Genomic DNA, 41,016 nt, shown 5'->3' with positions numbered 1-41,016 from the left:
TTATCTGTTTTACTTCGTCATCAAATAATTGTTTTCTACATAACAGGCAGTTCTTCTGGCCAGTACTTTCTATCCATTTACGCATGCATGATCTACCAAAAGCATGTCCGCATGTTAGTTTGAAGGGCCTGCATTTTTGTGAATCCTGACATATTACACATCCAACACCGCAGGTGACATTCATATGAAAACCTCATTGTTTTACCTTCAGACATCTGTGTCTGGTTGTGGTTTCCTATGGATACCGGGAACTATGGGGAGCAGCACTCTGTTTCCGTGATTCAAAAGCAGCACTGATTAATTCTCGCGTATAGGCTTCTACAGGTTGATTAAAAATCTGTTGGGTATTTCCCTGTTCGACAATCTCTCCCCCCTGCATCACGATAATTCGATGACTCATGGCTTTAACCACCGCAAGGTCATGGCTGATAAAAATGTAACTGAGGTGGTATTTTTCCTGCAGGTTGCGCAATAAATCGATGATCTGTGATTGGACGGTTCTGTCCAGGGCCGACGTTGGCTCGTCCAGCACCATCAGTCTGGGTTTCAGCACCAGAGCCCTGGCAATGGCGATACGCTGGCGCTGGCCACCGGAAAACTCATGGGGGTAACGGTGGCGACACTCTGGGTCAAGGCCAACATCATCCAATGCAACTATGATCTGTTCATCACGATTTGCTTCAGTGGCCAGTTTATGAATATCAAGACCTTCACCAACAATATCAGCAACCGTCATGCGTGGGCTGAGACTGCCAAACGGATCCTGAAACACGATCTGCATTTCCCGTCGCAGTGGCCGGAACTGGTCCTGGTTCATAGTGTCGATACGTGTCTGTTCAAACGTTATCAGGCCTTCTGATGTCTGCAGCTTCAACAGTGCCATGCCCAGGGTTGTTTTACCGGAACCGGACTCACCAACAATGCCCAGTGTTTCGCCCTGGTGAATGGTGAGCGATAAATCAGTGACCGCCTTCACATAGCCCACGGTTTTCTTGAAAAAGCCTTTTTTGATGGGGAACCAGACTTTGATTTTTTCGCCAGTGATCAGGGGGGAGGGTTGTTGGTTCAGTGGTTCAGGTTCTCCGGCAGGTTCGGCATTGAGCAGGTCGATGGTGTAGGGGTGTTGGGGCGCTGTGAACACGGATTCCGTGACTCCCTGCTCAACAATCACACCGTCTTTCATCACGCAGATTCGATCCGAAACATGGCGTATCAGGTTAAGGTCATGACTGATAAACAGAATGGCCATACCCAGTTTCTGCTGAAGGTCTGCCAGCAGACTGAGAATTTGTCGTTGAACGGTTACATCCAGAGCGGTTGTTGGCTCATCGGCGATCAGCAGTGTTGGTTCACAGGCGAGGGCCATGGCAATCATTGCCCGTTGTCGCTGTCCACCGGACAGCTCATGGGGATAGGCCTTTAAACGATTTCTGGCATCACGGATACCCACCAGTTCCAGCAGTTCCAGTGCCTTTGCCGTTGCTTCTGTGTTTTGCAGGCCAAGGTGTATAGCCAATACTTCGCCTATCTGTTTTTCAATGGTATGCAGCGGATTGAGAGCCGTCATCGGCTCCTGAAAGATCATACTGATCTTGTGCCCACGAATTTTGCGCATTTGTGATTTGGAAAAATCCAGCAGGGCCTCATCGGCAAAAGCTATTTCGCCAGAACAATGGGCATTTTCTGGCAGAAGTTGCAGGATGCTCAGGGCAGTAATGGACTTGCCGGATCCGGACTCTCCAACCAGGCCAACGGTTTCTCCGGCATTGACAGAGAACGACACACCTTTAACGGCATCAACACTGTTCTCACCCTGTTGAAAACAAATCCTGAGATTGTTAATGGCCAATAATGGATTATCCATAAATGTTCGGTTCTCCAGTCGTAGCTCTTTAATAGTATTTTCTCGGATCCAACGCATCCCGGCACGCTTCACCAATAAACACCAGTAACGTCAGCATAATGGACATGACCAGAAATGCGGTAATACCCAGCCAGGGGGCCTGAAGGTTGTTTTTGCCCTGGGCAATCAACTCACCAAGGGAAGGGGAGCCAGCAGGCAGGCCGAAACCCAGGAAATCAAGAGAGGTCAGGGTAGTAATGGCTCCTGTCAGAATAAATGGCATAAAAGTGACTGTAGCAATCATGGCATTGGGTAAAATATGGCGGAACATCAGGCGCCCATTGGTCATCCCCAGGGCCCTGGCGGCCCGAACATACTCCAGGTTTCTGCCCCGGAGGAACTCGGCACGCACCACATCAACCAGTGCCATCCACTGGAACAACAGCATGATACCCAGCAGCCACCAGAAACCCGGCTCAACAAAACTGGCAAGGATGATCAACAGGTAGAGATTGGGCATGCCTGACCAGATCTCAATAAACCGCTGTCCGAATAAATCGATTTTGCCACCGTAAAAGCCCTGCAGAGCGCCAACCGCGACACCGATGATGGTACTGAAGAAGGTCAGTGCCAAACCAAAAAGTACCGAAATGCGGAAGCCGTAAATCACCCGTGCCAGCACATCACGTCCCTGGTCATCCGTACCCAGCCAGTTTTCAAGGGAAGGGTGGGCGGGCGCAATACGGGCGTAATTGATGGTGTCGTAACTGTAGCGAATGGGCGGCCAGAGCATCCATCCTTTGGGCTCGATCAGCTCTCTGGCGAATTCCTGTCGGTAGTCCATCTCCAGTTCAAACTCACCGCCAAAGGTGGTTTCCGGATAGGTAACAAAGGTGGGGAAATAGGGGCTGCCATCGTACCAGAGCAGCAGGGGTTTATCGTTAGCAACCACCTCTGCCAAAAGTGTTATGACGAAGAGAATGCTGAATATCCAGAGCGAAATATAACCCCGACGATTCTGCTTGAAATTCTGCCAGCGGCGCTGGTTGAGCGGATTAAGTTTGAACCTTGTCATTCCACGTCAGTCCCTGGCTTCGAAATCAATACGGGGGTCAACGGCGACATAGGTAAGATCGCCGAGGAGTTTGATCAGCATACCCAGCAGGGTAAAGATATAAAGAGAGCCAAAAACCACGGGATAATCCCGGTTGATGGCCGCTTCATAGCCAAGCAGACCAAGCCCATCCAGAGAAAAAATGATTTCAATCAGCAATGAGCTGGTAAACAGGATGCCAATTAACGCCGCAGGGAAGCCGGAAATCACCAGCAGCATGGCATTACGGAAGATATGGCCATACAGGACTTTACGGTCATCCAGCCCTTTGGCCCTTGCGGTTTGCACATACTGTTTATGGATTTCATCCAGAAATGAGTTTTTGGTCAGCATGGTCAGTGTGGCAAAGCCACTGATGACCATACAGATGATGGGCAGTATCATATGCCAGATATAGTCCCGGATCTGACCCATCAGACTTAATTCGTCGAAGTTGTCTGATACCAGCCCCCTCAGAGGGAAAACATTCCAGTAACTGCCTCCGGCAAACAGCACGATTAACAAAATGGCCAGAAGAAAGCTCGGAATCGCATAACCCGTGGTGATGACCGCGCTTGACCAGATATCGAAACGGCTGCCGTGCTTCAATGCCTTGCGAATACCCAGTGGAATGGAGATCAGGTAGATAATCAGGGTGCTCCAGAGGCCCAGTGAAATAGAAACCGGCAGTTTCTCTTTAATCAGGTCTACCACTTTGGCATCGCGGAAAAACGAGTCGCCAAAATCAAAGGTAAGGTAGTTTTTGATCATCTGCAGAAACCGCTCATGGGCTGGCTTATCAAAGCCATACAGTTGCTCGATATCTTTGATCAGTTCCGGATCAAGACCGCGGCGTCCGCGGTATTCACCACTCTCATCCAGGCTTATCTGCTGAATTTCGGCATTACCGGAGCCTCCGATTCGGCTGATGGCATTGACTTCGAAGCCCTCAAGTTTGGCAATCATCTGCTCCACCGGGCCGCCGGGGGCTGCCTGAATGATGACAAAGTTAACCAGCATAATCCCGAACAGGGTTGGGATCATCAGGGCAAGTCGTCGCAAAATGTAGCTGCTCATGGAGACTTCCTGTTAACGGTTCTTTCTGCGGCGATAAATCCAGATAAGAATAAGGCCCAACAATATCAGTCCTGAGTATAACCACGAACTGACGTTTTCAGTGTTACCGGCTGGTTCTTTGGCACTGCCATTGTTCCGGGATGACTTAGTTGTTGCATCCGGTTGACTGTCGATCCACCAGGTGTAAATGTCGGTGCTGTACAAAGGTTCTGATTCTGGCCTGATTAATCGGTTGGAGTGAGCGATTCGGTCATAAGGGTAGTACCACTGGGGAATCATATATTCTCCCCACAGCAGCACCCGGTCCAGTGCTTTTACTGCGGTAGTAAGCTCCTCTCTGCTGCTGGCATCAATCACATGGTCAATCATGGCATCCACTACCGGATCTTTGATCCCCATGTAGTTACGGCTCCCTTTGGTGTCTGCCGCTTTACTTCCCCAGAACCCCGTCTGTTCATTACCCGGAGAGGCCGATTGACCATAGCCGGCGACGATCATGTCATAGTCAAAATCACGAATACGGTTGATGTATTGGGAGATATCAACGGAGCGGATATTCAGTTCAATACCCATTTGCTCAAGATTTTTCCTGAAGGGCAGCGCCACCCGCTCAAGTGAGGGTTGAGCGAGCAGTAACTCAACCTCCAGGGGTTGACCATTTTTATCCACCAGCTTGTTGTTCTCAAGGCTCCAGCCTGCTTTTTTCAGTAGTGTCAGTGCTTTTTGCAGTTGCGGTCGGATATTGCCGGAACCATCGGTTACCGGAACGCTATAGGGCCTGGTAAAGAGTTCTGCCGGTAATTGATGGCGCCAGGGTTCAAGGAGTTTCAGTTCATCTCCTTCAGGAATGCCGGTCGCTTCCATGCCGGAATTACCAAAATAGCTCTTTGAACGGATGTAACTGTCATGGAACAGGTTGCGATTCAGCCATTCGAAATCCATGGCATAGCCCATGGCTTGTCGAACCAGGGGATCCTGCAGGAAGTCCCGTCGCAGGTTAAAAGCAAAGCCCTGGATAGGCGCAGGGTTTCGGGTAGGGATGGTGGCCAGAATCAGTTCGCCGTTGTGAACCGCGGGCACGTCATAGGCCGTGGCCCAGTTTTTGGCAATATTTTCATAGCGCAGGTCATATTCACCAGCTTTTAGTGCCTGAAGGGCAACATGCTCGTCCCGGTAGTAGTCGTAGCTGATCTCATCAAAATTATATCGGCCCCTGTTAACGGGTAAATCTTTGGCCCAGTAATCCTTGACCCGCTGATAGGCAATACTCCGGCCGCTATCAACACTCTTAACCTGATAGGGGCCACTGCCAAGTGGTATTTGCAGTGAGGCGGAGGAAAAATCATTTTCATCCAGTTCCCAGTGATGTTTAGGGAGCACAGGCAACTCTGACAGAATAAAAGGCAGTTCAGGGTTATTGTTATGTTTGAATGTGAATTTGACCCGACGATCAGCAAGAACGGTGACAGTGGCCACATCGGAATAGTAACTGCGATAGAAAGGGTGTCCCTGACGGGTCAGCAGTTCAAAGGTGTATTTCACATCGTCAGCAGTGATCCGTTGACCATCATGGAAACGGGCGTCGGTGTTCAGGTTAAAGGTAATGCTGCTGTTATCAGGGGCTTTTTCTGCGGACTCGGCTATGAGTGGATAGAGGGAGAAAGGCTCATCACGGCTCTGGGTCATCAATGTGTCATAAATAAGCCCGATACCGGTAACGGGGGTTCCTTTGTTGGTATACGGGTTGAGACTGTCAAAGGTACCACTGGCTGCCATACGAATACTGCCGCCTTTGGGGGCATCCGGATTGACATAATCAAAGTGCGTAAAGGGTTTGCTGCCGTATTTCGCTTCTCCGTGCAGCACCAGTGACGTTTTAGCGATGACATCGTGCTCTGACCCGGTTGTATTTTCAGAGGTGATGGCTGATGACAAGCTTGGGTAAGAGAGAGTAATCCCAAGGGTCAGCGCTGCAATTGTAAGATAACCAGAATTCATGACCATCATAAGCAACCGTTAGTGTTTAAAAATCTCTGCGCAGTCTTGTATATAAGTAATCGTTCTAATATAGACTGAACCATGGATGGTTGTTAAGTAGCAGTAATGCTTTGTCAGCATGTCTGCGCTGGACTCATATCAATATTCCCGCCACCAGGTACTCAAGCCATTGTCAAAAGGCGGGGCAAGTTCAGGGTGTTGCAATCCTGGCGAGTAAACCATCGGCCAATAGGGCAGATACCATTGAGGAATGACCGCGTAGTGCCAGAGTACAATCCGGTCAATGGCTCGGGTGTATAGAACCAGCTCTTCACGGGTTGTTGCCATGATGGCTTTATCAATCATACGGTCCAGCGACTTGAGCTTAATGCCGGAAAGGTTTTGTCCGGCGTCACTGTCAGCGCTGGCGCTGCTCCAGAAATTTTTCAACTCAGTACCTGGGGTATTGCCAGGGTAAAAGCCGTGAATGATCATATCAAAATCAAACTTGCGGATACGATTAATGTACTGCGAGGCGTCTACGGTATTGATACTGGCGGCAATACCCAGTTCATTGAGATTACGGACAAATGGAATAACAAAGCGCTCATGTTCGGGATCAGTCAGCAGAATTTCAAACTTCAGTGGTTGATCATGTTGATCAACAAGAGTTTTATTTTTATAGCTATAACCCGCTTCTTTCAGCCATTGGAAGGCCCGTGTCTTGTTTTTTCGCCAGTTGCCTGAACCGTCTGTCTGAACCGGCTCCCAGCGGGCAGTAAACAGCTCATCAGGAAGCTCATCCTGCCAGGGAGCCAGTAACGCTTTCTCTTTGTGAGAAGGTGGCTCATCAGCGGCAAGGTCTGAGTTAGAGAAAAGGCTATAGGCCTGATAGTACATCCCAAAAAAAAGGTGTTGATTCATCCAGTTGAAATCAAGCGCCTGTGATATGGCTTTTCTGACCTTTCGGCTCTGAAAAACCGGTTTTCTCAGATTGAATACAAACGCTCGCATGCCCAGACTTTTGTTATGTATTTTTTCCTGAATGAAAGTCGCCTTACCTGCCTTCGTTGGTTTATACGCTTGGGACCAGCTTCGGGGGTTGGCATCAATGCGGAGGTCGTACTCTCCTTTTTTAAAAGCCTCAAGGGCAATGCCATCATCCCGGTAGTAGTCGGTTCTGATGAGATCAAAATTATGTCGACCTTTGTTTACTGCCAGGTCAGCAGCCCAATAATCAGGAACACGTTCATAGGTGACAAAGCGTCCGGGGCTGAAGTCTTTTACCCGGTAAGGTCCACTGGACAGTGGGGGCTTCAGTGTCGCCTTGAACAGATCATGCTCTGGCTGTTGCCAGTAGTGCGCTGGCAGCACCCTGAGTTGAGAGAGTCGAAGAATCAGACTTTTGGCTGGTGGCTCAGAAAAACTGAAACGAACGGACGATGGAGATATTGCCTCAACATTATCAATGATCCCATAGAGGTGCCTGTAGTGAGGTGGACCTCGTTTCCTCAGTGATTGGAAGGTATAGACAACATCTTCTGAGGTGATGGCGTGTCCATCATGAAATCGGGCATTGGGATTCAGGTGGTATATGACCCACTGAAAATCATCCGGATACTCTATTTGCCGGGCTATCAGGCCATAAACTGAATAGGGCTCATCACCGGCCCTGACCATCAACGGGTCATAAAGAAAGTAGCTGCCATCTGCCCAGATGCCTTTTGGGGCAAAAGTATTAAAAGTATCAAAACTGCCGGAAACGCCTTTTCTCAGGATACCGCCTTTGGGAGCATTGGGGTTGGCATAGCCAAAGTGGGTAAAATTCTCTGGATATTGCAGCGAGTTATGAAAGCTCAGGCCATGAGCTATCGTCGAATTTCTATCTTCAGGGTTTGTGGAAGCATACACAGAGTAAATCAGACTGATGAAAAGAAATCCATTTTTCAAATAGTCAGTCATGTAGCGGGTTCCTTTCAATTAGCCTCACTTATCCGTTTCCTGGTACCACCAGGTACTCAAGTCCAGTGCATAGGGAGCAGGATTTTCCGGGTACTTCAGCTGCTTCTTATGGACTACCAGCCAGTGGGGCTGGTACCAGAGTGGCAGTACATAGTGATTCCAGAGAATGATTCTATCCATTGATTTGATCAGCGTTAGCAGTTCCTCCCGGGAGTTCGCCCGGGGTATTTTTTCAATCAGGCTATCAATGGATTTAAGCTTGATACCCGCAATATTTCTGGAGCCGTGCTGGTCAACGGTACTTGAACCCCATAAGCTGGCCTGTTCTGTACCGGGTGAGGGCGTGTGGGGAAAGGTGTACAGAACCATATCAAAGTCCTGGTTTCTGACTCTTTCCACATATTGGGCAGCGTCTACGGTTCTTATATTAAGCCTGACCCCCATGCTTTCCAGTGCCTTTTGTACTGGAATAAAGATCCGTTCATCTTCAGAAGAAGATAACAGGATTTCAAGCTCCAGCGGTTTGCCGTTGTGGTTCACCAACTGGTTATTGTTGATGGTCCAGCCGCTCTGCTTTAACAGTGACAGCGCTTTTCTTTTGCGGTCCCGGCGAGTCATCCCCGGCTGATCCCCCGGTGGAATCCATGCCTGATCCAATGCTTGTTCCGGAATTTCATTTTTCCATGCTGAGAGCAGCTCTTTTTCCTGTTCTAAGGGTTTTCCCGAAGCCCCCAGTTCCGTCCCGGCAAAAACGCTGTCTGCCCTATGGTACATACCATGGAATAAGTGTCGATTGATCCAGTCAAATTCGATGGCGTATCCCAGCGCTTCTCTGACCCCCGGATCCGATAGAAATGCTCTTCTTGAGTTGTAGGTGATGGTTAAAGTCTGGGGGTTATGATTGCTTAAAGATGTGCGAATCAATTGGTTTTTTGTCAGTGATTCATCCCGTATCTGGTCATGCCAGACGCGAGGGTCGCTGACGGTCTTTAGATCGTATTCTCCTTTCTGCAGTGCTTCCAAAAGGGCATGGCTGTTTCGATAATACTCGTAATGAATGCGATCAAAATTGTGCCTTCCCCGGTTAACGGGCAGATCTTTACCCCAGTAGTTTTCGACCCTGGCAAACGTTATTGACCGTCCTGGCTCTATTTTCACAGGTTTGTAGGGGCCACTGCTGACAGGAATCTCCATACCGGGAGAAGAGAAGTCACGTTCTGCCCAATAGTGTTTGGGAAGAATTGGCATTTGCCCCAGAATTAATGGCAGTTCCCGGTTATTGCTGTGCCTGAAAACAAAAAGCACTCTGTGGTTGCTGGTGACTTCTACCTTCTCGACATCTTGATAGAACTGCTTATAAAACGTTGAGCCTTTTTCCCGGAGCAGGTCGAAGCTGAACTTAACATCATCAGCGGTGACCGGTTGACCATCATGGAATCTGGCCGCAGGGTTTATGTAAAAGGCTGCCCAGGTATTATCAGGAGCAAGTTCAATCCGCTCGGCAATCAGGCCATATTTGGTCAGGGGTTCATCCCAGGATCTGGCCAGTAGCGTGTCATACATCATATGGCTGCCAGCCGCTGATGTGCCACGATCAATATAGGGGACAAGGCTGTCAAAATGACCAGTAACGCCCTGTTTCAGCTCACCACCTTTTGGTGCACCGGGATTAACATAGTTAAAATGCGTGAAGCTCTCAGCATATCTGGGCTCACCATAAAGACTGATGGCGTGCCTTAACCTGATGTTCTGGCCTTCTGTCTCTTCTGCAGCAGATAGCAATGGACTGATACTGTTCAGCAAGGCACAGATGATCAGCGGTGTTGTTAATCTGAAGACGGTAAATCCCATAGCCGTAATCTCAATGTCTGTTGTTAAAGACTTATCGACTTTCCCTGTTGTTTTGTTCAGCCGATCAGGTGTTAAAACTAAATCCTTATAGGTCAGGGCGTGTTGCCGGGTTATGGTCATCCTGTGCATACAGATTGTTGCAGAAAAAACTGCAGGAAAATAACAATACTTATTTTTGGGAGGTATGATCAAAGGTCAGGACCTTCCCGCAGAAAAGCTATCAGGATAGCATCTGCCGGGAAGGCGGGGGGGAGTTAGAAGCTGCGGGTTACATTGACAAATAATGTGACCTGTTGGCCGGGGTGAATGAATTTGCCACTCATATCGCTATTCCAATCCCTGATTTGGGCGACATTTACATTAAACTGTGAGGCAATTTTGGCCAGGGAGTCACCGGAACGAACTTTGTACTGTACCTTTCTTACAACAGCATTTTGTGAACCCTGTTTCTTCCAGACCACCAGCTTCTGATTAATTCGCAGAGTATCTTTGGGAGACATATTGTTCCAACGAGCCAGCTCGTTAACACCAACATCGTACTTTTGGGCAATCGTCCAGAAGCTGTCGCCAGACTTTACCAGATACTCAACTTTGTAACGGCCATTCACAGAAAGATCTTGTTTTGCTGCCTGGCGTTGGCTGGCACTGAGAGTGTAACTTTCTGCCGTTTTCGCGGCTACCGGGATCATCAAGCCCTGACCAATACGAATAATGGTGCTGCTGAGTTTATTGGCCTCAGTAATGACATTGACACTGGTCCGGTATTTCATGGCAATGGTACTCAGGGTGTCACCGGAAGTTACTGTGTGGCGATCCCATTTTACCCGTTTTTCCGGCGGCAGGCTTGCCAGTTGAGTTCGGAAATGTTCAGCATGAGTGACTGGTACTACCAAGTGGTGAGGGCCCTCGGGTGGCGTTGACCAGCGGTTCAGCCCGGGATTCAGCCGATAGAGTTCTTCCAGTTCGACCCCTGACAGTTTGGCTGCCTTGGCCATATCCAGCTGACCACTGGTATCTACCTTGGCGAAATAGGGCTTATTGGGGATTTTGTTCAACTGGACGCCATGTTTGGATGGATTTCGAACCACTTTTCCAAGGGCAATCAGTTTTGGCACATAGGCAGTGGTTTCACTGGGAAGATCCAGTGCCCAGAAACGGGTAGATTTACCGAGTTTTTTGTTCTTTCGAACAGCCCGTTGTACCCGGCCGGGGCCAGAGTTAAATGCTGCCAATGCCAGTTCCCAGTCACCAAACCGATTGTACAGGCTTTGCATATAGTCCAGTGCTGCACGGGTAGAATGTACAACATCCCTGCGACCGTCATACCACCAGTTCTGATCGAGGCCGTAGTGTTTACCCGTTGTCGGCATAAACTGCCAAAGCCCTGAAGCACCTGCATGAGAGTAGGCGAAAGGATCGAAGCTACTCTCTACAATGGGCATCAGTGCCAGTTCCAGGGGAACATTTCTCGCTTCAGCTTCTTTGACAATGAAATAGAGGTAGGGCTCTGAACGTTTGGAAATTTGGCTGAAATAAGACTTATGACGTTTATACCAGTTCAGTTCCGCCTGAATACGAGGGTTATTTTGGTCAAGACCCATTGCTAGGCCTGACCGAATGCGAATCCACAGGTCGTCGATTACCACCGGTTCTTTTTTTACGGGCGTTATCTTCTCCGGTGTTTTTACCTCCACTTTTTCCACAGAAGGCTTTTCAACAAAAGGCTTTGTTTCTTTCTTGACAGTTGATGCCGAAGATGAGGGAGAGGTACTCATCAGCTGACAACCAGTCAGAAACAGCGAAAAGGCCAGCGTTGGCAGAGTTCGTCGGGGTGAGCCAAAAATAAATCGCTGGCCTGTTAAGTCGGGGGTTTTGGTCATATATTGGGTTCTGAGTATTATCAGTTCATTATTTTACTACTATCAAAAATTATCCTTCCATGCTCGAATTACCCTTAGAACGTCAACGGGGCTGGCACTTGAGGACGGATCCCTGTCAGAGGCGGCTTGAATGACTTCCGGCTGGTCTGATCTCAGGAACGGATTTGTGTCCAATTCCTTTCTCAGGGTTGAGGGCACGGTAGGCCGGTTTTCAGAGCGTAACTCAGCAACTAGCATAACTTGTTCCTGTAGCTTCTGGTTATTTGGCTCCACTGCCCGGGCAAATGTCAGATTTGCCTGAGTGTATTCATGGGCACAGTAAATCCGTGTATTGCCAGGAAGTGAAGCCAGACGGGACAGACTGCGGTACATCTGTTCTGCCGTCCCTTCAAATAATCGGCCGCAACCACCAATAAATAGAGTGTCTCCACAAAAAAGCGCTGGATTTTCTTCGTCGCCGGAATCGGTGAAGTAGGCAATATGGTCCAGTGTGTGACCAGGAGTGGCCAGAACTTTAAACTGGCAGGCGCGGAGCTCAACCCTATCATTATCACGCAAAGGGCGAGTGATTCCCTTAATGCTCGGGTTATCAGGACCGTAAACCGGAATATTTCTGTTGCTGGTCAGTTCAGCGACTCCGCCAGTATGATCAAAGTGGTGGTGGGTAATGAGAATGCCCGCCAGATTGAGTCCATGATGGTTCAGTACCTGTTCAACTGGCCTGGCATCACCGGGATCAACCACGAAAACATCCCGGCTATCCGGCGAATGAAACATCCAGATGTAGTTGTCATTAAATGCGGGTATCGGAGATATAATTAACATCGGCTTGAATGTCCTTTCTGTCACCCCTGTGACCGTCATTGATGCGGCTGCACAGGGAAGATTAGCTTTGAGCCTGCAATGGGCTATGAGGTTGTCCGGGTGATGATGTTATAGCCGACATCCGCTGATATCATAGAATAATATTTTCTGTATAAACTCAATCATAAGGAGGTTAACATGAAGAGGCCTGATGATGAAAAGTGTCTGAGACCAGTTCAGGTGTGAAACAAGTATTGACTGTTTATTGGTACAATAATTTGCATGATTCGACGATTTCGGAAAAGGACCAAAAGCAGTTTCTCTGACCGCATTGGAGGCTTGCGCCGCTGGCTGGATACCGACTCAGGACGGTTACTGGTTGACTATGAAAAAAGCCTGCTGGAACGAGAGTTAGGTACCATCTTTGGTTTCCATGCGGGGCAATACTCTGCATCCTGGCATCAGGATCTGATGTTCAGCAGCCCGGTAAGAAGACAGTTTATCCTCGGTTCCAGCTATCTTGCCGATTGCCCGAGACCACAGGTGATGGCTGATCCACATTACTGGCCAGTTTCACCGGGAAGCCTTGATCTTGTTCTGTTGCAACACACACTGGAAATTGTGGACAGTCCGCATCGTTTGCTCAGTGAGGCGGCGAATACCATTATACCCGATGGCAAGCTGATTATTATTGGCTTCAACCCCTACAGTATGACCAATATTGCCCGGTGGTGTGTACCAATCCAGCGTCGTCTTCTCAGGGATGCGCATTTTATTTCGCCGTCAAGGTTGAAAGACTGGCTTGCTCTGCTCAATTTCAGTGTGGAGCGAATCGTATATGGTGGCTATGTACAACCGCTGAAACGTTTCTTTACCGGGTTGCGTGGTGATCTGATCGAAGAAAGGCTGGAACAACTTCAGCTACCGGTCGGTGGCTTTTACATGATGATTGCCACCCGCGAAACCCGCGGGCTAACACCAGTAAGAAAGGTGTGGTCCGATGTGCGCAGGGGTTTTGTCGGTCAGCCATTGACCCGCCCCAGTGCTGGTAGAACCAGTTCCGTGAAAATAAACAAAGACTGGAGTTCTTTTGAGTCAGACAGTTGAAATTTTTACCGATGGTGCCTGTAAAGGAAACCCCGGGCCTGGTGGCTGGGGTGTGTTACTTCGATACGGCACTGTAGAGAAAGAGCTTTTTGGCGGTGAGCCTGAAACCACCAATAACCGGATGGAACTTATGGCTGCGATAGAAGGGCTCAAGGCTCTGAAACGGCCCTGTTCAATTATTCTTACTACCGACTCCCAGTATGTCCGTAAAGGAATCACCGAATGGATGACCGGGTGGAAACGGAAAAACTGGAAAACATCGACCGGTAAGCCAGTCAAGAATCAGGATCTCTGGCAACTGCTGGATCAACAGAGTCAACGACACGATATCGACTGGCGATGGATTAAAGGTCATGCCGGTCATCGGGAAAATGAAATTGCTGACCAGCTGGCCTGTAAGGGCGCGGAAGCTTTCAAAAAGTAGCCAATATTTGAGAACAGTTAACTATGCGACAGATAATTCTTGATACAGAAACCACCGGTATTGACCCTAAGCAAGGGCACAGAGTCATTGAAATAGGCTGTGTGGAGATGATTGAGCGGAAGCTCACCGGCAACCATTACCATGTCTATATCAACCCGCAGCGGGTGGTAGAGCAGGAAGCCATTGAAGTTCACGGTATTACCAATGAGTTTCTGGCAGATAAGCCGGTTTTCAGTGCCATTGCAGATGAATTTCTCGAATTTATTCGCGGAGCAGAGCTGGTTATTCATAATGCAGCGTTTGATGTTGGTTTTATCAACCACGAGTTTTCCCTGTTACGCCGGGGTTTCCCCAATGTAGAAGGTTGTTGTGGTGTACTTGATACTCTGGCACTTGCCAGGAAAAAACATCCAGGCCAGAAAAATAACCTGGATGCTTTATGTAAGCGGTACTTCATTGATAACTCTTCCCGGACCCTGCATGGCGCGTTGTTAGATTCTGAGATTCTGGCGGAAGTCTACCTTGCCATGACCGGGGGGCAGACGGCACTTTCCCTGGGAAGCAGTGATGCTGATAGCGCTGGTGATTCGGAAGAGGGCGGTAGTACTATCCGGCGACTGGCTGCTGGCAGACCTGCAATTCGAGTCATCTCTGTCAGTGATATTGAGTTGCAAAATCATCAAAATAAGCTGGAACAGATTCAAAAACAGTCGGGCAACTGCCTGTGGCTTGCTAACCATTAGGAGGCTGCTTTGCCGCTGGATCATGATCTTACCGATGTATTTGATGTCAACTATTCGCCTTTGCAAGGCCTGCAACCTGAACTGAGGGGCCAGTGCTGGCTGGTAATGTTTGAAGGGCAGGTTGTTTTGAATGACGAAAGCACCGGAGAAAATTTTCTCTGGTACAGTCTCGATAAGTTTCAACTGGCAATCAAACAAGAGGTGATAGTCACCGGCTATCTTCATGGCATGGTAGTAGGGATTGTTGAACTCTCAAGTCTTACCACTAAAACAGGTAGTACTATAAGTATCAGGGCCTTACTGTCTGAGTCAGACTCTACGATTTATAGTTTCCTTAGTCATGGCCTGCAAATCCTGACTTCACGGAGAGAACAGGCCTTTTGTGGCTGTTGTGGTCATCAGATGCAGGAAAAAGTCGGAGAATGGGCAATGGCTTGCGCTCAATGTGGGCACCATGCTTACCCCAGGATTTCTCCCTGTGTCATTGTTCTGGTGACGCGGGGAGATGAAATGCTCCTGGTTCGACATCATCGCCATGGTAAAGAATCAACCATGCATACGCTGGTGGCGGGTTTTGTTGAGCCCGGAGAAAGTGCTGAAGGGGCTGTGCATCGTGAGGTACTGGAGGAAACAGGCCTCACATTGGGTAAACTCCATTACTGTTTCAGTCAGAGCTGGCCTTTTCCCCATTCATTGATGATGGGGTTTCATGGGGAATACAAAAGTGGTGAACTTGTTCTCGAAGAAAAGGAACTCTGCTTTGGCGGATGGTTTCAGCGAGATAATCCACCAGACCTGCCACCGGGATTTACCATAGCCAGAAAGCTGGTGGATATTTTTATATGATATTATCCAATCATATTTATTTGCTTGTAACATCATAATTAGAGACCTTTCACAACTATGAAAACTCATGAATATAAAAGAGCCAGCTCTGAAACTATCCAGGACTGGCTTTTTAGGATGATTTGGCTTGAAGCAATTATTCAATAAATAGTCGTCTATTAATTGGGGAAGAGGGCACCAAGCTTGGTAGCCAGCATCATATTTCCTTCAGCACGCAACTTACCCATCATAAATGCCTGCATGCCATCAATTTCTCCGGACATTACGCCAGCCATGGTTTCACTGTCCATAATCAGTGTTACGCTTGGATCGTCATGAGCACCAGCAACGATATCCAGGCTCCCATCTTTAATGATCAGATGATAGGTGTCAGCATCTTCAATATCAAACTGGAAAATCTCATCAATGCCCGCAGCTGCATCTGAATCAAAGCGGGTTTTCATGGACTCAATGATTTCGGCAGGAGTGCTCATAGTCTCTTAATCCTTCTTCTAAACATTAAGCATTTCTGATTAAACAAAGCGAATGTTATGAGCATTGGCCGAATGTGTCAATGAAATTCAAACGCTTGTATGAATGCCTGGCGGTAACATTTTCCTGTGCCCATCACTTTTTATAGTCCCCAGCAATGATAAATCAGTTATCATATAGGCAATTTTGATATTGAAACTTACAAGCCTTTTTAAGGAGGTCCCTTTGGAGTATCTGGCAGACTTTATTTTGTTTCTGGCCAAAACTGTCACCCTGATTGGCGGTGTGGTGGTTTTAGTGGCTCTGTTGACAACAATTGGCCAAAAAGCCAGAAAAATGCATAAGGGACACCTTGAGATTACTCACCTTAATGAACACTATGAGCACCTTCAGGCGGATTTGAAGCATGCATTGCTGGATAAGGCTGAGCTGAAAAAAGAAGCCAAAAAGCAGAAAGAGAAGGCGAAACTAGAGAATAAAGCCAGAAAAAATGAAGAGTGTGAGGAAAAGGGAAAACCAAGAGTTTTCATCCTGAATTTTCATGGCGATATTAAAGCTTCAGCGGTCAAATCTCTGAGGGAAGAGATTACGGCAGTTCTTTCTCTGGCTGATAAAGAGCGAGACGAAGTGGTTATCCGGCTGGAAAGTGGTGGTGGTCTGGTTCATTCCTATGGTTTAGCTGCATCCCAACTGAAGCGAATCCGTGATAAAGGGGTTAAGTTGACGGTCACCGTCGATAAAGTTGCTGCCAGTGGTGGCTATATGATGGCTTGTGTAGCCAATCATATTGTCGCAGCACCTTTTGCGGTGCTGGGCTCTATTGGCGTAATGGCGCAGTTGCCCAATGTTCACCGTCTTTTGAAAAAGCATGATGTCGATATTGAGTTACACACTGCCGGTGAGTTCAAGCGCACTTTGACGGTTCTTGGGCAAAATACTGAAAAAGGACGTCAGAAATTTATCCAGGATATGGAAGATACACACCTACTGTTCAAGGATTTTGTAAAGAGCGAGCGGGAAGTTGTTGATATTAATCAGGTCTCGACGGGTGAAATCTGGTATGGTCAGAAAGCCCTGACGCTCAAGCTTATTGATGAGATCAGCACCAGTGATGAGTATATCTACCGGAGGGTCGATGAGGCTGTTCTGGTACAGGTTGAGTATGTGATGAAGAAAGGTGTTGCCGACAAACTGGGTTTAGCAGCTGAGTCAGCCCTGGATAACGCCTTAATGAAGTGGTGGGGGCGATTTAACACCAGTCGCTTCTTTTCTTAACAGCTCTTATCGCTCTATTTTCGTACGGTATTCGTGATTTTTGCTTTTATCTGAACCGGCTCTTTTTGAACTATAGAGCCAAATAGTAGTCAAATGATTAACTATTTATTCAGACAGGCACAAATAATGAACTCTGTTGGGGCATCAGTAGCGGCTGGTTACCATCATAGCCAGCCAAATAATGAAAATAACGTTGGTCAGACGAAGCATTGGACACAGTCCCGAACCGTTCGGGCGGTAGCGGGTATAGCCGTGTTAGCCTTAGGGGGGCTTGCGGGTCTGGCTGTCTCTTATTTTGCCAGTCCCTTTGCTGCGATTGTTGTTGCAGGTGCCGTTGCTGTTGTGCTTGGCGTGGGTTTGATTGGGTATTTTTACCATCATAGTAAAAGTTGTACTGCAACACTATCAGATGCTCAAACGCCTGCGTCGATCCAACAACCACCAGTCTCTTCCTTTTTAGGTTCCCAGTCTGTTCAGCCACCTCCATACACTCCTTATTATGAGCCACCAGCACCTCCGCCGTATTCTCCTTATGCAGCAGATTCTGTTCCAGCAAAGATTGCGACACCCCGTGCTCCTGCAGTTAGCTTAAATACCGCCCCTTCAGATCCTCCTCCGGCTTACACTCCCTTTGCGACTCCTTCATCAGACGTAACAGCACCCGCTGATCTGCCGCCAAAATATACAGATTCACTCGTAGAAAAGTTTATAAGTGGCCAGGAGAGTCGTGCGGACAGGATGCTGCAGCCATATGCACTGGATCTTTACAAAAGTTGTCGTAATGGCAACTGCTATTTTGACTCAGTTATCAATCAATGTCCTGCAGGCTCAAACTGGACCATTAAGAATCTACGGCGCCGGGTCTATCAGGTAGCCCGGCAATGGTGTACTGACTATGCCCCTAATTATGACCCTTCCATTCACTCATCTGAAAATGATTTGTATGGGCGTTTAATGTTTCAAAATGGCCTGAAAGCCTTAAAAAAAGATAAAGAATGGGTTGATGCTACGGATTCGGTGTTTACTGCCAAAGTACTTAATACTCCAATTGTTGTTCTGAATATCAACGGAGGTGTTGCCCATGCCTTTGATGCTGAAGGGCGGTTTATGAATGACGTTATTAATACCTCCAGAGACCTTGGATATTACAGGACTGTTTTAAATGACCGCTTCATACTGCTGATTTTTGATACCAATCATTTCATGGGAGTACGTCGGATAAGCCAGGAGGCTGTCCGAGATTAGCGCCCGTCTAGGGGATTCCGTAGCGAGGATGGCAGAAAATTGAAGATAAAAATTCGGTTTTGTGAGGTGAGTAGTGGGGCTATTTACCGAGCAAAAGCGAATTTTTAGACCAATTTGCTGCCGCCGCAGTAGGGCAGTCTATTCTCGGACAGCCTCCTGGCATGTGCTGGATGCAACCAGTTTTCCATGGGTGTCTTCCCCCACCCTGAAAAAGCCTCAGTCTCTTCTTAACCGTTCTGACAAAGCGATGGGTGATTCAAAGCGGAATACGACGATATAGGAAGATACCAGCAGTGAGAGTATCGCTGTTGCCTGGATAATATGCGCTGAAATTTCGCCAATCAGATTTTGCCCGCTGGCAAAAGCGGCTATCAGTATTGAAAACTCACTGGTCTGACCTAATCGAAAGCCGACTTCCCAAGCTGTAGACCGATTTTCACTGACCTTGCGCAGCAGAAAACCAAAAACCAACGGCTTGATCAGGATAACGGCCCCTGTCATGACCATTGCCGGGAAAAGTACCTGGCTAAGCAAGTCAAGATTGAAACTGGCACCGATAGAAAAGAAGAACAGAATCAGGAAAAAGTCTCTTAACGGTTTAAGATTGATGGCTATATATTGGGCGATTGGACTGGTGGCAATACTGATTCCGGCAATAAAGGCACCAATTTCATAGGAGAGGTTTAAGCTGTGCGCTAACTCTGCAAAACCAAGACACCAGCCCAGGGCCATCAAAAACAGATATTCATGAAAACGGTCAAAGCGGACCATCAAAGGCAGCAGCAGGTATTTGACCAGCATAATAGCGGTGAAGATCAATGCTGGCAGAGCAATAAATGCCATGATCAGTTCGTTGTAGTTGGCGCTGTGTGATGGATTCAGATTGTAAAGCAGCAGGAGTGCAATAATGGCCATCAAATCCTGCAGAAGCAGCAGGCTGACCATGATCTCACCGGTATGCCTGTGATGCAGCACGGTCGTTGGCAAGAGCTTTATGCCAATGATCGTGCTGGAAAACATCATGGTTGCACCAATGATGATAGCCTCATTCTGTGGCAGACCAAATGTCAGCCCAATTCCATAGCCAGTCAAGGCAAAGAGAAATGAACTTAGTAGACCTACAGTAGCCGTTTTCCTGAGCAGATGGGCAAGATGGCTTGGCTGCATGTCCAACCCAAGAAGAAACAGCAAAAAGATGATGCCAACATGGGCAATATCATTAAGCAGGTTGGTGTCATTAACCACTTCCAGTCCAAACGGACCGAGTATGGCACCAAGGGCAATGTAGGCTACCAGCAGGGGCTGACGGGTGAATAAGGCACCAGTAGCGAGAATCGCTGCCCCAGTGAAAATAAGAAAAAAAGAGAAGAGCAGGGAACCGCTTTCCATCATTCAGGCTCATTCTTGGATTATTTATGGAAAGAACAGTATAACCAACAGTTAGGTTTTCGTGCAGGAGAAGTAAAAAATCTCTTCCAAATAAGGAAGAGATTCCAAACTGTGGTTAGAGCTGATGCCTTAACCGATACACAGGTGGTAATTCATCGGCAGCGGTTTGATAGTCCGTACTAAATGTGGTCAAAACCGCCAGGGCATAATCCGGATTCTGATCTTCCCTTAACCTAAAGCTACTGAATCCACAGCGCTTGAGGTAATAGAGCTGGTCCACAAGAATATCGCCTATCGCTCTTATATCCCCTCGATAATCAAGCCGTTCCCGAAGCAAACGGGCCAGAGAGTAGCCACGACCATCCATAAACTTGGGAAAGTTAACGGCGATGACTTCAAACTGGTTCAGGACATTTGCCACCGTTTCAGGTTCGTCGCTGCTGTCAAACCAGATGCCAACCTGACCTTTGTGCAGGCCATTGGCTGTAATGGCATAATCAATTGACGACACAGGGAGTAGCACATTGCCTTCAGGTAATACGGGCTCTCCCGGATCCTGCTGCAGGATCTGAAAGTCATCGTTACTGATTTGCTGATCCTTAAACAGCTTTGGCATAAACCTTCTCCTTGAATGGCTGCACACCAACCCGTCGACAAGTATCAATAAAACGCTCTTCCGAAGTGCGGAGTTTGATGTAGGTCTTCAGGATTTTATCGATGACGTCGGGAACTTCATCCATTTTGAAGGATGGTCCAAGGATCTTGCCCAGAGATGCGTCATGCCCTGACGCACCACCGACCTGAACCTGGTAATACTCTTCACCTTTACGATCAACGCCGAGAATACCAATATGACCTACATGGTGATGGCCACAGGCATTCATACAGCCAGAAATGTTCAGGTCCAGTTCGCCAATGTCATGTAGAAAGTCAATATCATCAAACCGTCGCTGAATGCCTTCTGCCAAAGGAATGGAGCGAGCATTAGCCAGTGCGCAGAAGTCGCCTCCCGGGCAGCAGATCATATCGGTGAGCAGCCCACGGTTGGGTGTTGCCAGGTTCAGTGGTTTCAGTCTCAACCAGAGCTCATGGAGTCTGCTTTGGGGAACATCGGCAAAAATCAGATTCTGCTCGTGGCTCACTCTGAGTTCACCCAGGCTGAACTGGTCAGCAAGGTCTGAGATAGCTTCCAGTTGCTCAGCACTGGCATCTCCCGGAGCATCAGCAGTTGCCTTCAGAGTCAGGGTGACAGCACTATAACCCGGCTTTTTATGGGGATGGACATTTCGCCTGAACCATAGTTGAAAATCAGGTTCAGCGGATAAAGTCAGGTCAGTCAAGTTGATATTGGTCAGCTTTTCGTAGTCAGGCTCAGTAAAAAAAGATTGAACCCGGTCAATCTCCTGTTCGGGAAGCCGGGCATCTGTTTCTTTCAGGTAAGACCACTCGTCTTCGACCTTCTCCACAAAAACCTCAGGCGTTAGTGCCTTAACCAGAATTTTAATTCGGGCTTTGTATTTGTTATCCCGCCGTCCATAACGGTTATAAACTCTCAGTACTGCGTCCAGGTAACTCAGGAGATGCTCTGGTTCAAGGGATGGTTTTATAACAGAGCCCACCATGGGCGTTCTCCCAAGACCACCACCGGCAAGGATTTTAAATCGGACGTCATCATTTTCATTTAAGAAAGCATGAATGCCGATATCATGCACTTGTGTTGCTGCCCGATCCTGTTCACTGCCACAAACCGCTATCTTGAATTTTCTGGGAAGATAAGCAAACTCCGGATGGAAAGTGGACCATTGCCGGATAATTTCACACCAGGGGCGGGGATCAATAATCTCATCGTGTGCTACACCAGCAAACTGATCTGTTGTGGTATTCCGGATACAGTTGCCGCTGGTCTGAATAGCATGCATCTGAACAGAGGCCAGTTCTTCCAGAATTTCCGGTACTTCTTCCAGCCTTGGCCAGTTCAACTGAAGGTTCTGTCGGGTGGTAAAGTGGACATACCCTTTATCATAGCGTCTGGCAATGTAAGCCAGTTTACGCATCTGTGTAGTGCTCACCATTCCATAGGGAATGGCAATGCGCAGCATTGGAGCAAAGCGTTGTACATAAAGTCCATTCTGAAGACGAAGAGGCAGGAATTCATCTTCTGGCAACTCACCAGCAAGAAAACGACGAGTTTGATCCCTGAACTGCAGGACCCTCTCATCGACTATCTGCTGGTCGTAATCATCGTATTTATACATGAATTGTTCGTCTGATTAGCCACATCCAGGGAGCAGGTCAGAAACCTGGGACAATCGAAGAATACTGATTTTTACTTATAAGTAAAACTATTATTTATTAATAAAATTAGGGTAAAAAGTAATAAATCAAAGTAGGGCAATAAGTTGATGGTTGGTCAGGGTTCCGCTAATTTAAATGAGCTGGGTCGATATGCACCCTGTACACCGAATCAAGGAGAAAATAATGAAAGACAGTACAGTTGATGCCATTGCGGCTGTTGCATTGATAATGTTGGTTGTCATAACGACAGTATACTGGGTTAGTTCTCAGTGAAAGCTCATGTGTTTTGAATGACTACATGCACCACAGATATGAGTATCAAAACAAATAATAAGGTTCCTACGATACCAGCGATGATGTAGTGCGCTGGCTTACCCTGTTGGAAATCCCTTTCCAGATTAGCCCTTTTCTGAACACCGAATGCAGCAGACAGCGCACTCAAAACCACTGATTTCAGACCTGTACCTTTTTTATCAGACATTAGCCAACTCACTTAATCAACTGTCAATTTGATCATTCTATGATCTTGTTATTTCAGTTGGCAAATGAGTAAGTCTAATTGAGGATGATAACCCTGATCCGGTACTGGGTATCTCTGGCCGCAAAGTAGCCGATCCAGCTATCTTTATCAGCTTCTGTCCACGATACCAGTTGATCAGCCAGCATTTGGGTGCCTCTGGCCCCCAGGTCTTTGACATAGGGAAGCAACACATAAACCATTGCACCGAGAACCAGGCCATTGGTTGCGGAGGTCACGGCTCTTTGCAAGGCAATATTTAAACCACCAGTAGTGTAGTAATTCAGTACCCCATTCATGGCGTAATAGGTTGCTATTGGGATAATGGTTGCTGCTGCTACTGGAACTACATAGTCTTTGATGTTTTCAGGGAGAGGGATCAGTTGATATCCTGATGAAGTAATCGCCTCTGCCCGTTCACCAATAGAGGTTATCTGGTGCTGCAGGTTGGTGAACAGGTTTATATCTCCTGAATCTGAAAGGCTCAGGCGTTCATCCTGGCCTGCAGGTATCATTTCATTTAACTGGTAAAAACGATACCCGATTTCAAGTAGCCCAGCTCCTGAGGCGAGGGCGTAAGCTGACGTTGCATCCCATCCCCTGCCTTTGAAGAACTTCATATAGCCATTATGAATGGTGTATTGAATACTGGTCTTTATCGAGTTGTTAAAATCACCGGCAAGATCAGGCAAGTCATCAAATCCCAGATCTCTTCGAATTAAAGAAAGTGTATCTCCGGGAACATTGCCTATCATATTGAGGCCATACCCCACCATTAGCATGGCGATACCGTCAATGGTTTCATCATTCAGGCTATGGAGCATGGGCCATTTCCCAAAGACCTGATGCAAACGACCTTCATTGTGAAGCGTTCTCAGTGAACTGGCGACAACGGAAGACATGCAGTTAAGCATTCGATTGGTGGGTGTTGTCCTGAGGAATAGTCTGAACGTTTCAGCCTTACCCCTCTCTATGACATTTTTTTCAATTTTTCCGGAGCTTGCTTCCGCCGCTGCTGGTCTGTCCGGGTCGCCGGTCACCGGTTCACCATGATTTGACAGTAGTGTATATACGGTAAAACCTTCAACAAAATCTGCAGAACACTGGGCAAAGAGAGAATCAGTATCCGAAAACACCTGATTTTGGATCAGGCTCCTGATTGAGTGAATAACATCAACACCCAGAAGTAAATAATTCCAGCGTAAAAGGTTTTGCCAGAAAGAGTGTGGCTGCCAGGTTACCATATTCATGGCAATGATAGGGATCACTTGAGGAACAAAAGCACCCACAGCTGCTACCCTGGAAAGGTTCTCTTCTTTCTCCAGTATGACTTTTATTTTTTTACCAACCATTTCATCCGTGGTATTCAGCGTTAGATTGATGAAACGGTCACTGTTTACCCGCTGGATTTTTCCATTTTCAACAACAGGCGTTTCCTTGTCATGCCAGTACATTTCATTTGACTCTGTGTCTCCTGAACTGAAAAAAGCCTGATCATGTTCCGATCGAAGTCTTATCGGAATTTTACCGTAAACCTGTTCTTTTAATATATTGGTATCAATTTCCAGGTGAAGTGGGGTGTTGTCTTTTACTGTAATCTCCACAGTATTATTATTGTCAGGAGATAACTTCTGAATATTAACAGCAAAGGAATTAATAGAGAAAATTGAGAGACTAAAAAAAATCAGAATAATTTTACTGTTAAATAACTCAGATACAAGTGACAGCAGGGATATTAAATAATAAGTAGGCGTGCCTGACCTGGATGTTTCGAAATTTTTTCTGGATTTACAGAACAATAGATAAGCCATTGTTTACCACCTAAATAGACAGGCTATCCTTTGCCAAAGGAAAATCTAAAATAATCGTTTTTAAAGTCGTTATCTCTAATGGAGATAGATTTTTATATATTCTAAACGAATTTAATATTTTTTTATCATAATTAATTGAGATACTTTTTTTATTTTTATTTCCTTTATATTCCTCATAAATATATTTAAAAAATTATATGTATTTTGAAAAATGGCATTTAAATAAATTAATCTTTGACAGATCAGGATACTAATTTTCAGTAAATACGCTTATACGGTAACGAATCGTATCTGCCAGAAAATATTCAGACCAGCTTCCAGGCTCTGCATCCATATATTGAAGAATTGGCTTTTGTACAGTGTGTGCTGCCCAAATACCATATCTCTGAAGAACGGGGGACATCAAATGAGTAACGGCACCAAGGACCATTCCTTCATAAGTGGCATCAAATAGTTTAAAAACTGGGGATGAAACATCAGATCCGGTAGTCACTTTTAATGCCCCATAAATAACAGCAGGTATAGCTACTCCCAGCGCCAGCAGTTGGAGATCAGATAATTCTGGTAGTACCAGGGCTTTATTGATGGATACTCCTATTGCTTCGGCCCGCTTGGTCAATGAATAAACCTGATGAGTCTGCTCCCGGCCTGCCATACCCTGTTGGGCATACAGCCTCAACAGGATTTCAATAACACCAGCACCCGTGGCCATTGGCAGAGCGTAGCGCTCATTAAAATTGTGAGATTTGAGTTGGCCCTTAAAGAAACTTTCATACCCCGCTTGAAGGGTATATTGAGCGGCATTAACAATTGACCGGTCCAGGTCGGTCTGCAACCCCGGATCGTCAGTGGCATGAGAAAAACCGATGGTTTTCTTCAGTAATTTGAAGAAGTCTCCCGCTTCAAAGGCAAAGGTATTAAAACCATATCCGACCATGATTTTTGCCAGGCCATTGATCGACTCTTTGTTCAATTCTTGCAAATATTGCCACTCATCACCAATCTGATTTTTCTGAATATCAAGCAGTGTTGATGCCACCGTGTCTGATATACAGTCCATTAGTCTCTTGAAGGGGGCGCTCATAACATACGCCCGGATTGTTTGAATTTTGGTTCTGGAAGATGCCGAGGTCTCTCCATAATTTGCAGCTTCAAAAAGCAGGAACCCCTCAATAAAATCTGCTGAACATTGAGCTGACAAGGGTTTGTGTTTACCAAATGTTTGGCTTAGGACAAGGTTTCGAATCGATTTAACAATATCACTTCCCAATACTTTATAATTCCATCTCATCAGTGCCTCGTAGAAAATGATTGGCTTTGGACCGAATGTAACTTCATCCATGAAGAGAACGGGAATCATTTGAGGGAAAAATGCGGCCAGTGCTGATAGCCTGGAAAGGTCTGCCTCTTTTCTTATTCTGATTTTTATAACCTTATTTAGTTGGCTTGCTTCTGGCATGAGTGTTAAATAGATAAGTTCATCATTGTTAACTGTCTTATTACTTTCTTTTTTCAGTGCGTTAATTCGATCGTGCCATAATATCTGCTGCTCACCATTTTCAAATAGCAGGTTTTCATTTTCTAATACAATTTGTACGGGAATATTCCCCTGAAGATCTTTCTCAAGACCTTTGGTATCAATGGCAATTGTGATTTCCTGCTGCGCTGAAGCTACTACTTCTAAATCAGAATTACTGTCTGGCGATAAAAGATAAACTTCATTTTGATGAAATGAGAAAACCAGCGAAGGGTAGAGTAATAAGAAAATCAAGAAAAATAATCCGGTAAACCGGAATGATTGGAAGCAATGGAAGCAGTCATTAGACACAGTTATTCTTAGCATACCTACCATCCTGAATGGGAGGCATTCCATTGCCATTTTACTCTAAGGTTAACTATTTCAGGCTACTATCTATCGGTAGCCTGAAATAATCCGATGAATATAATTAGTGTTTGCTTAGTTTTAGGCAATAAATCAGTGAAAAAGTTTCTCAATGTGAGAAATATCGCTATTGCTTCCAGTCAAAACCACAATATCACCGGCATTCAAAATCATTCCGACTTGCGGCTGCAGTACCATATTATCTCGACGAACCTCGACAATTGAAACGTCTGTACCTTTAAAATCAAGAGACTCAATGGCTTTCTGATCTGCCGCGCATTTTTTGCCGAGGGTAACAGCGTGGCGATAGGTCTTCTTATCATTCTCCAGCAGGTAATCACTGATGCCCGGATAAAAACCGTTGAGGATTTCATATCCTTTGGTTCTGGCTTCATGGACTGTTTGACGAACATGGGCAGGGTTCATGCCCAGCATCAACAAGGCATGCTTAACAATGACCAGGCTTGACTCAAGCACCTCTGGAATAACCACGGTTGCCCCTGCTTTTTTTAATTCGTCTGATTGACTGTCATCCCGCGTGCGAACAAGAACAGGGACCTGTGGCGATTGTTGTCGAACGGCCTGCACTATTTTAAGGGCATTTTCGGGGCGATCAATACAGATCACCACCTGACTGGCCCGCTCCAGTCCAACCGCCATCAGCAGTTCTAACTTCCTGCAGTCACCAAAGAAGACCGGATCACCGGCAAGACCCGCTTCATGTACGTGAATAGGGTCATCATCAATGGCAACGTAAGCTTTGTTTTCCTGGGTCAAAAAACGGGCAATGGTCTGCCCAACACGGCCATAACCACAGATCAGGGTATGATGGTGTATATGGGCAGTTTGCTTGCGGACTTCCTCTTCTTTTACCCGATGAATGCTCTGTTCGGATTTATCGAACTTGACCAGTTTAACGATGGCATTACTGTTTCTGATCAGAAGAGGTGCAATGATCATCGATAAGATGGTAATCGCGAGCACAACGGAGGTGAGGTTGCCGCCACTCTCACCATATTGTGATGCCAGGGCAACCAGGGCGAAACAGAACTCGCCACCTTGGGCCAGTGACAGGCTGGTTCTGAGGGAGATATTTTTGCTCTCGGCAAAGGTTCTGGTCAGGGTGTAGATCACCAGAAACTTAAAGACAATCAATGCTACGGTACCCAGTAGTATCTCTTTCCAGAAAGTGACCAGCACATCCATATCCAGCATTAAGCCAACGGATACGAAAAACAGCCCTAGGAGCACATCCCGAAATGGTTTGATATCGGCTTCAACCTGGTGCTTGTAGTGGCTCTCACCCATCATCATGCCTGCAACAAAGCCTCCCAGTGCCATGGATAAATCCATTGCATGAGAGAGCCAGGCGGCCATTAGGGCAATAACCAGTGCCATAAGAACAAACAGTTCTTCAGACCTGGCCTTGGCAACCTCGTGAAAAATCAGGGGTAGAACCCACTTACCAATGGCCAGCATGATCACGACGAACACAACCCCTTCGGCAAAGGCAAACCCAAGAGAGGAGGCGATGGAGTCACTACCTCCCCCAATCAGGGCGGGAATCATAATCAGAAAGACAACGGCAGCAATATCCTGAAATAGCAGGACACCGATGGCCAGCTGCCCCTGGCGGGAGCGTATTTCGTTACTCTGGGTGAGTTCCTTGGACACAATCGCTGTAGAGGAGAGCGCCAGTGCAGATGCACAGACAAAGGATGTGAGCACTGCAAAATCAAAAGCGATCAGAACACCAAAAATTCCGACTCCTGTCAGGAGTACCTGCAACCCACCCAGGCCAAATACCTCTTTTTTCATGGCCATAATGGTTTTCATGGAGAATTCGAGGCCTAAGGTGAAGAGCAGGAAAACCACACCAATCTCGGCCAGCAGGGCAATATCAAAGTCCTGTTGTATCAGTCCGGAAGTTGTCGGTCCAAGAATGATGCCTACAAATAAATAACCCAGGCTTTCCGGCAGTTGAAATCGCTTGAAAAAGGCAATAGTGACGGCTGACAGAGCCAGAATAAGCATAAGTTGATTGAAAAATGTAAAGTCCATGGGATCGCCAGCTGAATTTATTAGTGCCCAGAGAGAGTATAAGCAAAAACAACGCGCTGTAGTTATATCTACGTAATCTTTACTAACTCTACGGTTATATTATCGCTATGATAGACACCCTTTTTAGGGGCTTTTTTAGGGAATAGTTTATGATTCAACTGACTTTATATACCACTTCCGGATGTCACCTGTGTGAACAAGCTGAACAAATGCTCAATTTTCTGCAAAAGCAGCAGGTTTGCCGATGGGTAGCCATTGAGATCAGTGAGGATGATCGTCTGGTTGATCGCTATGGTGTAAGAATTCCGGTAATCGCATCAGCAGAGGGCAGAGAACTTGGATGGCCATTTACCCCTGAGGCGTTGAATGACTGGCTGATACAACCCGTTTCAGGATAGGATAGAAAGAACGACGGTTGTTAATTGGCAGGGATCGCATGATTAACTACGCTCTGGCTCAAAAAACGAGAATCCCGTCAAAGGATGACATCGACCGGGCTTAATGACAGCAACACTGGAAAGAACGTGTCTGAAGACAAAAACCGCCTCCTCAAACTGGCAACCTACGCCTCGGTTGCAACGGCAAGTGTGTTGATCATCGCCAAACTCATTGCCTGGTTCATGACCGGCTCCATGAGCCTGCTGGCTACCTTGCTGGATTCCACGATGGATATTCTGGCCTCCCTGATCACATTATTTGCCGTCAGGATCGCCATTGCGCCAGCGGACGAAGATCATCATTTTGGCCATGGGAAGGCTGAGCAGCTTGCCGTACTGGCTCAGTCAGCCTTTATTGGTGGTTCGGCCATTGTTCTGGTGCTTAACACTCTTGACCGGATAACCGGTGAGGATGTTGTGCTGGATAATGAAAGCGCCGGTATCATGGTGATGGTCTTTTCGATCATTGCCACACTGATCCTGTTATCCATACAGCGGTATGTCATCCGAAAAACCAATTCAGCGGCTATTAAATCGGACTCACTGCATTATCAGGTGGATCTTCTGACCAATATTGCAGTGCTGGCTGCACTGATTGGCACCAGCTATGGCTATCATCAGGTAGATAATATTCTTGCCCTGCTGATTGGCGGTTATATGTTGTTCAGTGTCAGGAGTCTTGCCTGGGAATCGATCGAGCAGTTGATGGACAAGGCACTGCCTGAGCAAGAACTCCAGGAAATTGAGAGACGAGCCCTCTCGGTAGACGGTGTTCTGGGTATTCATGACGTTAAAACCCGGATGTCAGGCTCAACCCCGTTTATTCAGATGCATCTGGATCTTGAGCCTCATATGCCGCTGATCTATGCCCACGAACTGGGGGTTCAGGCCAAGCGGGCAGTGCTTGAACACCTGCCCGAAGCGGATATTATTGTCCATCTTGACCCTGAAGGTCATGATGACGAGCCGTGAGATTAAAGAATTCCAGTGATGTTGCCCTGGTTTGCCGGGCAACCTGTTCCGGGGATTGCCCGGTGTGCGTGGCGATCATTTGCACAACCTCGAATAGAAAGGCCGGCTCATTTCTCCGGTTTTTCGGCTTTTTCGCCAATGATCTTGGCAGTAGCCACGGTGAATCAGTTTCCACCATCAGTCGGTTTGCAGGAATATCCTTCATCAGCGGGTGAAGATGGGTTCCCCGTCGTTCATCACAAATCCATCCGGTAATACCAATATGACAGTCCAGGTCCAGGTACCGATACAGGGCGGTTTTATCGGCTGTGAAACAGTGCACAACCAGCTTGCCCACCTTATCCCGATAGTTTTTGATGATGTCTGCAAAGCGTTGTGAAGCATCCCGCTCATGGCAGAACAGGGGCAGGCCACTGTCAATAGCCAGCTCCAACTGACGCTCAAATACTTTCTCCTGAACGGGCCGGGGGGAAAAGTCACGGTTAAAATCCAAACCGGTTTCCCCAACGGCCACCACCTCTGGTTCACTGAATAAGGCTTTCAGCTCTTTAAAGGTCTGGGTATTGGCATCTTTGGCTTCGTGCGGATGGATACCGGCGTTACAAAAGCAGTGTTCAGAATATTTTCTGGCCAGCCCCAGCACCCTCTGTGACTCTGTCAAAGAAGTACCGGTGAGGATCATGGTAGTAACACCGTGCTCAATCGCACGACTGACAACTCCATCACGATCCTTGTCAAAAGCCTTATCACTGAGGTTAACGCCTATATCAACCAGCTGCAGTGTCATTGAGAATCCTGTTATAACCCGTATATTTGCCGGATATTTTGCTGCTCCTTCTTCTCATAAACAAGGTTCTCATCAACAGGCAATAGCCGTATCCTTAGGCGCTAATTTTATTCAGGCTAAAAAATTTACAGGAGCAATAGCGGATGCAAGTCACCCGGCTGGCGATCTATCCAATCAAATCAACCAGGGGAATACCCCTTGATAGCGCCCATGTAACCCGAAGAGGTTTTGAGCATGATCGTCGCTGGCTGTTGACGGATGAACATGGCAAGTTTATTACTCAGCGGCAATATCCAGCGCTGGCAACCGTGGTCACATCCATTGTTGATGGCGGGTTATTGATTACCCGGCCAGCGGCTGAGAACCTCTACGTAGCAATACCGGAAGAGGGGGCTTACTCTTTCACGGTAACGGTTTGGAAAGACGATTGTCAGGCACTTGATGCCGGGGATGATGCTGCCCAGTGGTTCAGTGAGTTCCTGACTATGAAATGCAGGCTGTTTTATCAGCCAGAACGGTCAATAAGACCAACCGATGCCAGATACTCCCAGCCAGAGGATCACACAAGTTTTGCCGATGGTTTCCCTTTTCTGCTCACCAATGAAGCGTCTTTAGCTGATTTGAATCAACGCCTGACTGATGCAGTGCCAATGTCCCGCTTCCGGCCTAATATTGTCATCAGAGGTCAACAGCCCTATGAAGAAGACGCTTGGTCAGTGATCAGGATAGGAGAGATCACATTTCGGGTAGCCAAACCCTGTTCACGGTGCGTGATGACCACCGTCAACCCTGAAACCGGACAGAAAGAGGGGAGGGAACCGCTGTTTACGCTGGCGCAATATCGTCGAACGGAAATGGGGGTTATCTTTGGCCAGAACCTTATTCCGGATCAGGAAGGCATTATCCAGATAGGCGATAAGGTCACGATTTTGGAATAATGAGTGATTCAGGTAATAGCAGATGCTATTGCCTGATGTAGTTTTTCGTCAGGCCACAATAGCTCTGACCTTTGCCAGAGCCTCATTGATGACCGATTTTGAAGCCCTTTCCACCTTTTTTACGTGCCTGGCCTGGTAATCTACCGTCCGAACCTGCAGGCACACTACAACCCCGGAAACCTGGTGTTCCTTTTTGAAGATCATTTCTGAGCCATCTTTCTATCTTGCCTCCGGCCTGCGATCACCAGAAGGCAGGGCGTCAGGACCAGTGTCAGCAGAGTGGCAAAGGCCAATCCTCCGGCAATGGAGGTTGATAACTGATTCCACCACTGGGCAGTGGGACCACCAATTTCAAGTCGATGGTTGAACAGATCAATATTGGTGGAGAGCACCATTGGCATCAGACCCAGGATAGTGGTAACGGTGGTCAACATCACCGGTCGCAGACGCTGGGCACCGGTTCGAAGAATCGCTTCTTCGGCCTTCATGCCCTGTTGGCGCAACACATTGTAGGTATCAATCAACACGATATTATTGTTCACCACGATGCCCGCCAGGGAAATGACCCCGATACCGCACATCACAATGCCAAAGGGTTTTCCAGCCAGAAGCAAGCCAAATAATACGCCACCGGTGGACAGTACCACCGCTGACATAATCAGGAATGCCTGGTAGAAGCTGTTGAACTGAGTCACTAAAATCATGGCCATCACGAACAGGGCAACCGCAAATGCCTTGATCAGGAACTGACTGCTTTCCTGCTGGTCTTCATTCTGCCCTTTGATGGTAAAGCTGACTTCCTGTGGTGCATCCAATGCATCAAGCTGCGCCTGCAACTCGGGCAGCAGGTCATTCAACAGAACGCCTTCGGCCAGGTTGGCACTGACAGTGACGGTTCGTTTACCATCCAGGTGCTTGATACTGTCAACCTTGGGGGCAATCTCCCGGGTAGTGAAGTTGTTGATGGGGACCAGACCCGCCGGGGTCATTAACCGGAGCTGATCAATGCTCTCGAGGTGGCGGTCTGACTCAGGAAAACGAATACGAATGTCCACTTCATCACTGCTGTCATCCGGACGGTAACCGCCCACCGTTAAACCAGAAGTCACCAGCCGTACCAGACCGCCGGCACTGCTGACATCAGCACCATAACGGGCAGCTCCGGCGCGGTCTACATCGATGCGCCACTCATAGCCGGAAGTAGGGCCGTCGTCGCCCAGATTGGTAAAACCATCAATACCCGCCAGAACCGTTCTGACGTTGCCCACTGTCTCATGGAGGACATCAAGGTCATTGGCACTGATCACCAACTCCAGGGGTTTACCCTGGGGAGGGCCATCTTTTCTTCGTTCAACGGTGATATCAAGACCGGCGAAATGGGCAAGTTTCTGATTAATCTCTTCTGCCACCAGGGCTGCTTTTCGGCGATATTTCCAGTCCACCATATTCAGGCGGATGGTCCCCACTTCCTGGTTATCACCGGTTCGTGCATACAGTGTTTTTAATTCTGGCTGTTGCAGCAGAATCGCTTCTACACTTCGCAGGATCTCATCCTTTTCATCAATGGACAGGTTGCTGGAGTTCACACGAACTTTGATCATGATGTTATTAGTGTCGACATCAGGAAAGAACTCAATGCCTTTGCCAAAGCTGATAAACGCAAAGTAAATGGCTACCACCATCGTCATGCCAGAGAACAGTATTTTTAAAGGGTGTTGGATCGCTTTTGACAGCGTGCGTATATATACCCCGGCCCAACCGGGAACATTGTGTAAATCTCCGGTTTCCGCTTCGGTAATGGATCGTTTTTCCAGTTCACTGAGCTTTCTGGGCTTGCCAATCAGGGAACCGATGGTTGGGATAAAAATCAGCGCCATCACCAGGGATGCAGAGAGGGTAGCAATCAGGGTTAATGGCAGGTACTTCATCATCTCACCCATAATGCCCGGCCAGAACATCAGCGGGAAAAAGGCCGCCAGAGTGGTTGCTGTGGACGCGATGATTGGCCATGCCATACGTAACGAGGCCTCCTGATACGCCTGCCTGCGGGTAACGCCCTCACTCATTTTCCGATCGGCATATTCGGTGACCACAATGGCACCATCAACCAGCATTCCGACGGCGATCATAAGAGAGACCAGGACCACCATATTAATGGTTAAGCCCATCATGGCGATGATCAGAATACCGGTCAGAAAAGAGCCGGGAATGGCGATGGCTGCCAACACCGCGCTGCGCAAGCCCAGCGCCCCGACAATGACCGTAACTACCAGAATGATGGCCGCCAGAACACTGTTCTGCAGGTCGTTGACCATATCCACCACATCCACCGACTGATCACCCACATAGTCAACCTTCAGGGTTTTCGGTGCCAGTTTCTGGCCTTCAGCAATAATGGCTTTGGCCAGCTCCACGGTTTCAATGATGTTTTCCCCGGGGCGCTTCTTGATTTCCAGGGCGATACTGTTGTTTGCATTCATTCTGGCGTAACCGCCACCATCCTTAAACGTACTGAGAACGCTGGCAATATCACCGAAGGTAATGACCCGATCGCCGTCAGCTTTGACGGGTTGAGAGAGGATATCAGCCACTGTTTTGTAGATGGCGGGGACCTTAATCGAGAATCGTCCCTTACCATTGTCCAGGTTGCCAGCAGCAACCAGTTGGTTATTGCGGGAGACCAGATTGATCACATCCGCAGGAACCAGCCCGTAACTTTCCAGTTTGAGTGGATCAATAATAACGTCAACCACTTCCTCCCGGTCGCCGGCGATATCCACCTCCAGAATCTGCTTTCTGGATTCAAGCACATCCTTAAGCTCCCGGGCTATTCTCACCAGGGCACGTTCGGGTAAGTTGCCAGAAAGCACCGCGGTAATCACCGGTTGCATACTGGCAAAGGAAATCTGGTTGATAATGGGCTCATCGGTATTCTGTGGTAGCTTACTTTTGGCAAGGTTAACCTTATCCCTGACATCTGCGAGGATCTCATCCGTATCCAGTCCGGCGATAAACTCCAGAGTAATGGAGGCATGAGACTGGGATGCGGTTGCCTTGAGTTCCTTAACACCTTCTATAGCCCTGAGTTCATTCTCCAGGGGAAGTACCAGCAGCCGTTCGGCATCTTCCGGCGATATGCCTTCGTGTGATACAGAGATATAAATGACCGGAATCGTGATATCAGGGTTCGACTCTCTGGGAATAGTAAGATAGCTGGCCAGGCCGGTCACCAGGATTAAAGCCAGCATCATCATGACCGTACGGGTTCGCCTTAGCGATGCAGCAATCAGACTTCGCATTGGCCATTACTCCCCGACAACCAGAGAAACATCAGGATTGATGACATCAACCTGATCACCGGATCGAACGAAGCCCTGGCCACGGGTAATGACTCTGGCCTGTTCGGGAATTCCTGAGACCCAGAGGCGGTCACTTTCAGACTTGACGACATCTACGGGGGTGAACTCGACCCGATTCCCCGTTGTCACCCATTTAATCCCCGGTTCGCCATCTTCACTCAAAGCAAGCCATGCGGGACTTATTTCCAGTGCCATTACGGCTTCCATCAACAGGTCGGCTTCAACGCTGAGGCCTGCAGGAATTTTCATATCAGGATTCGGGATGGTTAACTCGACAGAAAATGTCCGGGTTGATGCATCAGCCTGTCGATCAATAAACCGAATAGTGGCTTCGCTGGTTGTTCCACCGAGAAATCGGACAGCCGCTTTCTGGCCGGAGGTAAAGTAATTAATGTGATTCTGGGGAACATCGACATGGATCACCAGAGGATCAAGGTCGAGAATTTCAGCCACCGGCTTTCCTTTATCAATAAAGTCACCAACTTCCACGTGGCGCTTGTTAAGAATGCCGGAAACGGGGGCCTTAATCAGGGTATTTTCCCATTGGGTCTGGAGCTGCTCTTTTTGCGACAGAGCCTCAGCCAGGGAAGCCTCAAGCTGAGTAATCTGATTATCGGCAATGTGTTTTTTCTTTTGTAGCATAAGGGCTGACTGGTAATCCTGCTCAGCTTGTCTTACACGAGCTATAGCAGACTTCAATTGAGCCTTCAGACTGCCTTCACGTAGCCGGATAATTTCGTCGCCCGCCGCCATCAGCTGACCACGTTCAGCACTGATATTAATAACCCGGGCTGCCAGTTCCGCACTGACTGTGACAGTCCGGTCAGTTTCCGTTGTGCCATAGAGTGTGAGTGTACGTTTTACCGGCACTTGCTCAAAGTGAGAGGCCTGGACAATGGGAATAACCGTATTTTCCTGGCTATCCCGGGAAGGGGGGGGGACTTTTTCAGTATCGTTGATATTAACGACATCAGCAGTCAGCAGGTAGATACCAATGCCAACCGCTATAACACTGGCGGCTAACCATGAGCCGTTCACATTGACTAACTTTTGCACTCTTGTATTACCCCAGTATCACATTCTTATTCTGAGTTGGCAGACATTTGCCCTTAAGTGTGTTGGTTTTTTAGCGTCGACGCGGCGAGTTTCTGAAGCATTTATAAAAAGTACAACGCCGGACGCGTATTAGTATCCATAAGATCTGGAATTCTCGCAATATCCCATTAGAAATACGACCAGTTTCTGATAATACAACGGGACGATGATAGGCGAGGGAGACTCTGACCACCTTTCTACCTATAGTAATCAGAGTTCTGAGTAAATATAATGAATTAGTTCAGAATTTTATTATCAGTAGTGGATTGACCACGGGAGTATATTACCGGACGAAGAACATCTGACATTGGGTATTCATAATAATGATGCGGCACATGGTGATAGCCAAAGCTGGCAAAGGTTAAAACCGTTTGAATCCCATGAGCAAGAGAAGGCTCGGCAATCATTTCCACAACCGTATGGGCTAAATGCATGTGACCAAAGAGGCCTTCCCATGCACCATGATTGTGATCATGGTAGTGCTTCTGACCACCACTGATAAATTCACTGACACCGTGGCTATGATCAATAATCTCGGCAATATGAAAACCGGAACTGATTAGACTGGTCAGGGTGTTATAGGCAGTAGGTCCAATGCCAACAGAGCCGGCAAGATTTTTCAAAAAGACAAAATGCGAATGGTGATGACCATGGCTTGTTATGCCCAGCAATGACCCACTGTATTTGATAAAGTCCATGCCATGCAACACCAGGCCAACCAAGTCACCATAGCCGATAATGGTTTTGAAAATTGGATCTCTGTACAGTTTCCAGCGATCAAGTACGTAGATTAATTCTGGAATATTTTTCTGGTTGAATATAAGAACCATCGAGTAACTTTCACCAATATCCAGCACCACAAAATCGCCATGGATTGAGCTTGCCAATTTCTCTGAATCTTTAAAAGAAAGGTTGTGCACTTCTGGCTTAAATAAATGCAGGGTCTGGGAATTCCTGGTTGTACCCGTCAGGTAGTCCGCAGCCTCAGTAATGTTGTCTAATTCTTTTTTGGCATGATGGATTAAGGACGGGTGTAGATGCGTAATCACAGCCCTGGTGGTTGGATTATCTTTATCACCAAGCGACAGTTCATCAAAATCAATACTTAATGGAATTTTGGTTGCCCTGTTGTCTTTTTGTACGGTTATTGAACCCAGCTCGGATAAGTTATTTACATCTCTTTGAAAGTGCCCATGAAACTTTATTTCCGCTAAAGAGGGTGGGGTGACACCGTAGGGAAAATTTCCACCCTGCTCAAATTCCAAGAGGGATTCACAAGCATCATTTTGGTCAGAGCACTGAACACGAATTTGACCTTTTAATGTTCCCTCATTTAGGTAATATAATGATATTTCATGCTTTTTTATAACATCATCCAGTCCCGCCAGACAATACCCGGGAAGAGAAGCAAAGAGAATGATAAAAAGCATTCTGCTTTTTTGAAAAGCGGTCATATTTATATCCCAATCATTTGTTATTGAATGGGCTTAGAATAGACTGGCTTTTCAAAGATGCAAATACGAATGATTCTCATATGATAAATAAATTATCAATATCCTACAAAAATGAATTTATATTAATTCAGAAAATTCAGCGATGACGGGTGCATGATCAGAGGGTTTTTCCATGGCTCTGATTTTATAATCCATAAAAATGGATCGGCATGTCGGCATTAAAGAATTCGTTGCAAGAATAGAATCTATTCTCAAGCCACGCTTTGGCTCACTCTCAAACCCACGGCTACGGTAATCAAACCAGCTGAAGAGGTTGTCTTCATTAGGATATAGCTCCCTAAAACAATCAGTTAGCCCCCACTCAAGAAGTCGGTCAAACCATTCCCGTTCTTCTGGCAAAAAGCTGCATTTACCGGTTCTGAGCCATCGTCTGGCATTAGCAGGACCAATGCCAATATCCAAGTCTGTATGAGAGATATTAAAGTCACCAATCACTAAAATATTGGAGGAGGGGGAGCATGAGTTTTGCAGATAACTCTGTAAATCATTGTAAAACTTTGTTTTATCTGCAAATTTGGTCTCGTGGCTGCGATTCTCCCCTTGGGGAAAATACCCATTAATCACCCTCAACATTTGCCCGTTCAGTTCATAGTCGCCAATAATTACCCGACGCTGGGCGTCAGGAAGGTCCGTCGGGAATCCTTTTTGGACATTCAATGCCTGTGTCTTACTGAGTAATGCCACGCCATAATGGGTTTTCTGGCCATGATACAAGACGTTGTAGCCCATGTCCTCAATGGCTTTAACCGGGAAGTGCTCATCAGATACTTTGATTTCCTGAAGGCCTATTAAATCAGGATTATGGTCATCAGTCACCCGGGACAGTTGATGTAAGCGCGCTCTCACACCATTCACATTAAAGCTGACTATTTTCATCGTTTTATCATGACCTTAGGGCAGGTTGAGGGTTGTCTTGGTTTCGCCATGGATAGGATATAATAAATATCATTAATTTAACATAATATATATTATGCGAATATTAATATCATCGATACAACTACTCTCTCTCAGAAAAAAAACACTTGTCATGAGCTTTATTCACGACAATATATGCGTAATATATTTTTTTAGAGAATTTTTTCCAAAAATCGTTGTCTAACACTTTACCAATATTAAGGAAACTCTGCTAATTAGACGTCACAGTGCTCTATCCGCCTTCAGTCGTAATTATAGGCGTGATAAGTGGCTGTCTGGATGCTCCATGACTGAAAGGATCTCCCTTTGAGTTGTTGTTTCCTAACGTAACAGTTTTGTTACTCATTGCCGAAATGTTTAACGACTGTGAATGGAAACTTGCTATAACAGTAGAAAACTGTCTAATATTTATTCTGGTATAGCAGTCGCCGTAACAGTTGTACAGACTAGGCTTTAAGCCTAATAGCATGGAAAGTAAACGACGCTACTAGTCCACAACAAACCTCATAACTAACTAGAGAAAGGTAACTGCCAATGACTTTAAAAGGTCTTATCAAACTAACCCAGTTAATGCAGGAACAACCGCTGACGGTTATCCAATGGCAAATTCTCCTCGTGGTGGCAGAAAACCCCGGAGAAACCATCACAGATCTTGTAAATGCTGAAAAGCTCACCTGTGGCACCCCGAGTGATATCGCGGTCAGTGTTAAACGTCTGGGTGAAGGACGGCACGACAGGCCTGGCCTGGGGCTGATCAAAAAGGTTCAGCATGAAGATGATGGCCGCTATTTCAAGCTGACGTTGACAGCGAAAGGCAAAAAACTGGTGGAAAAAATCAAGCAGAAAGCTCGATATCTGAAATGAGCAAGCCAGTAACACCAGGGCTCTGCACGGTTGTGAGAGAATTTTAGACGTTACTCTCCAGAGCCCTATCTCCCCCCATTATTTATTGCTAACCTCGCTGTATTCATCTTCTTACTCAATTTCCATGGTAGGCAGTGCATTCAGTGACCGATTCCTGTTTGATCGATTAATCAGTAATTAAACCAATAATTCTGTATGATAAGGGTGTGCAGTGAAAATAAAACAGATTTTTTTGAATACAAATTCTCCACTTCATTTCAAAGATCAAGATCTATCGTCTATAACATTTTGGTTAATTATTTATGTGAAAGAAAATAGTTAACAGCCAATCAAGTGTGCGTTAATCAAAAATCTTTAATTTTCAGGAAAGTTCAAATGGCACTACCTAGCACTCCGAATGTTATATCTCTATCGAAATTAACACCTGATACTTGTCCGGCAAACAAGGAAGAAGCAAAGGCTAGTATAATGGCTTAATTATCACACCACTCACTCAAGATTTGCACACCGAGATATTTCAAAACCTGGATAACAAGAAGTTCTTAAAGAAACTTTGTAGAACCGATATACAATTTCGAAGCGATATACAAAAAATCGGCGTAGTAAATAAAATAAAATTCTTACAAACACAAGCCCTGAGAGATGCCCTGAGAATGGACAGTGATTTCGGAAACAACTATGCCAGTGCTTTAATGACGAAGGGAGCCACACTGCCCGAGGAAGAGAAGGTACAATTCCTGCGGGAAGCCCTGAGAGCCAACATCGCTGCCGGTAACAACCACGCCTCCGCCTTGAGGGAAAAAATGGGAGCCACACTGCCTGAGGAAGAGAAGGCTCAATTCCTGCGGGAAGCCCTGAGAACCAACAGCGCTGCCGGTAACAACCACGCCTTCGCCTTAAGGGAAATGGGAGCTAAACTGTCCATGGAAGAGCTGGCTGAAGCCTTGGAGGAAGCCAAGGGAATGAATAGCTATCCTGGCTGCAACCATGTCTCTGCCATAAAGACGATGATGCTGGCACAAGCCCCTGAGGAATGTCCTGTGCAAATTTAGTAAAGATGGTCTCGACATTGTCCATAACTTAGCGATGGAAGCGAAACTGTCTTCGGATGAGCTGACACAATTTCTGAGGGAAGCCCTGAGAATGAACAGTGCTGCCGGTAACAGGATTGTCGCCACCTTATTTAAGATGGGTGCAACACTGCCCGAGGAAGAACAACAACAATTCCTGAGGGATTCCCTGAGACTGGGCAGTGCTGCAGGTCACAACCATGCCGTCGCCTTAGGGATCATGGGAGCCACACTGCCCCGGGAAGAGCTGGAGCAATTGCTTAGGGAAGCCCGTGCAAAAAATCGACGTGTTACCGCTTCTATCTTGGAGGGCATGATAGCCAAAGTCCAGGAGCCTGCGTAACTTAACCCGGAATTTCATAAACATACTCCCGTTCTCGCTTGCTCTTTGACGCTCTAAGGGATTCTTGCTCAGTCGACGGTACTTACCGTTACGGAACTCCTTCACAAAATCCCATAGAGCGACAAAGTCCTCGGCTTTGGCATCCTGCGTCGCCCTACCTCCCACATCC

General features: G+C 47.0%; 36 protein-coding genes. 12 read left to right on the top strand and 24 right to left on the bottom strand.

Annotated elements, in window-relative coordinates; all coding sequences use genetic code 11:
- The 9 genes from KDK15_RS21550 to gloB all read right to left on the bottom strand — a co-directional run.
- A partial coding sequence (locus KDK15_RS21550; protein WP_373691380.1) for an RING finger domain-containing protein occupies positions 1-184 on the bottom strand: 184 nt, incomplete at its 3' end.
- Between the two features lie 51 nt (positions 185-235).
- Positions 236-1,864 carry an ABC transporter ATP-binding protein gene (locus KDK15_RS15455; protein ID WP_257296284.1) on the bottom strand — a complete coding sequence of 543 codons (1,629 nt, stop codon included), beginning with the start codon at positions 1,862-1,864 and terminating at the stop codon, positions 236-238.
- Positions 1,865-1,892: 28 nt separating this feature from the next.
- On the bottom strand, positions 1,893-2,918 hold the full coding sequence (locus tag KDK15_RS15450; protein ID WP_257296283.1) for an ABC transporter permease: 1,026 nt from the start codon (positions 2,916-2,918) through the stop codon (positions 1,893-1,895).
- Positions 2,919-2,924: 6 nt separating this feature from the next.
- Positions 2,925-4,013 (bottom strand): microcin C ABC transporter permease YejB, encoded by a 1,089-nt coding sequence (locus tag KDK15_RS15445; protein ID WP_257296282.1) that lies wholly within the window; start codon positions 4,011-4,013, stop codon positions 2,925-2,927.
- 12 nt (positions 4,014-4,025) lie between these two features.
- Positions 4,026-6,011: an extracellular solute-binding protein gene (locus tag KDK15_RS15440; RefSeq protein ID WP_257296281.1), complete on the bottom strand. Its 1,986-nt coding sequence runs from the start codon at positions 6,009-6,011 to the stop codon at positions 4,026-4,028.
- 138 nt (positions 6,012-6,149) lie between these two features.
- Positions 6,150-7,952, bottom strand: a complete 1,803-nt coding sequence (locus KDK15_RS15435; RefSeq protein WP_257296280.1) for an extracellular solute-binding protein — start codon at positions 7,950-7,952, stop codon at positions 6,150-6,152.
- 24 nt (positions 7,953-7,976) lie between these two features.
- Positions 7,977-9,932, bottom strand: a complete 1,956-nt coding sequence (locus KDK15_RS15430; protein WP_257296279.1) for an extracellular solute-binding protein — start codon at positions 9,930-9,932, stop codon at positions 7,977-7,979.
- 125 nt (positions 9,933-10,057) lie between these two features.
- Positions 10,058-11,683, bottom strand: coding sequence for a LysM peptidoglycan-binding domain-containing protein (locus KDK15_RS15425; protein WP_257296278.1), 1,626 nt, complete (start codon positions 11,681-11,683; stop codon positions 10,058-10,060).
- A 42-nt stretch (positions 11,684-11,725) separates the two neighbouring features.
- On the bottom strand, positions 11,726-12,508 hold the full coding sequence (gloB, locus tag KDK15_RS15420; protein ID WP_257296277.1) for a hydroxyacylglutathione hydrolase: 783 nt from the start codon (positions 12,506-12,508) through the stop codon (positions 11,726-11,728).
- A gap of 261 nt (positions 12,509-12,769) precedes the next feature.
- Here gloB and KDK15_RS15415 point away from each other — a divergent pair, with 261 nt between their 5' ends.
- The 4 genes from KDK15_RS15415 to nudC are packed head-to-tail and all read left to right on the top strand — an operon-like array spanning position 12,770 to position 15,607.
- Positions 12,770-13,594 carry a class I SAM-dependent methyltransferase gene (locus tag KDK15_RS15415; protein ID WP_257296276.1) on the top strand — a complete coding sequence of 275 codons (825 nt, stop codon included), beginning with the start codon at positions 12,770-12,772 and terminating at the stop codon, positions 13,592-13,594.
- Positions 13,578-14,018 (top strand): ribonuclease HI, encoded by a 441-nt coding sequence (gene rnhA / locus KDK15_RS15410; protein WP_257296275.1) that lies wholly within the window; start codon positions 13,578-13,580, stop codon positions 14,016-14,018. The genes KDK15_RS15415 and rnhA overlap by 17 nt, the downstream gene beginning before the upstream one ends.
- Positions 14,019-14,041: 23 nt before the next feature.
- Positions 14,042-14,761 (top strand): DNA polymerase III subunit epsilon, encoded by a 720-nt coding sequence (dnaQ, locus tag KDK15_RS15405; RefSeq protein ID WP_257296274.1) that lies wholly within the window; start codon positions 14,042-14,044, stop codon positions 14,759-14,761.
- Between the two features lie 9 nt (positions 14,762-14,770).
- Positions 14,771-15,607 (top strand): NAD(+) diphosphatase, encoded by an 837-nt coding sequence (nudC, locus tag KDK15_RS15400; RefSeq protein ID WP_257296273.1) that lies wholly within the window; start codon positions 14,771-14,773, stop codon positions 15,605-15,607.
- 158 nt (positions 15,608-15,765) lie between these two features.
- Here nudC and KDK15_RS15395 read toward each other — a convergent pair whose 3' ends face one another.
- On the bottom strand, positions 15,766-16,080 hold the full coding sequence (locus tag KDK15_RS15395) for an SCP2 sterol-binding domain-containing protein (protein WP_257296272.1): 315 nt from the start codon (positions 16,078-16,080) through the stop codon (positions 15,766-15,768).
- 223 nt (positions 16,081-16,303) lie between these two features.
- On the opposite strand from KDK15_RS15395, the gene sohB reads away from it, so the two are divergent.
- On the top strand, positions 16,304-17,353 hold the full coding sequence (gene sohB / locus KDK15_RS15390) for a protease SohB (protein WP_257296271.1): 1,050 nt from the start codon (positions 16,304-16,306) through the stop codon (positions 17,351-17,353).
- 109 nt (positions 17,354-17,462) lie between these two features.
- On the opposite strand, the gene KDK15_RS15385 is transcribed toward sohB, so the two are convergent.
- On the bottom strand, positions 17,463-17,921 hold the full coding sequence (locus tag KDK15_RS15385) for a hypothetical protein (protein WP_257296270.1): 459 nt from the start codon (positions 17,919-17,921) through the stop codon (positions 17,463-17,465).
- Positions 17,922-18,091: 170 nt separating this feature from the next.
- Here KDK15_RS15385 and KDK15_RS15380 point away from each other — a divergent pair, with 170 nt between their 5' ends.
- Entirely contained in the window at positions 18,092-18,598 is a 507-nt protein-coding gene (locus KDK15_RS15380; protein ID WP_257296269.1) for an OTU domain-containing protein, read from the top strand.
- A 216-nt stretch (positions 18,599-18,814) separates the two neighbouring features.
- Here KDK15_RS15380 and KDK15_RS15375 read toward each other — a convergent pair whose 3' ends face one another.
- The 7 genes from KDK15_RS15375 to KDK15_RS15345 all read right to left on the bottom strand — a co-directional run bounded on the left by KDK15_RS15375 (position 18,815) and on the right by KDK15_RS15345 (position 28,553).
- A complete protein-coding gene (locus KDK15_RS15375; protein ID WP_257296285.1) occupies positions 18,815-19,987 on the bottom strand; it encodes a cation:proton antiporter in 1,173 nt (390 codons plus the stop codon).
- 115 nt (positions 19,988-20,102) lie between these two features.
- The gene (locus KDK15_RS15370) at positions 20,103-20,603 is read right to left on the bottom strand and encodes a DUF934 domain-containing protein (protein WP_257296268.1); all 501 of its coding nucleotides are present in this window, start codon (positions 20,601-20,603) and stop codon (positions 20,103-20,105) included.
- On the bottom strand, positions 20,587-22,242 hold the full coding sequence (locus KDK15_RS15365) for a nitrite/sulfite reductase (protein WP_257296267.1): 1,656 nt from the start codon (positions 22,240-22,242) through the stop codon (positions 20,587-20,589). The genes KDK15_RS15370 and KDK15_RS15365 overlap by 17 nt, the downstream gene beginning before the upstream one ends.
- A gap of 317 nt (positions 22,243-22,559) precedes the next feature.
- The gene (locus KDK15_RS15360) at positions 22,560-22,763 is read right to left on the bottom strand and encodes a DUF2970 domain-containing protein (protein ID WP_257296266.1); all 204 of its coding nucleotides are present in this window, start codon (positions 22,761-22,763) and stop codon (positions 22,560-22,562) included.
- A 74-nt stretch (positions 22,764-22,837) separates the two neighbouring features.
- Positions 22,838-24,403 carry a hypothetical protein gene (locus KDK15_RS15355; protein WP_257296265.1) on the bottom strand — a complete coding sequence of 522 codons (1,566 nt, stop codon included), beginning with the start codon at positions 24,401-24,403 and terminating at the stop codon, positions 22,838-22,840.
- 457 nt (positions 24,404-24,860) lie between these two features.
- The gene (locus KDK15_RS15350) at positions 24,861-26,381 is read right to left on the bottom strand and encodes a hypothetical protein (protein WP_257296264.1); all 1,521 of its coding nucleotides are present in this window, start codon (positions 26,379-26,381) and stop codon (positions 24,861-24,863) included.
- 204 nt (positions 26,382-26,585) lie between these two features.
- Positions 26,586-28,553, bottom strand: a complete 1,968-nt coding sequence (locus KDK15_RS15345) for a cation:proton antiporter (protein WP_257296263.1) — start codon at positions 28,551-28,553, stop codon at positions 26,586-26,588.
- Positions 28,554-28,702: 149 nt separating this feature from the next.
- On the opposite strand from KDK15_RS15345, the gene KDK15_RS15340 reads away from it, so the two are divergent.
- The gene (locus tag KDK15_RS15340) at positions 28,703-28,951 is read left to right on the top strand and encodes a glutaredoxin family protein (protein ID WP_257296262.1); all 249 of its coding nucleotides are present in this window, start codon (positions 28,703-28,705) and stop codon (positions 28,949-28,951) included.
- Between the two features lie 126 nt (positions 28,952-29,077).
- Positions 29,078-29,962, top strand: a complete 885-nt coding sequence (locus KDK15_RS15335; protein WP_257296261.1) for a cation diffusion facilitator family transporter — start codon at positions 29,078-29,080, stop codon at positions 29,960-29,962.
- Here KDK15_RS15335 and KDK15_RS15330 read toward each other — a convergent pair.
- Entirely contained in the window at positions 29,919-30,749 is an 831-nt protein-coding gene (locus tag KDK15_RS15330; RefSeq protein WP_257296260.1) for a TatD family hydrolase, read from the bottom strand. The genes KDK15_RS15335 and KDK15_RS15330 overlap by 44 nt on opposite strands.
- Before the next feature lie 143 nt (positions 30,750-30,892).
- Here KDK15_RS15330 and KDK15_RS15325 point away from each other — a divergent pair, with 143 nt between their 5' ends.
- The gene (locus KDK15_RS15325; protein ID WP_257296259.1) at positions 30,893-31,687 is read left to right on the top strand and encodes an MOSC domain-containing protein; all 795 of its coding nucleotides are present in this window, start codon (positions 30,893-30,895) and stop codon (positions 31,685-31,687) included.
- A gap of 48 nt (positions 31,688-31,735) precedes the next feature.
- Here KDK15_RS15325 and KDK15_RS15320 read toward each other — a convergent pair whose 3' ends face one another.
- The 5 genes from KDK15_RS15320 to xthA form a co-directional block, all read right to left on the bottom strand.
- Positions 31,736-31,891, bottom strand: coding sequence for a type II toxin-antitoxin system PemK/MazF family toxin (locus tag KDK15_RS15320; RefSeq protein WP_257296258.1), 156 nt, complete (start codon positions 31,889-31,891; stop codon positions 31,736-31,738).
- Positions 31,888-34,986: an efflux RND transporter permease subunit gene (locus tag KDK15_RS15315; RefSeq protein ID WP_257296257.1), complete on the bottom strand. Its 3,099-nt coding sequence runs from the start codon at positions 34,984-34,986 to the stop codon at positions 31,888-31,890. The genes KDK15_RS15320 and KDK15_RS15315 overlap by 4 nt, the downstream gene beginning before the upstream one ends.
- Before the next feature lie 6 nt (positions 34,987-34,992).
- Positions 34,993-36,102: an efflux RND transporter periplasmic adaptor subunit gene (locus KDK15_RS15310; RefSeq protein WP_257296256.1), complete on the bottom strand. Its 1,110-nt coding sequence runs from the start codon at positions 36,100-36,102 to the stop codon at positions 34,993-34,995.
- A 275-nt stretch (positions 36,103-36,377) separates the two neighbouring features.
- The gene (locus tag KDK15_RS15305) at positions 36,378-37,595 is read right to left on the bottom strand and encodes a hypothetical protein (protein WP_257296255.1); all 1,218 of its coding nucleotides are present in this window, start codon (positions 37,593-37,595) and stop codon (positions 36,378-36,380) included.
- Positions 37,596-37,712: 117 nt separating this feature from the next.
- Positions 37,713-38,531 carry an exodeoxyribonuclease III gene (gene xthA, locus KDK15_RS15300; protein ID WP_257296254.1) on the bottom strand — a complete coding sequence of 273 codons (819 nt, stop codon included), beginning with the start codon at positions 38,529-38,531 and terminating at the stop codon, positions 37,713-37,715.
- A 573-nt stretch (positions 38,532-39,104) separates the two neighbouring features.
- Here xthA and KDK15_RS15295 point away from each other — a divergent pair.
- The 3 genes from KDK15_RS15295 to KDK15_RS15285 all read left to right on the top strand — a co-directional run bounded on the left by KDK15_RS15295 (position 39,105) and on the right by KDK15_RS15285 (position 40,847).
- A complete protein-coding gene (locus tag KDK15_RS15295; protein WP_020583484.1) occupies positions 39,105-39,434 on the top strand; it encodes a MarR family winged helix-turn-helix transcriptional regulator in 330 nt (109 codons plus the stop codon).
- Positions 39,435-40,087: 653 nt separating this feature from the next.
- Entirely contained in the window at positions 40,088-40,486 is a 399-nt protein-coding gene (locus KDK15_RS15290; protein WP_257296253.1) for a hypothetical protein, read from the top strand.
- Positions 40,487-40,520: 34 nt separating this feature from the next.
- A complete protein-coding gene (locus KDK15_RS15285; protein WP_257296252.1) occupies positions 40,521-40,847 on the top strand; it encodes a hypothetical protein in 327 nt (108 codons plus the stop codon).
- Positions 40,848-41,016: the final 169 nt, after the last annotated feature.

Source organism: Endozoicomonas sp. YOMI1, assembly GCF_024606345.1.
In the GTDB taxonomy this organism is placed as follows: domain Bacteria; phylum Pseudomonadota; class Gammaproteobacteria; order Pseudomonadales; family Endozoicomonadaceae; genus Endozoicomonas.
The sequence above is the reverse complement of the archived record's forward strand: the minus strand, read 5'-3'. Positions and strand labels throughout refer to the sequence as shown.

Bases quoted from the DNA above. Each gene is read 5' to 3' on its own strand.
- xthA (WP_257296254.1), bottom strand. From the start codon at position 38,531: ATGAAAATAGTCAGCTTTAATGTGAATGGTGTGAGAGCGCGCTTACAT.
- gloB (WP_257296277.1), bottom strand. From the start codon at position 12,508: ATGTTAATTATATCTCCGATACCCGCATTTAATGACAACTACATCTGG.
- KDK15_RS15375 (WP_257296285.1), bottom strand. From the start codon at position 19,987: ATGGAAAGCGGTTCCCTGCTCTTCTCTTTTTTTCTTATTTTCACTGGG.
- KDK15_RS15325 (WP_257296259.1), top strand. From the start codon at position 30,893: ATGCAAGTCACCCGGCTGGCGATCTATCCAATCAAATCAACCAGGGGA.
- KDK15_RS15455 (WP_257296284.1), bottom strand. From the start codon at position 1,864: ATGGATAATCCATTATTGGCCATTAACAATCTCAGGATTTGTTTTCAA.
- KDK15_RS15450 (WP_257296283.1), bottom strand. From the start codon at position 2,918: ATGACAAGGTTCAAACTTAATCCGCTCAACCAGCGCCGCTGGCAGAAT.
- KDK15_RS15440 (WP_257296281.1), bottom strand. From the start codon at position 6,011: ATGAATTCTGGTTATCTTACAATTGCAGCGCTGACCCTTGGGATTACT.
- KDK15_RS15285 (WP_257296252.1), top strand. From the start codon at position 40,521: ATGGAAGCGAAACTGTCTTCGGATGAGCTGACACAATTTCTGAGGGAA.
- KDK15_RS15320 (WP_257296258.1), bottom strand. From the start codon at position 31,891: ATGATCTTCAAAAAGGAACACCAGGTTTCCGGGGTTGTAGTGTGCCTG.
- KDK15_RS15360 (WP_257296266.1), bottom strand. From the start codon at position 22,763: ATGTCTGATAAAAAAGGTACAGGTCTGAAATCAGTGGTTTTGAGTGCG.
- KDK15_RS15425 (WP_257296278.1), bottom strand. From the start codon at position 11,683: ATGACCAAAACCCCCGACTTAACAGGCCAGCGATTTATTTTTGGCTCA.
- KDK15_RS15315 (WP_257296257.1), bottom strand. From the start codon at position 34,986: ATGCGAAGTCTGATTGCTGCATCGCTAAGGCGAACCCGTACGGTCATG.
- KDK15_RS15295 (WP_020583484.1), top strand. From the start codon at position 39,105: ATGACTTTAAAAGGTCTTATCAAACTAACCCAGTTAATGCAGGAACAA.
- KDK15_RS15330 (WP_257296260.1), bottom strand. From the start codon at position 30,749: ATGACACTGCAGCTGGTTGATATAGGCGTTAACCTCAGTGATAAGGCT.
- KDK15_RS15340 (WP_257296262.1), top strand. From the start codon at position 28,703: ATGATTCAACTGACTTTATATACCACTTCCGGATGTCACCTGTGTGAA.
- KDK15_RS15445 (WP_257296282.1), bottom strand. From the start codon at position 4,013: ATGAGCAGCTACATTTTGCGACGACTTGCCCTGATGATCCCAACCCTG.
- KDK15_RS15290 (WP_257296253.1), top strand. From the start codon at position 40,088: ATGGACAGTGATTTCGGAAACAACTATGCCAGTGCTTTAATGACGAAG.
- dnaQ (WP_257296274.1), top strand. From the start codon at position 14,042: ATGCGACAGATAATTCTTGATACAGAAACCACCGGTATTGACCCTAAG.
- KDK15_RS15370 (WP_257296268.1), bottom strand. From the start codon at position 20,603: ATGCCAAAGCTGTTTAAGGATCAGCAAATCAGTAACGATGACTTTCAG.
- KDK15_RS15345 (WP_257296263.1), bottom strand. From the start codon at position 28,553: ATGGACTTTACATTTTTCAATCAACTTATGCTTATTCTGGCTCTGTCA.
- KDK15_RS15395 (WP_257296272.1), bottom strand. From the start codon at position 16,080: ATGAGCACTCCTGCCGAAATCATTGAGTCCATGAAAACCCGCTTTGAT.
- KDK15_RS15415 (WP_257296276.1), top strand. From the start codon at position 12,770: ATGATTCGACGATTTCGGAAAAGGACCAAAAGCAGTTTCTCTGACCGC.
- KDK15_RS15365 (WP_257296267.1), bottom strand. From the start codon at position 22,242: ATGTATAAATACGATGATTACGACCAGCAGATAGTCGATGAGAGGGTC.
- KDK15_RS15430 (WP_257296279.1), bottom strand. From the start codon at position 9,932: ATGCACAGGATGACCATAACCCGGCAACACGCCCTGACCTATAAGGAT.
- KDK15_RS15435 (WP_257296280.1), bottom strand. From the start codon at position 7,952: ATGACTGACTATTTGAAAAATGGATTTCTTTTCATCAGTCTGATTTAC.
- KDK15_RS15305 (WP_257296255.1), bottom strand. From the start codon at position 37,595: ATGACCGCTTTTCAAAAAAGCAGAATGCTTTTTATCATTCTCTTTGCT.
- KDK15_RS15380 (WP_257296269.1), top strand. From the start codon at position 18,092: ATGCTGCAGCCATATGCACTGGATCTTTACAAAAGTTGTCGTAATGGC.